General features: G+C 68.8%; 40 protein-coding genes. 23 read left to right on the plus strand and 17 right to left on the minus strand.

Going from position 1 to position 50806, the window contains the following annotated elements; translation table 11 throughout:
• Nucleotides 1-306: 306 nt before the first annotated feature.
• The 9 genes from ACMZPQ_RS12410 to ACMZPQ_RS12450 are packed head-to-tail and all read left to right on the plus strand — an operon-like array spanning nt 307 to nt 12665.
• Entirely contained in the window at nt 307-1938 is a 1632-nt protein-coding gene (locus ACMZPQ_RS12410; protein ID WP_197582676.1) for a TldD/PmbA family protein, read from the plus strand.
• 31 nt (nt 1939-1969) lie between these two features.
• Nucleotides 1970-3604 carry a TldD/PmbA family protein gene (locus ACMZPQ_RS12415; RefSeq protein ID WP_197582677.1) on the plus strand — a complete coding sequence of 545 codons (1635 nt, stop codon included), beginning with the start codon at nt 1970-1972 and terminating at the stop codon, nt 3602-3604.
• 21 nt (nt 3605-3625) lie between these two features.
• The gene (locus ACMZPQ_RS12420; protein WP_197582678.1) at nt 3626-4960 is read left to right on the plus strand and encodes a TldD/PmbA family protein; all 1335 of its coding nucleotides are present in this window, start codon (nt 3626-3628) and stop codon (nt 4958-4960) included.
• Complete coding sequence (locus tag ACMZPQ_RS12425) at nt 4960-5667, plus strand: DUF4159 domain-containing protein (RefSeq protein WP_005421001.1); 708 nt, start codon at nt 4960-4962, stop codon at nt 5665-5667. The genes ACMZPQ_RS12420 and ACMZPQ_RS12425 overlap by 1 nt, the downstream gene beginning before the upstream one ends.
• Nucleotides 5668-5680: 13 nt before the next feature.
• Nucleotides 5681-6664, plus strand: coding sequence for an AAA family ATPase (locus ACMZPQ_RS12430; protein ID WP_197582679.1), 984 nt, complete (start codon nt 5681-5683; stop codon nt 6662-6664).
• Nucleotides 6665-6671: 7 nt separating this feature from the next.
• The gene (locus ACMZPQ_RS12435; RefSeq protein ID WP_197582680.1) at nt 6672-7568 is read left to right on the plus strand and encodes a DUF58 domain-containing protein; all 897 of its coding nucleotides are present in this window, start codon (nt 6672-6674) and stop codon (nt 7566-7568) included.
• Entirely contained in the window at nt 7565-8686 is a 1122-nt protein-coding gene (locus ACMZPQ_RS12440; RefSeq protein ID WP_197582681.1) for a BatA domain-containing protein, read from the plus strand. Before ACMZPQ_RS12435 ends, ACMZPQ_RS12440 begins: the two co-directional genes overlap by 4 nt.
• A complete protein-coding gene (locus ACMZPQ_RS12445) occupies nt 8683-10863 on the plus strand; it encodes a hypothetical protein (RefSeq protein ID WP_197582682.1) in 2181 nt (726 codons plus the stop codon). Before ACMZPQ_RS12440 ends, ACMZPQ_RS12445 begins: the two co-directional genes overlap by 4 nt.
• Entirely contained in the window at nt 10860-12665 is a 1806-nt protein-coding gene (locus ACMZPQ_RS12450) for a hypothetical protein (RefSeq protein WP_197582683.1), read from the plus strand. The genes ACMZPQ_RS12445 and ACMZPQ_RS12450 overlap by 4 nt, the downstream gene beginning before the upstream one ends.
• Before the next feature lie 100 nt (nt 12666-12765).
• Here ACMZPQ_RS12450 and ACMZPQ_RS12455 read toward each other — a convergent pair whose 3' ends face one another.
• Nucleotides 12766-13440, minus strand: a complete 675-nt coding sequence (locus tag ACMZPQ_RS12455; RefSeq protein WP_197582684.1) for a hypothetical protein — start codon at nt 13438-13440, stop codon at nt 12766-12768.
• A gap of 41 nt (nt 13441-13481) precedes the next feature.
• Nucleotides 13482-13961, minus strand: coding sequence for a hypothetical protein (locus ACMZPQ_RS12460; protein ID WP_197582685.1), 480 nt, complete (start codon nt 13959-13961; stop codon nt 13482-13484).
• Between the two features lie 238 nt (nt 13962-14199).
• Here ACMZPQ_RS12460 and ACMZPQ_RS12465 point away from each other — a divergent pair, with 238 nt between their 5' ends.
• From ACMZPQ_RS12465 to ACMZPQ_RS12480, 4 genes are all read left to right on the plus strand, one after another.
• Nucleotides 14200-15306: a hypothetical protein gene (locus ACMZPQ_RS12465; RefSeq protein ID WP_197582686.1), complete on the plus strand. Its 1107-nt coding sequence runs from the start codon at nt 14200-14202 to the stop codon at nt 15304-15306.
• A 93-nt stretch (nt 15307-15399) separates the two neighbouring features.
• Nucleotides 15400-17889 (plus strand): DEAD/DEAH box helicase, encoded by a 2490-nt coding sequence (locus tag ACMZPQ_RS12470; RefSeq protein WP_197582687.1) that lies wholly within the window; start codon nt 15400-15402, stop codon nt 17887-17889.
• Entirely contained in the window at nt 17886-18908 is a 1023-nt protein-coding gene (locus ACMZPQ_RS12475) for a ribonuclease H-like domain-containing protein (RefSeq protein ID WP_197582688.1), read from the plus strand. Before ACMZPQ_RS12470 ends, ACMZPQ_RS12475 begins: the two co-directional genes overlap by 4 nt.
• 66 nt (nt 18909-18974) lie before the next feature.
• Nucleotides 18975-19289: an I78 family peptidase inhibitor gene (locus ACMZPQ_RS12480; RefSeq protein WP_197582689.1), complete on the plus strand. Its 315-nt coding sequence runs from the start codon at nt 18975-18977 to the stop codon at nt 19287-19289.
• Between the two features lie 100 nt (nt 19290-19389).
• Here ACMZPQ_RS12480 and ACMZPQ_RS12485 read toward each other — a convergent pair whose 3' ends face one another.
• Both ACMZPQ_RS12485 and ACMZPQ_RS12490 read right to left on the minus strand, forming a co-directional pair.
• Entirely contained in the window at nt 19390-21384 is a 1995-nt protein-coding gene (locus tag ACMZPQ_RS12485; protein WP_197583269.1) for a M56 family metallopeptidase, read from the minus strand.
• A gap of 3 nt (nt 21385-21387) precedes the next feature.
• Nucleotides 21388-21774, minus strand: a complete 387-nt coding sequence (locus tag ACMZPQ_RS12490) for a BlaI/MecI/CopY family transcriptional regulator (protein ID WP_197583270.1) — start codon at nt 21772-21774, stop codon at nt 21388-21390.
• Between the two features lie 191 nt (nt 21775-21965).
• On the opposite strand from ACMZPQ_RS12490, the gene ACMZPQ_RS12495 reads away from it, so the two are divergent.
• Nucleotides 21966-23078, plus strand: coding sequence for a serine hydrolase domain-containing protein (locus tag ACMZPQ_RS12495; protein ID WP_197583271.1), 1113 nt, complete (start codon nt 21966-21968; stop codon nt 23076-23078).
• Here the strand turns inward: ACMZPQ_RS12495 and ACMZPQ_RS12500 are convergent.
• A complete protein-coding gene (locus ACMZPQ_RS12500) occupies nt 23035-24153 on the minus strand; it encodes an SDR family oxidoreductase (RefSeq protein WP_197583272.1) in 1119 nt (372 codons plus the stop codon). The genes ACMZPQ_RS12495 and ACMZPQ_RS12500 overlap by 44 nt on opposite strands.
• Nucleotides 24154-24349: 196 nt before the next feature.
• Here ACMZPQ_RS12500 and ACMZPQ_RS12505 point away from each other — a divergent pair, with 196 nt between their 5' ends.
• Entirely contained in the window at nt 24350-24658 is a 309-nt protein-coding gene (locus ACMZPQ_RS12505) for a hypothetical protein (RefSeq protein ID WP_197583273.1), read from the plus strand.
• Between the two features lie 22 nt (nt 24659-24680).
• On the opposite strand, the gene ACMZPQ_RS12510 is transcribed toward ACMZPQ_RS12505, so the two are convergent.
• Complete coding sequence (locus ACMZPQ_RS12510; RefSeq protein WP_197583274.1) at nt 24681-25739, minus strand: DNA topoisomerase IB; 1059 nt, start codon at nt 25737-25739, stop codon at nt 24681-24683.
• Nucleotides 25740-25850: 111 nt separating this feature from the next.
• Here ACMZPQ_RS12510 and ACMZPQ_RS12515 point away from each other — a divergent pair, with 111 nt between their 5' ends.
• The 3 genes from ACMZPQ_RS12515 to ACMZPQ_RS12525 all read left to right on the plus strand — a co-directional run bounded on the left by ACMZPQ_RS12515 (nt 25851) and on the right by ACMZPQ_RS12525 (nt 32411).
• Nucleotides 25851-26240: an I78 family peptidase inhibitor gene (locus tag ACMZPQ_RS12515; protein WP_197583275.1), complete on the plus strand. Its 390-nt coding sequence runs from the start codon at nt 25851-25853 to the stop codon at nt 26238-26240.
• A gap of 175 nt (nt 26241-26415) precedes the next feature.
• Entirely contained in the window at nt 26416-30870 is a 4455-nt protein-coding gene (gene gltB, locus ACMZPQ_RS12520; protein ID WP_197583276.1) for a glutamate synthase large subunit, read from the plus strand.
• Between the two features lie 95 nt (nt 30871-30965).
• Nucleotides 30966-32411 (plus strand): glutamate synthase small subunit GltD family protein, encoded by a 1446-nt coding sequence (locus ACMZPQ_RS12525; protein ID WP_197583277.1) that lies wholly within the window; start codon nt 30966-30968, stop codon nt 32409-32411.
• Here ACMZPQ_RS12525 and ACMZPQ_RS12530 read toward each other — a convergent pair.
• The gene (locus tag ACMZPQ_RS12530) at nt 32397-34796 is read right to left on the minus strand and encodes an ATP-binding protein (RefSeq protein ID WP_197583278.1); all 2400 of its coding nucleotides are present in this window, start codon (nt 34794-34796) and stop codon (nt 32397-32399) included. The genes ACMZPQ_RS12525 and ACMZPQ_RS12530 overlap by 15 nt on opposite strands.
• Nucleotides 34797-34964: 168 nt before the next feature.
• On the opposite strand from ACMZPQ_RS12530, the gene ACMZPQ_RS12535 reads away from it, so the two are divergent.
• Entirely contained in the window at nt 34965-35834 is an 870-nt protein-coding gene (locus tag ACMZPQ_RS12535; protein WP_197583279.1) for a methylglyoxal synthase, read from the plus strand.
• Nucleotides 35835-35894: 60 nt separating this feature from the next.
• Here ACMZPQ_RS12535 and ACMZPQ_RS12540 read toward each other — a convergent pair whose 3' ends face one another.
• From ACMZPQ_RS12540 to ttcA, 3 genes are read right to left on the minus strand one after another with little or no spacing between them, the layout of a single operon-like run.
• Complete coding sequence (locus tag ACMZPQ_RS12540; RefSeq protein WP_197583431.1) at nt 35895-36674, minus strand: M48 family metallopeptidase; 780 nt, start codon at nt 36672-36674, stop codon at nt 35895-35897.
• A 59-nt stretch (nt 36675-36733) separates the two neighbouring features.
• Entirely contained in the window at nt 36734-37639 is a 906-nt protein-coding gene (locus ACMZPQ_RS12545; protein WP_004153441.1) for a recombination-associated protein RdgC, read from the minus strand.
• 36 nt (nt 37640-37675) lie between these two features.
• Nucleotides 37676-38602 carry a tRNA 2-thiocytidine(32) synthetase TtcA gene (gene ttcA / locus ACMZPQ_RS12550; protein ID WP_197583430.1) on the minus strand — a complete coding sequence of 309 codons (927 nt, stop codon included), beginning with the start codon at nt 38600-38602 and terminating at the stop codon, nt 37676-37678.
• A gap of 91 nt (nt 38603-38693) precedes the next feature.
• On the opposite strand from ttcA, the gene ACMZPQ_RS12555 reads away from it, so the two are divergent.
• Nucleotides 38694-38897: a YdcH family protein gene (locus tag ACMZPQ_RS12555; RefSeq protein WP_012509637.1), complete on the plus strand. Its 204-nt coding sequence runs from the start codon at nt 38694-38696 to the stop codon at nt 38895-38897.
• 150 nt (nt 38898-39047) lie between these two features.
• Here the strand turns inward: ACMZPQ_RS12555 and plsB are convergent, their stop codons facing one another.
• The 5 genes from plsB to ACMZPQ_RS12580 form a co-directional block, all read right to left on the minus strand.
• On the minus strand, nt 39048-41684 hold the full coding sequence (gene plsB, locus ACMZPQ_RS12560; protein ID WP_197583429.1) for a glycerol-3-phosphate 1-O-acyltransferase PlsB: 2637 nt from the start codon (nt 41682-41684) through the stop codon (nt 39048-39050).
• Nucleotides 41684-42637, minus strand: coding sequence for a hypothetical protein (locus ACMZPQ_RS12565; RefSeq protein WP_197583428.1), 954 nt, complete (start codon nt 42635-42637; stop codon nt 41684-41686). Before ACMZPQ_RS12565 ends, plsB begins: the two co-directional genes overlap by 1 nt.
• 272 nt (nt 42638-42909) lie before the next feature.
• Entirely contained in the window at nt 42910-43731 is an 822-nt protein-coding gene (locus tag ACMZPQ_RS12570; protein ID WP_197583427.1) for a trypsin-like serine protease, read from the minus strand.
• A 218-nt stretch (nt 43732-43949) separates the two neighbouring features.
• Nucleotides 43950-44675 (minus strand): orotidine-5'-phosphate decarboxylase, encoded by a 726-nt coding sequence (gene pyrF, locus ACMZPQ_RS12575; RefSeq protein ID WP_197583426.1) that lies wholly within the window; start codon nt 44673-44675, stop codon nt 43950-43952.
• On the minus strand, nt 44672-45592 hold the full coding sequence (locus tag ACMZPQ_RS12580; RefSeq protein ID WP_197583425.1) for a 5'-nucleotidase, lipoprotein e(P4) family: 921 nt from the start codon (nt 45590-45592) through the stop codon (nt 44672-44674). The genes pyrF and ACMZPQ_RS12580 overlap by 4 nt, the downstream gene beginning before the upstream one ends.
• 102 nt (nt 45593-45694) lie before the next feature.
• On the opposite strand from ACMZPQ_RS12580, the gene ACMZPQ_RS12585 reads away from it, so the two are divergent.
• Nucleotides 45695-46345 (plus strand): YceH family protein, encoded by a 651-nt coding sequence (locus ACMZPQ_RS12585; protein WP_197583424.1) that lies wholly within the window; start codon nt 45695-45697, stop codon nt 46343-46345.
• Nucleotides 46346-46446: 101 nt separating this feature from the next.
• On the opposite strand, the gene ACMZPQ_RS12590 is transcribed toward ACMZPQ_RS12585, so the two are convergent.
• Together ACMZPQ_RS12590 and ACMZPQ_RS12595 are read right to left on the minus strand one after the other, a co-directional pair.
• Nucleotides 46447-46971 carry a GNAT family N-acetyltransferase gene (locus ACMZPQ_RS12590; protein ID WP_197583423.1) on the minus strand — a complete coding sequence of 175 codons (525 nt, stop codon included), beginning with the start codon at nt 46969-46971 and terminating at the stop codon, nt 46447-46449.
• Between the two features lie 107 nt (nt 46972-47078).
• Entirely contained in the window at nt 47079-49055 is a 1977-nt protein-coding gene (locus ACMZPQ_RS12595; RefSeq protein WP_197583422.1) for a UvrD-helicase domain-containing protein, read from the minus strand.
• Between the two features lie 99 nt (nt 49056-49154).
• Between ACMZPQ_RS12595 and ACMZPQ_RS12600 the strand changes: the two genes are divergently transcribed.
• Both ACMZPQ_RS12600 and ACMZPQ_RS12605 read left to right on the plus strand, forming a co-directional pair.
• A complete protein-coding gene (locus ACMZPQ_RS12600; protein ID WP_197583421.1) occupies nt 49155-49877 on the plus strand; it encodes an SEL1-like repeat protein in 723 nt (240 codons plus the stop codon).
• A 50-nt stretch (nt 49878-49927) separates the two neighbouring features.
• On the plus strand, nt 49928-50548 hold the full coding sequence (locus ACMZPQ_RS12605; protein WP_197583420.1) for a thymidine kinase: 621 nt from the start codon (nt 49928-49930) through the stop codon (nt 50546-50548).
• Nucleotides 50549-50806: the final 258 nt, after the last annotated feature.

A 50806-nucleotide genomic window follows, 5' to 3' on the forward strand; every position in this document is an offset into this window, starting at 1 on the left:
GGCGTTCCGAGGGGTGGCGGGGCGGTGTCGGAGTGCGGGGTGTCAGCCGCATGGATGCCGCTGCCAAGCCTACAGGGACGTACTTGCGGCGTCCCCGCACTCCGACACCGCCCCGCCACCCCTCGGAACGCCCGCTTTTGACGTTGACGTTGATTCGGCAGGTGCAGGGCTGCAAGCCCTGCCGAAACCCTCCCCAACCATGACTGCAGTCACTTGCCCGGAACCGCGGCGCTGGCGAAAGTCGAGGGGTTGATGTGATCGGCTCGGCCCGTTGCCGGCCGCACGCAAGCGAGAGAGAGAAGCGCTGTGCAACGACGTGAGTTCCTGGCTGTTTCCGCTATGGGCCTGGCCGGCCTGCTGCTGCCGCATTCCCGTGCCATCGCCGCCGAGCAGCTGCTGGCACCGGTCGATACCGCCCAGCGCCGGCGTCTGGCCGAGGTCGCCCTGGCCACTGCACGCACGGCCAAGGCCAGCTACTGCGACGTCCGCATCGGGCGCTACCTCAACCAGTCGGTCATCACCCGCGAGCACCAGGTCGGCAATGTGACCAATCGCGAGTCGTCCGGCGTGGGCGTACGCGTGATCGTCAACGGCGCCTGGGGGTTCGCTGCAACCCACCAGCAGACCGAGGCCGCCGTGCGCGCTGCGGTCGAGCAGGCCGCGGCCATTGCCCGCGCCAACGCCAGCATCCAGACCCGCCCGGTGCAGCTGGCGCCGACCCCGTCGGTCGGCGAGGTGCGCTGGCAGACCCCGGTGCGCCGCAATGCGATGGCGGTGCCGATCCAGGACAAGGTCGAGCTGCTGCTGGCGCTCAACGCCGCCGCGCTGAACGCGGGCGCCGACTTCATCAATTCCACGCTGTTCCTGGTCAACGAGCAGAAGTACTTCGCCTCCAGCGATGGCTCGTTCATCGACCAGGACATCCATCGCATCTGGCTGCCGTTCACCGCCACCGCCATCGACAAGGCCAGCGGCAAGTTCCGCACCCGCGCCGGGCTGTCCTCGCCGATGGGCATGGGCTACGAGTTCCTTGATGGCGATGCGCGCGGCAAGGTGCAGCTGCCCGGCGGCATCACCGCCTACCGCGATTCCTACGACCCGGTCGAGGACGCCATCGCCGCGGCCCGCCACGCGCGCGAGAAGCTGAAGGCGCCATCGGTCAAGCCCGGCAAGTACGACCTGGTGCTGGACCCGTCCAACCTGTTCCTGACCATCCACGAGAACGTCGGCCACCCGCTGGAACTGGACCGCGTGCTCGGCTACGAGGCCAACTACGCCGGCACCAGCTTCGCCACGCTGGACAAGCGCGATGCCGGCTTCCGCTGGGGCAGCGACATCGTCACCTTCTTCGCCGACAAGACCCAGCCGGGCAGCCTCGGTGCGGTCGGCTACGACGACGAAGGCGTCAAGACCCAGCGCTGGGACCTGGTGCGCGACGGCGTCCTGGTCGATTACCAGGCCACCCGCGATGAAGCTCATATCCTTGGCCGCGACGCATCGCATGGCTGCAGCTACGCCGATTCCTGGTCCAGCGTGCAGTTCCAGCGCATGGCCAATGTCTCGCTGGCGCCGGGCAAGCAGCCGCTGAGCGTCGAAGAGATGATCAAGGACGTGGAGAACGGCATCTGGATCCACGGCCGCGGTTCGTACTCGATCGACCAGCAGCGCTACAACGCGCAGTTCGGTGGCCAGCTGTACTACCAGATCAAGGACGGGAAGATCACCGGCATGGTCGAGGATGCCGCCTACCAGATCCGCACCCCGGAATTCTGGAATGCGTGCACCGCCATCTGCGATGAGCGCGACTTCCGCCTGGGCGGTTCGTTCTTCGACGGCAAGGGCCAGCCTGGCCAGGTCTCGGCGGTTTCGCACGGCTCGGCCACCACCCGCTTCAACGGCATCAACATCATCAACACCGCGCGCAGTCTCGGCGCTTGAGCCACCCCATCCTTCGACATGGAGAGCAGCCTTGCAAAGACGTGACTTCCTGGCCCTGACCGGGCTTACCGCGGGCGGGCTGATCGTGCCCTCCTTCTTCGGCAAGGTGATCGCCGCCGAACAGCTGCAGTCCAGCCTCGACCCGGCGCTGAAGAAGCGCTTGGCCGACGCCGCGCTGCAGGCGGCACGCAGCGCCGGTGCCACCTACTGCGACGTTCGCATCGGCCGCTACCTGCGGCAGTTCGTGATCACCCGCGAAGACAAGGTGCAGAACGTGGTGAACACCGAGTCCACCGGCGTGGGCATCCGCGTGATCGTCAACGGTGCCTGGGGCTTCGCCGCCACCAACGCGCTGGGTACCGCCGACGTGGCCAGGGCCGCGCAGCAGGCGGCAGCGATCGCCAAGGCCAATGCCGGCGTGCAGACAGCGCCGGTGCAGCTGGCCAAGGCGCCGGGCGTCGGCGAGGTGAGCTGGCGCACGCCGATCCGCAAGAACGCGATGGACGTGCCGATCAAGGACAAGGTCGGCCTGCTGCTGGATGTCAACGCCGCGGCGATGGGCGCCGGCGCCAGCTTCGTCAACTCGATGCTGTTCCTGGTCAACGAGCAGAAGTACTTCGCCTCCACCGACGGCTCCTACATCGACCAGGACGTGCACCGCATCTGGGCACCGATGACGGTCACCGCCATCGACAAGACCAGCGGCAAGTTCCGTACCCGCTCGGGCCTGTCCTCGCCGATGGGCCTGGGCTACGAGTACCTCGACGGTGCCGCCGCCGGCAAGGTGGTCAGCCCGAACGGCGTGGTCAACTACAGTTCTTCCTACGACATGAAGGAAGACGCCATCGCCGCCGCCAGGCAGGCGCAGGAGAAGCTGAAGGCACCGTCGGTGAAGCCGGGCAAGTACGACCTGGTGCTCGATCCCTCGCACACCTGGCTGACCATCCACGAGTCGATCGGCCACCCGCTGGAACTGGACCGCGTGCTCGGCTACGAAGCCAATTACGCCGGCACCAGCTTCGCCACGCTGGACAAGCGCGAGCAGCATTTCCAGTACGGGAGCGAGCTGGTCAACATCTTCGCCGACAAGACCCAGCCGGGCAGCCTCGGCGCGGTGGCGTACGACGACGAAGGCGTGAAGTGCAAGCGCTGGGACCTGATCAGCAGCGGCAAGCTGGTCGACTACCAGACCATCCGCGACCAGGCCCACATCCTCGGCAAGACCGAGTCCGACGGCTGCTGCTATGCCGACTCGTGGTCCAGCGTGCAGTTCCAGCGCATGGCCAACGTGTCGATGGCACCGGGCAAGAAGCCGCTGAGCGTGCCGGACCTGATCAAGGACGTGGAGAACGGCATCTACATCATCGGCGACGGCTCGTTCTCGATCGACCAGCAGCGCTACAACGCGCAGTTCGGCGGCCAGCTGTTCTACGAGATCAAGAACGGCCAGATCACCCGCATGCTGGAAGACGTGGCCTACCAGATCCGCACGCCGGAGTTCTGGAACGCCTGCACCGCCGTGGCCGATGAGCGCGATTACCGCCTGGGCGGTTCGTTCTTCGACGGCAAGGGCCAGCCGGGCCAGGTCTCGGCGGTCTCGCACGGTTCGTCGACCGCGCGCTTCAACGGCATCAATGTCATCAACACCGCCCGCAGCCTCGGCTGACCGGTCAGGAGCCCTTACACCATGAGTATCTTCACCGAAGCCCAGGCCAAGGCCATCCTCGACAAGGTCATTGCCCTGTCCAAGGCCGATGAATGCACCGCCGTGCTGGCCGGTGCGATCGACGGCAACATCCGTTTCGCGCTCAACAACGTTTCCACCAGTGGCATCGTCGACAACACCGAGCTGGCGGTCACCGTCGCCTTCGGCAAGCGCGTCGGCACCGCCTCGATCAACGAGTTCGACGATGCCGCGTTGGAGCGCGTGGTGCGTCGTGCCGAGGACCTGGCCCGCCTGGCCCCGGAAAACCCGGAGTTCATGCCGGCCATCGGCAAGCAGACCTACCGCGCCAGCCCGACCTTCAGCGAGTCGACCGCGGCGATCGATCCGGCGTTCCGTGCCAAGGTCGCCGCCGATTCGATCGCACCGTGCCGCGGCCACGGCCTGATCGCCGCCGGTTTCCTCGAGGACGGCCAGGGCTTCCAGGCCACCGCCAACAGCAACGGCAACTTCGCCTACCAGCGCACCACCAACTTCGACTACACCTGCACGGTGCGCACCGAAGATGGCCGCGGTTCGGGCTGGGTCGGCCGCAACCTGAAGGACGCGGCGGACTTCAAGGCCGACCAGGACATCCGCATCGCCATGCGCAAGGCCACCGAATCGGCCGAAGCCAAGGCGCTGGAGCCGGGCAAGTACACGGTGATCCTGGAACCGGCAGCGGCGGCGGGCCTGATCAGCTTCATGATGAATTTCTTCAACGCGCGCTCGGCCGACGAAGGCCGCAGTTTCCTGTCGAAGAAGGGCGGCGGCAACAAGCTGGGCGAACAGGTCTACGACCCGCGCGTGACCATGATCGCCGACCCGTGGCATCCGGAGGCGCCGGTACTGCCGTGGGACGGTGAAGGCATGCCGCGCGAGCGCATGGCGATCATCGAGAACGGCAAGATCGCCAACCTGAACTACTCGCGCTTCTGGGCACAGAAGCAGGGCAAGACCGCCAAGGCGTCGCCGGGCAACCTGCTGATGAGTGGTGGCGACAAGAGCACCGCCGAGCTGGTGCGTGGTACCCAGAAGGGCATCCTGGTCACCCGTACCTGGTACATCCGCATGGTCGATCCGCAGACCGTGCTGCTGACCGGCCTGACCCGCGACGGCACCTTCTACATCGAGAACGGCCAGATCAAGCACCCGGTGAAGAACTTCCGCTTCAACGAGTCGCCGGTGATCATGCTCAACAACATCGAAGAGCTGGGCAAGCCGGTGCGCGTGGCCGGTGATGAATCCAGCTACGTGATGATGATCCCGCCGATGAAGCTGCGCGATTTCACATTCACCTCGCTGTCCGACGCTGTCTGATGGATCGCCGGGCCTGCCTGCGCTGGTTGGCCGCTGCCGCTTCGGCGGCGGCGCTGCCAGCCTGGGCGCAGGCAGGCCCGCGCAGTTCACGCTACGACTTCTGGTTCACCCGCCTGCAGTACGACTCCGGTGACTGGGACGTGGATGCGCGCATGCCATCCAACCTGATCACCTCGCTGATCGACTACACCTCGCTGCGCGTGGACCCGCAGGAACACGTGGTGGCACTGGCCGACCCGCGCATGCTGGAAGCGCCGTTCTGCTACCTGGCCGGGCACACGCTGGTCGAGTTCAACGCGGCCGAGCGGCAGAACTTCGTGCGCTACGTGCGCAATGGCGGCTTCGTGTTCGTCGACGACTGCAACCACGACATCGACGGCCTGTTCGCCACCTCGTTCGAAGCCCAGATGGGCCGACTGTTCGGCCCGAAGGCGTTGCAGAAGCTGCCCAACAGCCACGCGCTGTACCGCAGCTTCTTCCGTTTCCCGGACGGCCCGCCCGCCACCAGCTTCGAGCTCAATGGCTGGGGCGACGACCTGGTGCACGATTACCTGAAGGGCATCGAGGTCGATGGCCGCCTGGGCCTGCTCTACAGCAACAAGGACTACGGCTGCGAGTGGGACTACGACTGGCGCAACAAGCGTTTCCTGGCCGAAGACAACACCCGCTTCGGCGTCAACATCGTGATGTACGCATTGAACAATTGACCGGACTGCAGCCATGACCTCCCCCGATCTCGATTCCCTGTTGCCGCGCCTGGATGAGCTGCGCAGCGCCCTGGCCCGTGCCGTGGTCGGCCAGCACACGGTGGTCGAGCAGTTGTTGATCGGCCTGCTGGCCGGCGGCCACTGCCTGCTGGAAGGCGCGCCCGGGCTCGGCAAGACCCTGCTGGTGCGCTCGCTCGGGCAGGCACTGGAGCTGCAGTTCCGGCGCGTGCAGTTCACCCCCGACCTGATGCCCAGCGACATCCTTGGCACCGAGCTGCTGGAGGAAGACCACGGCACCGGCCATCGCCATTTCCGCTTCCAGCAGGGCCCGATCTTCACCCACCTGCTGCTGGCCGACGAACTCAACCGCACCCCGCCCAAGACCCAGGCCGCGCTGCTGGAGGCGATGCAGGAACGCACGGTCAGCTACGCCGGCACCACCTACGCATTGCCGGCGCCGTTCTTCGTGCTGGCCACGCAGAACCCGATCGAGCAGGCCGGCACCTATCCGCTGCCGGAAGCGCAGCTGGACCGCTTCCTGCTGCACGTGCTGGTCGATTACCCCAGCGAGGACGAGGAACGACAGATCCTGGAACAGACCACCGGCGGCGCCACTGATGCGGTGCCGAAGGTGATGGATGCCGAGGCGGTGATCGCCTTGCAGGCCGCCGTGCGCCAGGTGCATGTCAGCCCCGATGTGCTGGCTTGGATCACCCGCCTGGTACGCGCCAGCCGCCCCGGCGAAGGCGCACCGGCGGCGATCAACCAGTGGGTGAAATGGGGCGCCGGCCCGCGCGCCGGGCAGTCACTGGTGCTGGCGGCGAAAGCACGCGCCCTGCTGCAGGGCCGCTTCGCTGCCACCCGCGAGGATGTGCAGGCGCTGGCCGCACCGGTGATGCGCCACCGACTGCTGCTGTCGTTCGCCGCCGAGGCCGAGCAGAAGCGCGCCGACGACGTGGTCGCCGCCCTGCTGCAGGCCGTGCCGTTCCCGGGTTGATCCAGGCGTGAACGCAGGTACACCGCTGACGTTGCCACCAGAACTGCGTGCGCGCCTGCGCATGCTGCGCTTGCGGCCACGCCTGGCCAGTGGTGCCAGCGGCATCGGCCAGCATGCCAGCCGCAGCCGCGGTGCCGGGCTGGAATTCGCCCAGTACCGTGCCTACGAGCCGGGTGACGAACTGCGCCAGATCGATTGGAAGCTGTACGCGCGTTCGGACCGCTTCTTCGTTCGTGAATCGGAACGCGAGAGCCCGATCACGCTGTGGGTGCTGCTCGATGCCACCGCCTCGGCCAGCCAGGCCGATCGCGCAGCGCCGCAGCGTACGCGCCTGGACCATATGCGCGGCGTTGCCGCATGCCTGGTCGAACTGGCCCTGCAACAGGGTGACCGTTTCGGCCTGTTGGCCGTCAACGGCGACGGGCTTCAACGGGTGCCCGCCGCCAGCGGTGCACGCCAGCGCGACCGGGTACATCTGCAGCTGCAAGCCCTGCAGGCACGCGGCAGCTGGCCCGCCGCCGAGCGCCTGCGCCCCGTGTGGGAACGCGTACGCCCGGGCGATCTGCTGCTGGCGGTCGGCGATGGTTTCGACGAGGCGGGCATCGTCCTGCTGGAACAACTGGCCAGCGCCCGCCGCGAGGCGGGGCTGCTGCAGATCCTGAGTGCCGACGAGCGTGATTTCCCGTTCGATGCCGGCCATCGTTTCCGCGATCCCGAGAGCGGGGAAGAACTGCTGGGTGACGGTGCGGCGATCCGTGCCGACTACCTGCAGCGCTTCGCCGCTGCACGCGGCGCCTTGCAGGCGCGGCTGCAGGCCGGCGGCATTGCCCATGCGACCGGCTGGCTCGACACGCCGCTGGACCAACCCCTGCAGGCGCTGTTCGGCCGTGGGAGCGGCGCATGAACCTGCTGTTCCCGCTGGGCCTGGCCGCGCTGGCGGCGTGGCTGTTGCCGCTGCTGATCCATCTTGCCCGGCGCCATCCGTATACACCGCTGGATTTCGCCGCGCTGCGCTGGTTGCGCGCGCAGATCCGGCCACGCCAGCGCATCCGCTTCGATGACTGGCCGTTGCTGCTGGTGCGCCTGCTGTTGCTGGCCGCGCTGGCGCTGTTGCTGGCGCGGCCGGCGTTGATCGGCCCTGCCCCGCTCCCCACGGCGTGGACGGTAGTGGCACCGGGGTTGGACGCGACCGCACTGCGCGGCACCGCCGAAGAGGGCAACTGGCACTGGCTGGCGCCTGGCTTCCCCGCCATCGATCACGCGCCTCCGGTATCCAGCGCATCGCTGCCCAGCCTGTTGCGTGAACTGGACGCACAGCTGCCCGCGGGCACCGCGTTGACCGTGCACGTTCCCGATCCCTTGCCTGGCCTGGATGGCGCCCGCCTGCAGCTGTCCCGCGACGTGCAATGGCACACGCAGCCGATGCCGGTCACATCGCCGCAGACGGCAGTGGCACTGCCTCGACTACGCGTGCACGGCGAGGCATCCGCCACTGCCCAGCACTGGTTGAACGCACTGCAGCGCGCGTGGGGCGTGCAGGCACTGCCGTCGCCCCTGGCGGAGGATGCTGTGCCCGAACGCGGCGAGATTGGCGTGTGGAGCCGCAACGATGCACTGCCGGCGAACTGGCAGGCGTGGCTGCGCGACGGCGGTCTTGTCATGCGTGCCGGCAAGCCTGCTGCCAGCGCCCGAATCCTGTTGCGCGACGCCGAGGGCGTACCGCTGCTCTGGCAGCAACGCATCGGCCAAGGCCAACTGCTGTCGTTGCCCGGCGACTGGAATGCCGCCAGCAACGTTGCGCTGCGCGATCCGCAGTTGCCGCGTGCCCTGCTGCTGGTGCTGCAGCCGCCCACGGCTCCGCGTCTGGGCGATGCACGTGACCAGGCGCCGCACCGGGCCGCATTGCCTGTTGTAACACCACCGCCGCGTGAGCCGACGCCTTGGCTGTTGCTGGCCATCGTGCTGCTGTTCGCGCTGGAACGCTGGATGGCCAGCAGTGCCCGACGCAGGGTGGCCGCATGAACACCCTGCAGCACGCCTGGCAACGCGCGCGCCGCCGCCGTGCGCTCATCACCCTGCTGCTGGGCCTGCCGTGGGCGCTGGCCGCAACGGTACTGGCGCTGCGCCTGGCGGGTTTCGATGTCGCCTGCGTGGTTGGCACGGTCAGTCTGCTCACCTGCGCGGCCTTCGCCACGGCACGTGCCCGCCAGCTGGACCGGCAATGGCTGCAGCGCCAGCTCGATGGCAGCGGTGCCAGCGAGGACAGTGCCGACCTGCTGTTCGCCGATGCCGCCACGCTCAATCCGCTGCAGCAGCGCCAGCGTGCGCATGTGCTGGCCACGCTGGAGCGCACGACACCGGACCTGCGCCCGCGCTGGCCGCACAGGGCGTTGACCCTGAGCTGGGTCGCAGGCCTGGCCATCGTTGCACTGGCAGTCGGCTGGCCACGTTCCAGCCCCGGCTCCGCGCCTGCCCGTACGACGGCACCTGGCAGCACGGCTGCCGCGGGCCCCCTGCACCTGCAGTCCACCCGCCTGCGCATCGACGCGCCGGCCTATACCGGCCAGGCCACGCTCACCCAGAACGCACTGGACGCCAAGGTCGCCGCCGACAGCCGGCTGTCCTGGTCGCTGCGCTTCGACCGCGCACCGGACAAGGCATGGCTGCAGTTCCACGACGGCCGCCGGTTGCCGCTGAGCGAACACGATGGCCAGTGGCAGGCGCAGGATGTGGCACGCACGCCGGCGCTGTACCGCGTGGTGAGCGAGCCCGCACTGTCTGAAGCCCGCCTGCATCGGCTGGATGTGGTCGCCGACCGTGCACCCAGTGTGCGCGTGCTGGAACCGGCTGCCAGCCTGGTGCTGGGCACGCCCGGGCAACGCCAGTGGTCGCTGCGCTTCGAGGCCAGTGACGACTACGGCGTCGCCGCGCAGGCGACGTTGTCGATCACCACCACGCAGGGCAGTGGCGAGAACATCACCTTCGTCAAGCGCAGCGTCAGCCTCGCCGGCAGCGGCGAACCAACGGCACGCCGTTTCGCGCATACGCTCGACCTGGCCGCGCTGGGCGCGCAAGCCGGCAACGATGTGATCGCCCAGCTGGAAGTGCGCGACAACCATGCACCGGCGCCGCAGACCGGTCGCAGCAGCAGCGTGATCCTGCGCCTGCCCAGCGCCGAAGTCGCACTCGGTGCCGAACTGGAAGGCCGCATCAAGAAGACCCTGCCGGCCTATTTCCGCAGCCAGCGGCAGATCATCATCGATGCCGAAGCGCTGATCCGGCAGCGCCGCGGCCTGGCTGCGGACGACTTCGTCAAGCGCAGCGATGCGATCGGTGTGGACCAGCGCATCCTGCGCCTGCGCTATGGCCAGTTCCTGGGTGAAGAAAGCGAAGGCGCACCGAAGCCGCCGCCGACCAGCGACCTGCCCACCAGCGATGCACCGGCCGCAGGCGACCACGATGATGATCACGATCACGGCGCACAGGCCGGTGCCGACCACGACCACGACCACGACCACGCTCATGGCCATGACCACGGCGGCAACGGCGCCAGCGCCGATACGCCGCCGGTATTCGGCAGCGCCACCGATGTGCTTTCCGAGTACGGGCACACCCACGACCACGCCGAGGCGGCCACCCTGCTCGACCCGCAGACCCGTGCCACGCTGAAAGCCGCGCTGGACCAGATGTGGTCGGCCGAAGGCGAGCTGCGCCAAGGCCGCCCGGAGCAGGCGCTGCCGTTCGCCTACAAGGCCCTGGGCTTCATCAAGCAGGTGCAGCAGGCCGAGCGCATCTATCTGGCGCGGGTCGGACCGGAGCTGCCGCCGATCGATGAAGGCCGCCGGCTGGGCGGCGATCGTGCCGGCCTGGCCAGCCGTGAACTGCCGCTGGCCGCACGCACGCCACCGGACCCGGCGATTGTCGAAGCCTGGCAGCGTCTCGGCGATGGCAGCACCGTGCCCGACCTCGACGCACTCGCCAGCTGGCAGCAGCGCAATGCCGCCTACCTGCCCGACGCACTCGATCTGGCTGCCGCCATCGAGCAGCTGCGCATCGAACCCGGTTGCCGCGACTGCCGTCAGCGCCTGCGCGCGCAGCTGTGGCGTGCGTTGCAACGGCCGCTGCCGCAGGCGATGCGGCGCAGCGCGGCCGATGCAATGGGCCAGCGCTATCTAGATGCGCTGGAGGCTCAGCCATGAATGCCCCTGCATTGAACCTGTGGGTCTGCATCGCGCTGGCGCTGGTCGTCGTGGTCGCCAGCGCGCGCCGGTTGCGCCGCGCATCGTCACCGCGCGGTCGCCAGCTCGCCGTGGCCGGAGTGCAGGCAGTGGCAGCCGTGCTGCTGTATTTCTGCCTGCTGCCGCCCACGCAGCAACGCCCCGCGGGGGGCCTGGTGGTGCTCGCCAGCGAAGCCGACAGGGCCGGCGCGCTCCCCGCCAGCGACACCCTGCTGCTGTTGCCTGAAGCGCCCAGCGTGGCCGGTGGTGTACGCGTACCCGATCTGGCCACGGCGCTGCGCCAGCACCCGGTCTCCACCCTCACCCTGGTCGGCGCCGGCCTGAGCGCGCGTGATCGCGATGCGGTGCTGCCCGGCAGCGTGCGCTGGCAGCAGGTCCCCGCGCCGCGTGGCTGGGTCGCATTGCAGCCACCGGCCGACGTCGCGCCAGGTGCGCGTTTCGAGGTACACGCCCAGGCAAACGGCGTGGCGCACGCCAAGGCGGAACTGCTCGACCCTGCCGACAGCGTGGTCGACCGCGCGGACGTTGCCGGCGATGGCCACGTGCAGCTCAGCGGCGTTGCCCGTGCCGAAGGCCGCAGCGTGTTCCAGCTACGCCTGCTGGATGCCCAGGGTCATGTGGTGGACAGCGCGCCGGTACCGCAGCAGACCCTGCCGGCGGCACCGCTGCGCCTGCTGGTGCGTGCCAGCGCGCCGGGACCCGAACTGAAGTACCTGCGCCGCTGGGCGGCCGATGCCGGCATCCGCACGCAGGTGCAGGCCGATACCGGCGCCGGCCTGAGCGTCGGCGACGGCGCCGTGCCGCTGGATGCCGCGTCGCTGGCGCGCAGCGATCTGCTGCTGCTGGACGAGCGCAGCCTGGCGGCATTGAGTACAGGCCAGCTGGCTGCCGTGCGCCAGGCGCTGCGTGAGGGACTGGGCCTGCTGGTACGCAGTGCGGGTGCCCCCTCGGCCAGCGCACGGCAACGCCTGCACGATCTGGGCTTGCCGGTGCAGGGCGATGGCAGCAGCCACGTCCTCGAACTGCGCGGCGACGGCGAAGGCGCGATTCTCGCCGCGCGGCGTGGCCCGCTCGCTGCGGGTACGCTGCCGACCGGCTACGGCGAAGAGGCCGACCGCAGCTCGCACAGCGCGGCCCTGCCCACACTGGAGGCACTGGCGCTGCAGGCCCCGGGCAGCACAGCCCTGCTGCAGGACCAGGGTGGCAACGCCATCGGTGGCTGGCGCGCAGCCGGCAAGGGCCGCATCGGCCTGCTGCCCGTGACCGACAGCTGGCGCTGGGTGCTGGCCGGCCGCGATGACCGCCACGGCGAACTGTGGAGCAGCGTGGTTGCCACATTGGCGCGGGCACGGGGCAGCAGTGATGCGCTGTGGTCGCCGCAGCCGATCAGCTGGGCGGGCGAACGGCAGGTGCTGTGCGGCGTGCAGGCGCCACTGCAGGCGTTCGACGCACGCGCTGAAGGCACGCCGCTGATCGTCGATGGCGCGACGTCGGCCCTGCGCTGCGCCGGCTGGTGGCCGCGTGAAGCAGGCTGGCAGCGCCTGCAGCACGGTGACACGACCGTCTGGCGCTATGCATTCGACCCGAAGGACGCGCCTGCACTGCATCGGCAGGCAATGATCGACGCGACCACACGTGCACTGGCCACCCGCACGCCGGCAAACACGTCGGTGATGACACCCGTGCCGGGCTCGCGCTGGCCCTGGTGGCTGGCGTTCGTGCTCTGCGCATCGCTGCTGTGGTGGCTGGAACGGCGGCGCTGAACCCACCGATTGGATCGCAGACAGTATCCACGCATGGCGTGGATCTACCGACCGGTATCCCTGGTGGATGCCAACCTTGGTTGGCGCCTTTCCGCGGAGGTCAACGCTTGCCCGCGCGCCGGTACACGCCATTGAAGCGCACGTTCATGCCACCGCACTCGCTGTTGTCGGCCACGATCAGCACATCGCCCAGCGAATGCACACGCACCCGGCACGTATCCTCGACGAACTCGACGTCGGCGCCGTGCGGCGTCGCACGCGCTTCCACCTGACCCAGGTTCGGGCCATACGGGCGCTGCTCCGGCGTGGGGTTGGCAGAGGGCCAGTAGGCGTCGCCGTCCACAAGCAGCTGCCCGCCACGCACAGTGATGCGCAGGCCGTTGTCGCCATCCTTCCAGTCGCCCGCCCAGTCCTGCAGCGTTGGCGCGGCCACCGGCAACGGCTGCAGCTTGCTGCGGTCGACCCAGCCGGCGCTGCCACCCACCTTGTTCGGGAAGAACGCGCAGCGGTAGCGCCCCAGATCGCGACCGGTCACCACCGTATCGCCGTTGACCACGTAGCTGCGCTGCCGGCATGCCGGCTCGCCCTTGGCCGGACAGCCGTCCATGTCGCCGAGCAGGTACAGCCGCTGCGTATCCACCACCCGCGCCAGTGCGAACGAGCTCTGTTCGGCGGGGAATGCGCCGTTGCGGCAGGCACCGTCGGCGGCGATGCCGGCAGCGAAGGCAGGGATTGGCAGCACGGCGGCCAGCAGGACGAACGAACGCAGGAACATGGCAACGATCCCCATGGAAAAGGCCGAAGGATATACCGCCGCTATTTCACCGGTGGCGCGCCGGCATCCTGCTGCTGGGAGAACTGCAGCGCACGCTGCTGCTGCTCGGCACTGAGCTCCGGCGGCGGGCGCGCGACCGCCGCCTGGATCTGCGAAGGTCCGCCGGTCAGCTTGTTGACGCCCTTGGCGGCCGCCATCACGCCCTTGACCACGCCCATCATGATGTAGCCACCACCCATGCTGACCTGCTCCGGCGACGGCGGCTCGCTCCAGTCGCGGCTGAAGCGGTTGTCGCCGAACTTCACCGGGTTCTTGAAGCGGTACAGGTCCAGCGGCTGATCGTCTTCGGGCTTGAGCGCGCGCACTTCGCCGAGCGTGGTGACGTTGCCCTGCGGCGGCGCCGGGGCGGCGGGCACGGGATCGGGCACCGGCACGGCCTGCTGTGCCTGCGCACGCGCCAAGCCGGCCAGCAACAGGCCCGCCAGCAGTGCTCCCTGCGATCCACGTCCTGCCACCGCCATCCACCGTGTTGGTTGGGTCCGGTGAACAAGGATACGGATGTGGGCTTCAGATTTCGTTGGCATCGGCGGGGACATTCAGCGTGTGTCACGCCTCACCGTTGCGCGGCCACGGCACCGAGTTTGCAACGAATTTCATTCCCCCCCCGGGGGCGGGGCCTGCATCCTGTGCCATTCCCGCTACGGCAACCCCCATGTCAGCTCCCTCCACCGCCCCACCGCTGCAGCCGTCCGCCTGCTGATGTCGCGCGCGGCAGTACTGGTCGGCGTGGCAATCCTGCTGCCGATGGTCGTGGCGGCCATTGCCGAATGGACAGCGCGTGTCCGTGCGGGTGTGGCTGCGCTGCGCCGGAGCAGCACGTTGCGGACGTTGGGCGCCGACGAGCATGCCGCTCTGGCAGCCGTGCGCGCGCTGACCGGCCGTGGCCATGACGACCAGGTAAAGCGGCTGCGCGGGGCATTCACTGCCGGCGCATGCTGGAACACCTTTCCGGTCGGCGACGGCCTGCTGGGTGGCGTTCCCGTGCTGGTGCCAAGACAGGCATGGCCCTACCTCTCTGAAGACAATAATGAAGCCGAAGTGGTGCTGGGCGAACGCGAGGCCGTCGTGGTGCGTCTCAATGGCTTCACCGTCGCTGCTGCGCGACCGGATGCCGCCACCAGCCGCGTCTGTGGCGAGCGCAGGGAGACGCCGGAAGAAGTCGCGCTGCGACGTGGTCCTGGCCTGCGCCCTTCCCCACTGGTGATTGCCGCGCTGGCGCTATGGGCCGCCACCGGCGTCCCCGGCCTGCTCGCCATGCCGCTGCTCGTCATCGCCGGTCTTGCGGCCTGGCGGGGCCTGCCTCGCCGCAACAGCCCTGCGACGGCGCAGCGCGTGCTGCAGGTCCGCGGGCGCCTGCACGCTTACCAGCGTACTGCCCAAACACCCCGGGTGTGGCTGCTGGGCAATGACCGGCGCGTGCAGCTTCCGGAGGAATGGGAACACGTCGCAGGATTCTCCAGTGGGCGCTCGATGCTGCTGGAGGTGCGCGCCTGTGATGGCGGGGTACTGGGTGCGGGTACGGCGTGGTGCCTGGCCAGCGACCGGCGGCGTTATCCGCCCACGGGCGGGTTCTGGCATCTGGCCTGGCTGGGCCTGCTGCTGTGCGTGCTGGTGTTGGGCGCCACCGGAATGCCGCTGCCGCAGCGCCTGGACCCGGGCTGGGCGGTTGCCCATGGCTGGCTGGTGCTGGCAGTGCTGGCGTTGGTCTGGCACGCGGTACGCCTTGTGCTCTGCATCGTGCAGTTCCTCCGCCGCCGTCATGCGCTTGACGCGGACATCGCGCAGCGCCCCGAGCCGTGGCACTGAACGGTTCACGCCCTTCGCGCGCGATGTCTCACATCCTGAGACGTGAATGTGGTGCCATGTGACCCCTCGAAAAACGTCCCGGCTCCACCTTCCATGGCCTACGAACTCGCCAAGCGCACCGCCGATGCCGAGCAGAAGCTCGCTACCCGCGATGGCCTGCCCGCACGCGACGGGGCGCTGCTCAGTGCACGCCTGCAGCGCCGCTACCAGGACCGCATCACCGGCAGCTTCGCCATTCCCGGCCGCGAAGGCCGCTACGCGCCGCTCCCCGCGTCGGTGCCGCCGGCCCTGGCTGCAGCGCTGAAGGCACGCGGCATCGAGCAGCTCTACAGCCACCAGGCCGAAGCGTGGGACGCCAGCCAACGCGGCGAGCACGTGGCCATCGTCACCCCCACCGCCAGCGGCAAGTCGCTGTGCTACACCCTGCCGGTGGTCAGCGCCGCGATGCAGGACAAGGCCAAGGCGCTGTACCTGTTCCCGACCAAGGCGCTGGCCCAGGACCAGGTGGCCGAGCTGCTGGAACTCAACCGCGCCGGCGACCTCGGGGTGAAGGCCTTCACCTTCGATGGCGACACCCCCGGCGATGCGCGGCAGGCGATCCGCCTGCACGGCGACATCGTGGTCTCCAACCCGGACATGCTGCACCAGGCGATCCTGCCGCATCACACCAAGTGGGCGCAGTTCTTCGAGAACCTGCGCTACATCGTCATCGATGAAGTGCACACCTATCGCGGCGTGTTCGGCAGCCACGTGACCAACGTGCTGCGCCGGCTCAAGCGCATCTGCGCGTTCTACGGCGTGCAACCGCAGTTCATCCTGTGCTCGGCCACCATCGGCAACCCGCAGGCGCATGCCGAGGCACTGATCGAGGCGCCGGTCACCGCCATCACCGAGTCCGGCGCGCCCAGCGGGCCCAAGCAGGTGCTGCTGTGGAACCCGCCGGTGATCAATCCGGACCTGGGCCTGCGTGCCTCGGCGCGTTCGCAGAGCAACCGCATCGCGCGCATCGCGATCAAGTCCGGGCTGAAGACCCTGGTGTTCGCGCAGACCCGCTTGATGGTCGAGGTGCTGACCAAGTACCTGAAGGACATCTTCGACCACGACCCGCGCAAACCACCGCGCATCCGCGCCTACCGCGGTGGCTACCTGCCCACCGAACGCCGCGAGACCGAGCGTGCGATGCGCGCCGGCAACATCGACGGCATCGTCAGCACCTCGGCGCTGGAACTGGGCGTGGATATCGGCAGCCTGGACGTGGTGATCCTCAACGGTTATCCCGGCAGCGTGGCCGCCACCTGGCAGCGCTTCGGCCGCGCCGGCCGCCGCCAGCAGCCCGCACTCGGCGTGATGGTGGCCAGCTCGCAGCCACTGGACCAGTACGTGGTGCGCCATCCGGACTTCTTCGCCGAAGCCTCGCCCGAGCACGCGCGCATCGCCCCGGACCAGCCGCTGATCCTGTTCGACCATATCCGCTGCGCGGCCTTCGAGCTGCCGTTCCGGGTCGGCGATGGCTTCGGCCCGATCGACCCGGAAGTGTTCCTGGAAGCGCTGGCCGAGACCGAGGTGATCCACCGCGAAGGCGAGCGCTGGGAATGGATCGCCGACAGCTATCCGGCCAACGCGGTCAGCCTGCGCGCGGTGGCTGACGGCAACTTCGTGGTGGTCGACCGCAGCGATGGCCGCCAGCAGATCATTGCCGAGGTCGATTATTCGGCCGCCGCGCTCACCCTGTACGAAGGCGCCATCCACATGGTGCAGTCCACCCCGTACCAGGTGGAGACACTGGACTGGGAAGGGCGCAAGGCCTACGTCACCCGCACCCACGTGGACTACTACACCGACAGCATCGACTTCACCAGGCTCAAGGTCCTGGACCGTTTCGACGGCGGCGTCGCCGGCCGTGGCGATTCGCACCATGGCGAAGTGCACGTGGTGCGGCGCGTCGCCGGCTACAAGAAGATCCGCTACTACACGCACGAGAACATCGGCTACGGCCCGGTCAACCTGCCTGACCAGGAACTGCATACCACCGCGGTGTGGTGGCAGCTGCCGCAGGCATTGCTGCTGCGTGCGTTCGCCAGCAAGCAGGATGCACTGGACGGCTTCCTCGGCGCGGCCTACGCGCTGCACATCGTCGCCACGGTGGCGGTGATGGCCGATGCGCGCGATCTGCAGAAATCGGTCGGCAACGGCGATGGTTCCTGGTTCGCGATCGCCGACCAGAGCGGCCGTGGCCAGCTGCGCGGCAGCGAGGGCGATCCTGGCGTTGTCGAGCTGCTGCAGGAGTTCGTGCCCACTGTGTACCTGTACGACAACTTCCCCGGTGGCGTTGGCCTCAGCGAGCCGCTGTGGCAGCGCCAGGCCGAACTGGTACAGCGCGCGCGCGAACTGGTGCAGCGCTGCGACTGCAAGGCAGGCTGCCCGGCCTGCGTCGGCCCGGTGCTGGCTGCGCAGGAAGAGGACGAGACCTCGCCGCGTGCGCTGGCACTGCGCGTACTCGACCTGTTCGATGCCGAAGCCTGCCAGAACGTGCCCGACGTGGTGATGGCCACGCGCGACCCGATGGCGCTGCTGGCCCCGTGAGCCTGAGCCTGGACAAGCTGCGCCTGCTGCGCAGGCAGGCCGGCGACCCGAAGGCGAACACGCCGGCGGCGCCCGAGCCAGCGCCTGCTGCACCGGCCCCGGTCGCCGCCAACGATGCACGGCAGCCACCGGCCGAGCGCTCGGTATTCGCCTGGGTTGAACAGGAGATCCGCCACAAGCCGACCGGCGCGGCTGCGCCCGTTGCAGCACCCGCACCACTGCGGCGGCCGGAAGTGGGCAGCCTGCATCGCCTGCTTGGCCTGCGCACGCGCGGCGGCGCTGCACCGGCACGTGCCAATGCGCAGGATCGCCAGCTCCCCGGTGAGGAGATCGCGCCCGGCCTGTTCCTGATCGAGTCGCTGCAGGCGCAGCCTGTTCCGGCACAACCGCTTTCCCTGGCGTTCGCCAAGCGCGAGCACGATAACGTGGCCGCGCACGACCTGCTGTTCTTCGATACCGAGACCACCGGCCTGGCCGGCGGCACCGGCACCCGCGCCTTCATGATCGGTGCCGCCGACTGGCATGTGTGCCCGCAACGCGGCGAAGGCCTGCGCATCCGCCAGCTGCTGATGTCGACGATGGCCGCCGAGGACGCGATGCTGGCCACCTTCGCCAGCTGGCTGCAGCCGTCCACCGTGTTCTGCAGCTACAACGGCCGCAGCTACGATGCGCCGTTGCTGAAGGCGCGCTACCGGTTGGCTCGCCAGCGTTGCCCGATCAGCGCGCTGGACCATGTCGATCTGCTCTATCCCACCCGTCGCCGCTATCGCGGCACGTGGGAGAACTGCAAGCTGTCCACCATCGAACGCCAGCTGCTGCATGTGGTGCGCGAGGACGACCTGCCCGGCTCGGAAGCGCCGGGCGCATGGCTGCGCTTCCTGCGTGGCGGCGATGCGGTCAACCTGCGCCGGGTGGCCGACCACAACCACCAGGACGTGGTGACCCTGGCCCTGCTGCTGCAGCGGCTGGTACGTGAAGAGCAACGCGAGCGGGAGACGCTGGCGCTGGTCGGGCAGTAGGCGTTGACACGTCCTGACGGTGGCAGCGGTGACACTGCCGCCACCATCCACGCTTGGAGCCCGACGATGCGCCTCAGTCCCCTGGCCCTGCTCGCCATCCTGCCGCTGGCCGCCTGCAGCCATGCCGGCAGCAGTACCGCACACGACAGCACGCCACCGCCCGCTGCCGAGGGTATGCACGAGTGCAGGCCGGACGCGTTGGATGCCTTCACCGGCAAGACCGCCGACGAGGCCACGATCAAGAAGCTGGTGGCCGACAGCGGCGCCCGCAATGCGCGGGTGGTCAAGCCCGGCATGGCGGTGACCATGGACTTCCGCCAGGATCGCGTAACCGTGCAGGTCGATGCACAGAACCGGATCGAGCGCGCCAGCTGCGGTTGATCGGCCCAGGGTAGTGCCGGCCGCTGCTGGCCGGCGATGTGGGGTGCCGGCCACCAGCGGCCGGCACCCCACATCGCCGGCCAGCGGCCGGCACTACCGATCAGAGGCGTTCGGCCTTGCCACTGGCCAGCGCGCGGGCGATCACCTGCTGCGCCTGTTGCGCAGCCTGCGCATGCACCTGCGCCTGGCGCTCGCCCAACGCGGCCTGCTGGCTGCCCAGCGCCGCCTGGCGGCTGGCCAGTTCAGCCTGCTGGCTGGCCAACCGGCTCATGTCGCGGGTGCGGCCGGACTGCGCTGCCTGGTTGCGGGCTTCCTGCATCGCGCGACGGGCCTCGGCAGCGGCCTCACGTGCGGCCTCACGCGCAAGCGACGCATCGTTGGTCGCCCCCTGCGCCGCCTTCGCGGCCTCTGCCGCGGCCTCGCGATTGATGTCATGCGCGCTCATCGCATTGCGCGCAGCCTCGGCTGCGGCCAGTGCGATGCGGCGTGCCTCCTCGCCCTGCAGGCGCCCCATCTCCCCCATGCGCTTGCCGAGCTCACTCTGCTGGCGACCGAGCGCGCTCTGCTGGCGGCCCAGTTCCGTCTGCTGCTGCCCCAGGTCGAACGCACCGGCGTAGGCACGCTGCAACGACTGGATCAGCATCGGATCACGCACGATGTAGCGCTTGTCGCCCTGGCGGAACCACAGCGCCGGGCCCTTGCCCAGCTGCTTGCGGGCCAGCGTCACGTCCTCGATGCCGCCGTTGGCGAAGGTCGAATCACCATCGACCAGCACGTACGCCTGCGGCGGTGACTTGCCCAGATCCAATCGCCCGTAGGTGGTGATGGAGGAACTGCGGGACGAACTGCGGGAGGTGCTGCGGCCGTCGTCGATGCCGGGGTCGACGTCGACCGCCACATCCGCATCGTCCGGGCCAGACAGCTCCTCGACGTCGGCCGGCTCGGCGGGCGGCGCAGGGGCCACCGGGATCGCTGGCGCGCGCGCAGACATCGGCGGTGCAGGCGGTGCTTTCGGCGCTTTCGGCGGTGGCGGCACTACGGCCGTCGGTGCCGCTGGCGGTGCGGGCGGTGCCGGCGGTACCGGCGCTGCCACCAGCCGCATCGGCGCCACGCCCACCACCACCACGACGGCGGTCAACGCCATCGCCAGCAGGCGCGGGCAGGACCGGCGCGACTGCAGCGAGAGCAGGCGGCGCTTGAGGCTGGTGGTGCTCGGTGCGGCGCTGGCCACGCCCAGGTGCGGCTGCGGCGCCACGCCCAGCTGCAGCAGCAGGCGGCCATAGGCCTGGCGGCTGGCGCCGTGCTGGCCGACCACGGCCGCATCCACGGCTTCCTCGCGGGCCTGGGCGTATTCGCGCACCGACAGGCGCAGCAGCGGGTGGAAGAAGAACAGGTGCTGCGCCAACGCGGGCAGCAGGCCCCATTGCAGGTCACGACGCTGCAGGTGCTGCAGTTCGTGGGTCAGCGCCAGGTCCAGCGCGTCACCCTGCAGGGCGTTGTCGCCCGCCGGCAGCAGCAGCACCGGGCGGAACGGCCCGACCAGCTGCGGCGAGTCCACCTGCGTGCTCATCCACAGCCGCGGGGCGGGGCGCACGCCGTGCGCGTCGGAGGCCAGCTGCAGCGCCTGCACCAGCGCCTCGTCCTCGCAGGGATAGGCCGCAGCGAGCAACGCGCGGCAGCGGCGCCACTCGGCGAAGGTGCGCAGGGCCATCAGCAGCACCCCGGACAGCCACAGCGCGGCCAGTGCGACGGCCCACCACGCAACTGCGGGCACGTCTGCCGCAGGCATCGGCATTGCGGCCAGCAACTGCGCCGACACTTCCGGCGCCAGCGGATGCAGCGTCTCGGTCAACACTTCGGTGGCGGTCATCGCCACGGCCTGCGGGGCCGGCAGCCAGGCCAGCTGCAGCGGCTGGCTCCAGAACAGGCCGAGCACCGCCTGCAGCGAAACCAACCACCACAAGCGGCAGCGGGTCGCCGCCGACAGCGACGGCAGCGCGCGGCAGAGGCCATACACCAGCGCCACCAGCAGCACGGTCTGCAGGCTGGTCCAGCCCAGCCGTTCCAGCATCGGGATCAGCATCGTGGTGTCCATGGCTCAGCCCTCGTGACGACGCGATTGGAGTTGGGCGACCAGCGCTTCCAGCTCGGCCAGTTCGTTGTCGCTGACCTGCTGGCGCTGCGAAAGGTAGGCCACGAACGGCGACACCGACCCCTGCAGGGTGTTGTCGACGAACTGGGCCACCGCGCCCTGCAGCACGCTCTGCGGGCCACGCGTGGCCTGGTAGCGGTAGACACCCTGCTGCTGCCTGCGCTGAAGATACCCCTTCGCCCGCAGCCGCTCCATCATCGTCAGCACGGTGGAACGGGCCAGGCCGCGAGCCTCGCCGTAGCCGCTGGCAACCTCGCCGACGCTGGCCGGCGCATGCTCATCGATGTACTGCAGCAGGGCCAGTTCCTGGTCCCCGATGGTCTTGCCACGCATGACACCACTCCCTTGACTACACGTGTCGTCACTGTCAGCGTGACGACAACTGTAGTCAACCCCCCGGAAGTCATGGTCCGACGAACGGTAGGGCAGCCGGGGCAGTTAAACCTTTTCCGCATCCGGCGCATCCGACCTTCGGCACCCCACCGGGAATCCGCATGTTCCGCCCAATGCTTCGAGTCGTGCTCATGCTCATCAGCGCCCTGCCCTTCACCGCGGTGTCCGCCAGCCAGGACCAGGCCAACGACCAGACCCGTCGCATGATCCGCCAGCTCATGCTGGACGAACGCATCCCCGGATTGCAGCTGGCCGTGGTCAAGGACGGCCAGATCGTGCTCTCCGAAGCCTATGGCCTGGCCAACGTGGAAAACGGCGTTCTCGTCTCGCGTGACACGCGCTTCCCGCTGAACTCGGCCACCAAGGCCTTCACCGGGGTCGCCATCGCCCAGCTGGCAGAACAGGGGCGGCTGGATCTGGAGGCACCCGCTTCGCGTTACCTGCACGATCTTCCGGCGGCATGGCAGGACGTGCGCGTGCGCCAGCTGCTGGCCCACACCTCGGGCCTGCCGGACATCCTCGATGCGAATGGACTGCTGGGCGGTGGTTCCGAAGCGCAGGCATGGGCGGCGGTCACTGCGCGCCCGGTCGAAGCGGCGCCCGGGCAACGCTTTGCCTACAACCAGACCAACTATGTGCTGCTGGCGCGGATCATCGCGCAGCAATCGGGCATGCCCTTTGAGCGCTACCTCGCCACCGGCCAGTTCAGCGGCGCACGCATGGCACGCACCACCTTCGGCGACAGCTATGACCTGATTCCCGACGTCGCGACGATGTACAGCCTGGCACCGCGCGCCACCGATGCAGCCGGCATGCCGCCGCGGCTGTCGCACTGGTTCTACGACATGCCGCCCGGCTTGTGGGCCGGGGGTGGCATCCTTACCACCGCCGACGACACCGCGCGCTGGCTGGTCGCGCTGACCGAAGGCCGCCTGCTTCAGGACGCGTCACGGCAGCGCATGTGGACCGCCGAGCGCCTGGCCGAGGGCCGCAGCGGTCCATGGGCCGGCGGCTGGCCGGTACTGAACGCCTCGCCGGACCTGCAGGTAGCCGGCATCGGCGGTGCGCGCTCGGCCTTCGTGGTCTATCCCGAGCGTGGGGTGGCAGTGGTGATGCTGACCAACCTGGTCGGCGCCAACCCGCAGCGGTTCATTCCGCGCATCGCCGATTTCTACGCGCCCGCAGCGGCGAACACCGCGCCTACCCGCGCGGCCCCCCCATCACCGGCAGGATCACCCCGCTGATGTAGCTGGCGCAGGCCGGCGAGGCCAGGAACACATAGGCCGGCGACAGTTCTTCGGGCTGTGCAGGCCGGCCCATGTCGCTGTCCTTTCCGAACGCGGCAACGTCCTCGGCCTGCTTGTCAGCCGGGTTCAGCGGCGTCCACACCGGGCCCGGCGCCACGCAGTTGACCCGGATCCCGCGCGGCAGCAGCTGGCTGGCCAATGCCTTGGTGAAGGCATGGATCGCGCCCTTGGTGGCCGAGTAGTCGATCAGCGCCTTGCTGCCGAACAGGCCGGTTTCCGAACCCGTGTTGATGATGCTGGCACCCTCGCCCAGATGCGGCAGTACCGCGCGCGCCATCTGGATGTAACCACCGATGTTGGTCTGCAGGGTCTCCTGCAGGTGTGCATCTTCCAGGTCTTCCAGGCGCTCGCAGTGCAGTTGGAATGCCGCATTGTTGACCAGGATGTCGATGCCGCCGAAGGCTTTCGCTACTTGCTTCACCGCCCGGTTGCAGAAGCGCGGATCGCGCACGTCGCCGGCGATCACCACGCAGCGGCCACCCTCGCGTTCCACATGCTGGCGGGTGACATCGGCATCCTCGGCCTCGTCCAGGTGCAGTACCGCCACATCCGCGCCTTCGCGCGCGAACAGCACCGCCACCGCCCGGCCAATACCGGAGTCGCCGCCGGTGATGATGGCCCGCAGGCCCTGCAGCTTTCCGCTGCCGGTGTAGTCGGGTGCGAGGAAGCGTGGCGCAAGCTCAAGCGCGTGCTCATGGCCAGGCTTGGCCAGCTGCTGGGCGGGCATGGCTTCAGGTTGCCTGCGTGGGCCGGCCTGGGTGGCGGTCTTTTTCGTGGCCTTTTTGCTGGCCTTCCTTGCTGCGCGCGCGTCCTTGGCCTTCTCCTGGTCCTGCAGGCGCCGCTGCCGCGACGCGACCCGCGCCGCACGCGGGTCGCTGGCGGCGGCCTTGCGGGTTGCGGTTTTCACCACGCGCGGGCGATCGGGGTCGGCGGTGATCGTGGTTGCGGTGCTGCCTTTGCGCACCTTCGGCGAGGCCTTGCGGCGGGTGGGAACCTTCTTGCTCGTGGCCATGCTGATCTCCTCGGGAGGGAAAGGGGCTGCCGGCCAGCGGCCGGCACTACCGGGGGCGGCATCCGCCGCAACTGCAGTGTCCCTGCCCACGCTGTCGGCGGCGGTGAGCGCACCGTGTCCAGCATGTGCACGGCATTCATTCCGCCACCACGCGCGCCGTCGCACCCTTGCACGCAACCACACGAGGAACGCCTCCATGAAAGCTGCCATCGCCGCCACCGCTCTCAGCCTTGCCCTCGCTGCCTGCAGCAGCACGCCGATGGCCCAGGTGCAGCCGATCGACGGGGTGATTTCCGGCCAGTGCCACAGCGACATGGTGCGCGGTGCGCTCGGCCTGGCCGCTTCGGCCGCCACCGTTGAACGCGCGCGCGTGGACAGCGACAGCCTGCACGTGCAGGTGCTGCGTCACGACGGCCCGCGGGTACCGCCAGCCAGCGAAGGCGGTGACCGCCTGACCATCGAGAAGGGCCGTACCAACAACATCACCGCGATCTACTGCGGCTAACCGCCGTCGAGCAAGCTCGACGCTACGTCGAGACGCTGCGCTTGGCCAGCCGCCGCGCGCGGCGCAGTACCTTCAGCGTCGCCTGCTCCCATTGGCGCGGCCCACGCAGGCCGGCCAGTTTCGCCAGTTCGCCGCGCTCCCAGCCGGCGAACACGCAGGGGTCGATGTAGGCCTTGCGGCACACCGCCGGCGTGTTGCCCAACCGCGCGGCCACCTGGCACACCACCTCGCGCTGCGCCTTGGCCAGCGCGCGCTGGCTGGCCGGTTCCGGCAGCTCGGTGGCGGCGAAGGTCTGCACCGCCGCCAGGGTGCCACCCCAGGTGCGGAAATCCTTGGCGGTGAAGTCTTCCCCCATCACCTCGCGCAGGTAGTCATTCACTGCGCCCGAATCGACCGGCTGGATGACGCCCTCATCGTCGCGGTACTGGAACAGTGCCTGGCCCGGCAACTGCTGCACACCGCGTACCAGCGTGCCCAGCCTGCGGTCACCGACGGTCACTTCGTGCAGCTGGCCGGATTTGCCACGGAAGCGCATGCGCACCCGGCCGCCGCGCAGCAGGTCCAGGTGCCGGTTGCGCAGCGTGGTCAGGCCGTAGGACTTGTTCTCCTTGGCGTAGGTTTCATTGCCCACCCGCACCAGGGTGTCGGCCAGCAGCGCGACCACCACCGCCAGCACTTTCCCGCGCGGGAAGCCCCGCTGCTTGAGGTCACGGCTGAGCCGCCTGCGCAGGCCCGGCAGCGCTTCGCCAAAGGCGATGGTGCGGTCGAACTTGCCCGAATCGCGTACCGCTGCCCAATCGGCGTGGTAGCGGTACTGCTTGCGCCCACGCGCATCGCGGCCGGTAGCCTGCAGGTGGCCGTTGGCATGTGCGCAGATCCATACCGCGGTGTAGGCCGGTGGGATCGCCAGCGCACGGATGCGCTGCAGGGTGGCGGCATCACGCAGCGCGTGGCCGTCGGCATCGCGGTAGCTGAAACCCTTGCCGGCGCGGCGGCGGCTGAAGCCGGGCTGGGTGTCATCGACATAGCGCAGGCCAGCGGCGCGCGCGGCCTGTTGTTCCGGAGTGGAGGGCGTTGGCATGCGCTGAGTGTCGCGGGTGCGGCGCGGTGATCCTGTCGATAACGCAAGACAAACACGTGAGGGTCGGTTCGCCGCTATGCTCAGGCTTTCACAGTCCCTTCCGGAGTCATGATGTCGTTTCCGATTCGCGCCCGTTCGCTCTCCGCCCTGTTGCTGCCGGCCGTGCTGGCCCTGACCGCCTGCCAGGCACCGGCGCTGGATGAACAGGATTCGGCCACGGCCCACGCCCAGCAGGCTGCCGAAGCCGCCAAGGCACCGGCCGACGACGCCGGCAAGGCCACCGAAGCGCCGCCGGTCGGCACCTGCGACGCCAGCCAGGTGCAGAGCCTGGTCGGCCAGGCCTACACCGATGCCCTCGGCAAGCAGGCGCAGGAAGATGCCAGCGCCAGCCAGGTGCGCGTGCTCAAGCCCAATGATGTGGCCACGATGGAGTTCCTCGGCGACCGCCTGAACGTCGAAGTGGACGACAAGGGCCTGGTCAGCGGCGCGCGCTGCGGCTGAGTCCGGCCCCGCGCCGGCACAGGGTTGCCGGCGCTTTCCGTTGCACCTGCAACCGTGTATTGCGGCGTTGCAGCAACCTGTGATCTAGTCGAGGCATCCGGTGGCCTCACGATGCGCTCCAGGGATTGGGCGGGCTTGAGTGTCCCCGTTCAATTCTTCCCGCATCGAGGTAGAGATGGCCCCCCGCAACCGCCAAGGGCTTTACGACCCGCGCTCCGAGCGCGATGCTTGTGGATTCGGCATGGTCGCCCAGCTCGACGATCAACCTTCGCGCCTGTTGGTTGATACCGCCATCGCCGCGCTCTCGCGCATGACCCACCGTGGCGGTGTCGCCGCCGACGGCCTGACCGGCGATGGCTGCGGCCTGCTGCTGCGCCGCCCCGATGCTTTCCTGAAACTGCTGGCCAACGAAGCAGGCATCGCGGTCGCCACGCGCTTTGCCGCCGGCCTGGTGTTCCTGCCGCACGACGCCGAGGCCGCGCAGGCCTGCCGCACCCAGCTGCAGGCGCAGGTGGAAGCAGTGGGCTGCAGAGTGGCCGGCTGGCGCGAAGTACCCACCGATGACAGCGTCTGCGGCCAGCTGGCGCGCGACACGTTGCCGCGCATCGAACAGGTGTTCGTCGACGCCGGGGTCGGCCAGGATGACGCCGGCTTCGCGCTGGCCCTGTTCCTGGCGCGGCGTCGCAGCGAACAGCAGCTGCGCGCGCACGCCGACTTCTACGTCACCACGCTCACCCCGGATGCAATCAGCTACAAGGGCATGGTGCTGCCGGACAAGCTCAGCCGCTTCTACCCGGACCTGCAACGCCGCGAACTGGCCTCCAGCGCCATCGTGTTCCACCAGCGCTTCTCCACCAACACGCTGCCGCGCTGGCCGCTGGCCCACCCGTTCCGCATGCTCGCCCACAACGGCGAGATCAATACCATCGAAGGCAACCGGCGCTGGGCGCAGGCGCGCAGCAAGGTGTGGAAGACGCCGCGCTTCGACATCGGCGAATTCGATCCGGTCATCTCGATGCACGGCTCGGACTCGCAGAGCCTGGACAACATGCTGGAGCTGATGGTCGCCGGCGGCATGGAACTGATCCAGGCGCTGCGCATCCTGGTCCCGCCGGCCACCCAGTCGCTGGAGTTCAAGGACCCGGACCTGGCGGCGTTCTACGAGTTCCACGGCCTCAACAGCGAACCCTGGGACGGCCCGGCCGGCATCGTCGCCTGCGACAGCCGCTATGCGGTGTGCACGCTGGATCGCAACGGCCTGCGCCCGGCGCGCTGGATGCTGACCGCCGACCGCCACTTCCTGGTCGCCTCCGAAGCCGGGGTGTGGGAAGTGCCGACCGAGCGCGTGGTGCGCAAGGGCAAGCTCGGCCCCGGCGAAATGGTGGCCATCGACCTCAAGCGCGGCGACCTGCTCGACTCCGACGCGGTGGACCGCATCAACCGCGGCCGCGCGCCGTACAAGCAGTGGCTGCAGCAGGGCGTGACCTACCTGCAGACCGAACTGATCGATCCGTCGCTGGTGGAAGAGCCCTTCGACGAAGGCACCCTGCGCAGCTACCACAAGCTCTACCAGCTCAGCAGCGAAGAGGTGGAGCAGGTGCTGCGGCCGCTGGCCGAGACCGAACAGGAAGCTACCGGCTCGATGGGCGATGACACGCCGATGGCGGTGCTCAGCCAGCGCAGCCGTCCGCTCTACGACTACTTCCGCCAGGCGTTCGCGCAGGTCACCAACCCGCCGATCGACCCGCTGCGCGAAGACTGCGCGATGTCCCTGTCCACCCAGCTTGGCAAGGAGACCAACATCTTCCATGCCGGCCCGGAGACGGTGAACCACGTCATCCTCAACTCGCCAGTGCTCAGCCAGCGCAAGCTGCGCCAGCTGCTGAAGATGGAGCAGTACGTGCAGGCCAACCGCCTGCTCGACCTGTCCTACAGCGAAGACGAAGGCCTGCGTGCCGGTATCGAGCGCATCTGCGCCGAAGCCGAACAGGCCGCGCGCGATGGCATGGTGATGCTGCTGCTGTCCGACCGCTACCCGGTGGCCGGGCGGCCGATGGTGCACGCCCTGCTGGCCACCAGCGCCATCCACCACCACCTCTCGCGGCTGGGCCTGCGCTGCGACGTGAATCTTATCGTCGAGACCGGCACCGCGCGCGACCCGCACAACATGGCCTGCCTGCTCGGCTTCGGCGCCACGGCGGTGTACCCGTACCTGGCCTACCAGACCCTGTTCGACCTCGGCCGCCGCGGCATCCTCAAGCTCAGCAAGGGCGGCGAGCAGTCGCAGATCGGCCGCCGCTACCGCAAGGGCGTCTACAAGGGCCTGTCGAAGATCATCTCGAAGATGGGCATCTGTACCGTGGCCAGCTACCGCGGCGCGCAGCTGTTCGAGATCATCGGCCTGGAACCGGAGGTGGTCGACCTGTGCTTCCCGGACACCGCCTCGCGCATCGGCGGTGCCGGTTTCGCCCGCCTGGATGCCGACGCGCGCGAGCTGTGCGCGCAGGCTTGGGACGCGCAGCAGGACGTGGATGTCGGCGGCCTGCTGAAGTACGTGCACGGCGGCGAATACCACATGTACAACCCGGACGTGGTGACCACCCTGCAGCGCGCGGCGCGCAGCGGCGACCCGCGTGCCTGGCAGCAGTACTGCGATGCCGTGCATGCGCGGCCACCGTCGGCGCTGCGCGACCTGCTGGAACTGGTGCCGGCGGCCACGCCCACGCCGCTCGATGAAGTGGCACCGGCCAGCGAACTGTTCCCGCGCTTCGATACCGCAGCGATCAGCCTGGGTGCACTGTCGCCGGAAGCGCATGAGGCGCTGGCGATCGCGATGAACCGCCTCGGCGGCCGCAGCAACTCCGGCGAAGGCGGCGAAGACCCGGCGCGCTACGGCACGCCGCGGCGCAGCAAGATCAAACAGGTCGCCTCCGGGCGCTTCGGCGTCACCGCCGAATACCTGGTCAATGCTGAGGTATTGCAGATCAAGGTCGCGCAGGGTGCCAAGCCCGGCGAAGGCGGCCAGCTGCCCGGCCACAAGGTCAACGAACTGATTGCCCGCCTGCGCTATGCGCGCCCGGGCATCGGCCTGATCTCGCCGCCGCCGCACCACGACATCTATTCCATCGAAGACCTGGCGCAGCTGATCTATGACCTCAAGCAGGTCAACCCGACCGCGCTGGTGTCGGTGAAGCTGGTCAGCCATGCCGGCGTCGGTACGATCGCCGCGGGCGTGGTCAAGGCCGGTGCGGACCTGATCACCATTTCCGGCCATGACGGCGGCACCGGCGCTTCGCCGGTCAGCTCGATCCGCTATGCCGGCGTACCGTGGGAACTGGGCGTGGCCGAAGCGCACCAGGCGCTGCTGGCCAACGACCTGCGCGGGCGCACCCTGCTGCAGACCGATGGCGGCCTGAAGACCGGCCTGGACGTGGTCAAGGCCGCACTGCTGGGTGCGGACAGCTTCGGCTTCGGCACCGCGCCGATGATCGTGCTGGGCTGCAAGTACCTGCGCATCTGCCACCTCAACAACTGTGCCACCGGCGTGGCGACCCAGGACGAGCGCCTGCGCGAGAACCACTTCACTGGCCAACCCGAGCGCGTGGAGAACTTCTTCCGCCTGCTGGCCGAGGAAGTGCGGGGCTGGCTGTCCTACCTGGGCGCACGTTCCCTGGATGAGATCGTCGGCCGTACCGACCTGCTGCGGCAGATCGAGGCGGCGCCGCGCGACGGTGTGCGCGTGGACCTGTCGCGCCTGCTGGCCGATGCCCGATACGAAGGCAGCCACTGCGCCGCGCAGCGCCTGTACGAATCGCCGGACAGCCTGGCCACGCAGATGGATGGCCTGCTGGCGCCGGCCATCGAACACAAGCGCGGCGGCGAACACCGCTTCCTGATCCACAACACCGACCGCAGCATCGGCACCCGCCTGGCCGGTGCGGTGGCCCGCGCGCATGGCAACCACGGCATGAACGAGGCGCCGCTGGAACTGCGCTTCCGTGGCAGCGCCGGGCAAAGCTTTGGCGCGTTCAATGTCGGCGGCCTGCACCTGGAAGTGGAGGGCGAAGCCAACGACTACGTCGGCAAGGGCATGGCCGGCGGCCGCCTGGTGGTACGCCCGCCGCGTGGCGCGCGCTTCGAGGCGCGCAGTACCGCCATCATCGGCAACACCTGCCTGTACGGCGCCACCGGCGGCGAGTTGTTTGCCGCCGGCCGCGCGGGCGAGCGCTTCGCGGTGCGCAATTCCGGCGCACTGGCGGTGGTGGAAGGTGCCGGTGATCACTGCTGCGAGTACATGACCGACGGCGTAGTGCTGGTACTGGGCAAGGTCGGCCTGAACTTCGGCGCTGGTTTTACCGGTGGCCTGGCCTACGTGCTGGACGTCGACCGCGATTTCGTTGATCGCTACAACCATGAGCTGATCGACATCCATCGCGTGTCCGCCGAGGGCTTCGAAAACTATCGCCAGCACCTGCACCGCCTGATCGGCCGCCACCGCGAGCTGACCGGCAGCATCTGGGCGCAGCAGATCCTCGACGAATTCCGCGATTACATCGGCAAGTTCTGGCTGGTCAAACCCAAGGCCGCCAGCATCGAGTCGCTGACCGAAACCCTGCGACGCGCCGCGTGATGCGGCGGGGCCCCGCCCGCCACCGGCGCCCCGACGTCCCTACCGCTGTAGTGCCGGCCGCTGGCCGGCAACCGGAAAACATCAAAGAGCCCGCCATGAGCCGCAAGCACGCTTTCCAGTTCCTCGACCTGCCCCGCACCATGCCGCAGCGCATCCCGGTGGAACTGCGCACCTCCGGCGATTGGGGCGAGCTGTACGGCAAGTTCGGCAAAGAGGATGCCCAGTACCAGGCCGGCCGCTGCCTGGACTGCGGCAACCCCTACTGCAGCTGGAAGTGCCCGGTGCACAACGCCATTCCGCAGTGGCTGCAGCTGGTGCAGGAAAACCGCATCCACGAAGCCGCCACGCTGTGCCACAGCACCAACCCGCTGCCGGAAGTATGCGGCCGCGTGTGCCCGCAGGACCGCCTGTGCGAAGGCAGCTGCACGCTGGAGGAATTCGGCGCGGTCACCATCGGCGCGGTGGAGAAGTACATCGTCGATACCGCGCTGGCCAGTGGCTGGCGCCCGGACCTGGGCGCGGTGCAGCCGACCGGTCACAGCGTGGCGGTGATCGGTGCCGGCCCGGCCGGGCTGGCCTGCGCCGACCGGCTGGCCCGCGCGGGCATCACCGCCGTGGTCTACGACCGTTACGAGCAGATCGGCGGCCTGCTGCAGTTCGGCATTCCCAGCTTCAAGCTGGACAAGGACGTGATCCACCGCCGCCGCGAAGTACTGGAAGGCATGGGCGTGCAGTTCCGCCTCGGCGTGGAGATCGGCCGCGATGTCAGTGTGCAGCAGCTGCTGGACACCCACGATGCGGTGTTCGTCGGCACCGGGGCCTACCGCTACACCGACGGTGGCCTGGACGGCCAGGACCTGAAGGGCGTGCTGCCGGCGCTGCCGTTCCTGGTGCAGAACAGCCGCATTGTCGGCGGTGATGATCCGAAGGGCCGGCCGATTGCCGGCTGGGAAGACACCATCGCCCTGCCCGACCTCAACGGCAAGCGCGTGGTGGTGCTGGGCGGTGGCGATACCGGCATGGACTGCGTGCGCAGCGCAGTACGGCTGGGCGCGGCCAAGGTGACCTGCGCCTACCGCCGCGACGAGGCCAACATGCCCGGCAGCGCCCGCGAAGTGGCCAATGCGCGCGAGGAAGGCGTGCGCTTCCTGTTCAACCGCCAGCCGCTGTCGATCGAGGCCGGTGCCGATGACGAAGTGATCGGCGTGACCGTGGTCGAGACCCGCCTCGGCGAGCCCGATGCCAACGGCCGCCGGAACGCGGTGCCGATCGACGGCAGCGAATCGCTGCTGGAAGCGGATGTGGTGATCATCGCCTTCGGCTTCTCGCCGACCGTGCCGGCATGGCTGGCCGAGCACGGCGTGGAAGGGCAGTCCAACGGCCGCATCGTGGCCGGTGGCAAGGACCGCCTGCCGTTCCAGACCGCGCACCCGCGCCTGTTCGCCGGTGGCGATGCGGTACGCGGCGCCGACCTGGTGGTGACCGCCGTGGCCGAGGGCCGCGACGCCGCTGCGAGCATCGTGCGCCTACTCGCGCACTGACGCCGGTGCCAGGATCGCGGCCAGCAGCGCGCGCAGCTCGCGCACCTCGGTCGGCTTGGCCAGGAAGTGATCGATGCCGGCGTCGCGGCAGGCCTCGCGGGTACGGTCCAGCACGCTGGCGGTAAGCGCGATGATCGGCACCCGCGCACGCTGGCTGCACGGGTCGGCGCGAATCGCCCGGGCCAGCGCGAAGCCATCCATCTCCGGCATGTGGCAGTCGGTGATGACCAGCTGGAACGACTGCGCCTGCCACGCCTGCAAGGCCTGGCGCCCATCGGTGCAGGCATGCACCTGCAGGCCCAGGTCGTGCAGGCGCTGCTCCAGCAGCTGCCGGTTGGTGGGATGGTCCTCGGCCACCAGCACCCGTACCGGTGGCAGCGGCAACGCGTCGACGGCCGGCGGCGGCGTATCCGCAGGCAGTTCGCACGCGCTCAGCTCCAGCTCCAGCCAGACCGTGGTGCCCTCGCCGGGCCTGCTGCGCAGGCGCAGCTCCGCGCCCATCGATGCGGCCAGTTCGCGGCAGATCGCCAGGCCCAGGCCACTGCCGCCGAAGCGGCGCGCGGTCGACGCCTCGGCCTGGGCATAGGCGGCGAACACGGCCTGTTGCCGTTCCGGGCTGATGCCCACGCCGCTGTCGCTCACCTGCAGGCGCAGGCGCTGGCCACCTGCGAGCTGCCGCCGCACCAGTACCTGCAGCCGCACGCCGCCCTGCAGGGTGAACTTGAGCGCGTTTCCAGCGAGGTTGAACAGGATCTGGCGCAGGCGCAGGCCATCGGCCAGCGACCCGGCCTGCAGCGCGGGATCGAGCACGACTTGCAGGTACAGGCCGCGGCTGGCGGCCACCGGCATCAGCAACTGCTGCACCGCCCGCACCAGCGTGTCCAGGCGGGTGGGCCGCAGCTGCAGCGGCGCCGCATGCAGGCGCTGGCTGTGCAGCACATCGTCCAGAATCTGCCGCAGCATCTGCGCGGCGTCTTCAACCGTCCCCAGCACCTGCTGCTGGCGGCGATCCAGCCCGCTGCCCGCCAACCGTTCAAGCATGCCCAGCAGGGTGCTCATCGGCGTGCGGATCTCATGGCTCATCGTCGCCAGGAAATGGGTCTTGGCCAGTGCTGCCTGCTCGGCGCTGCGCCGTGCCTCGGCCAGCGCGCGGGTGCGCGACTGCGCTTCGCTGACGTCGATCCAGTAGCCACTCCACTCGACATTGCCGTCATCGCACGACAGCGCGCGCCCGTGCGAATGCACCCAGCGCCAGCCCTGTGGCGAGTGCGTGCGGAAGGTGACATCAATCGGGCCCCGGGCCAGCGCGGCGGCGTCGATGCACTCCAGCACGCGGCCACGATCCTCGGGATGGACAGCGGCCAGCAGCTGCCGATGATCGACCCGCGCGCTCTCCACGCTGACCCCGAACAAGGCCCGCACATCCCCGGCGATCTGCGGAAAGCTGCACAGGCCGTTGCTGGCGCGACGGGCCTGGTAGACCACCGCCGGCAGGTTCGACGTCACTTCCTGCAGCCGCTGCGCGGCAACACGGCGGCGCGCGCTCTCGCGATGCACGCGCCAGTAGCCGAACGCGTACACCAGAACCAGTGCCAGCAGGATCAGCGCCGTCGATACCAGCCAGTGCAGGGGCGAGGTCGATCCCTGGGGGCGCGGCTGGTCCGGCATCCAGGCGGTGCGGATCGCCCTGCGCTCGCGGTCGGTCAGCTGCGAGACGGCCTGCTCGAACGCGCTGACGACCTCGGCACAGGCGGGCACCGTGGCCAGCACCAGTGCGTCGTCGATACCGGCCGGCGCGGCGATCACCAGCGGATCGCCCTGGTAGCGGCGCAGCGCCGACTCGACTTCAGCGAGGTTGGCGACCACGGCATCCACCAGGCCGGTGCCCAGCAGTGACAGCGCGTCGTCCAGCGGCGCCGGCGGCAACAGCTGCGCGCCCGGCGCCTGCTCGGCCAACGGCCCCGCCAACGACAGCGGATCGGGGCTGGCCACGGTGCGGCCGCGCAACGCGTGCAGGCCCAGCGCGGGCGGCGCATCCCGGCGGCGCACGATCACCTGCGGCAGCTCCAGGTAGGGCGTACTGGCCACCCATCCCGCGGGCAGCTGCGAGCGCGGCCAGCCCAGCAGGGCCTGCACGTCGCGGGGAAGCGCGCCTTCGGCGACGGTAGCGGCCGGCAACGGCTGCTGCTGCAGGGGGCGCTGCGCTGCCAGCAGGGCCAGGTAATCCGCGCTGAGCCCACTCGCCTGGCCTCGTTCGGTGAAGGACAACGGCGCGCGATCGGCCGGCCAGGCAATCCTGAGCGGCATCTCGCAGCCGGCGGCTGCGGCCGGCAACAGCAGCCAGGCCATGGCCGCAGCCGCGGCACGCAGGCCAGCAACGTTCACGATGGGCATCCTCTTCTCGCCGTTGGAGATCAACGGCCGCGCAGCGGTACCGCTTTCCATCACGCTAGCGACGTGCGGATGGGCGGCAATGAAGAAAGTTGTAAAAGCGCTAAAAAAGGGGAATGGCGACATACACTGCCGCTTTCACCCGTATCTGCGGAGCATTCGATGCGCATCGGCCTGGCTGCCAACCGTCTCCATCACCACGATGCGCGCGCCGCCCTGTTCCGCTGGCTGCGCGCCAGCGAACCGGGCCTGCGCGAACTGGGGGTGTCGCTGCACGCCGTTGGCCGCACCCACGACGCGATCGAACGACAGGGGTTCCTGGCCAGCTACGCGGGCCTGCACCGCTATCCGTACGGTCGCGAGGGCGGCCTGATGAAGCTGGTTGCCGAGGTGGTTGGCATGGGGCCGGAACGGACCCTGGATGGCGCGATCTACCTGATCGATCCGGTCGATCCGTCGTCGGTGTTCCCGGAAGCAACTGCCTTGAAGCGGCAGTGCGTGATCCACGGCAAGCCGTTCATTTCAACCGTGGCCACTGCGCGCGACTGGGTGGAAGTGGAGCGTGTGCATGCCGGGCTGCCGAGCGATCCCGGCGCCGACGATCTGCATGCGTTCGAGGGACAGACGCTGGCGCTGATCGCGCACGACGCGATGAAGCCGGCAATGCTGGCCTTCGCCGACGAGCACTTCGATGTGCTGGCGCGGTTCGCTGAGCGCGTGGCGACCGGCACCACCGGCCAACGCTTGAACGAACTGGCCTGGAGCCGTGGCTGGCCCCGTGACACGCCCTGGGTGACGCGCTACCAGAGCGGCCCGATGGGCGGCGATGCGCAGATTGCCGACCGGGTGCTGGAAGGCCGCTGCCAGCGCGCGATCTTCTTCGAGGACCCGCATGTGGCGCGCCAGCACGAAGCGGACATCCAGTTGCTGGAGCGGGCCGTGACCACGGTGACCGACCAGGCGGTGTGCATCACCGCGCCACGGGTGGCGGCACGCTGGGCGACGGCAGCGGCGAAGCGCACCCTTCCGTAGCGTCGAGCTTGCTCGACGAGCCAAGGACCCGGAAGCAACCGCCGTCGAGCAAGCTCGACGCTACAACAGCTGGCGAAGCATGGCCTTCAGGCGGCGCCCTTCCAGCTGGAAGTAATCGCGCTGTTCGCGCCACGCGGGGAAGCGCTGTTCCACTTCGTGCCAGAACGCCGGCGAATGGTTGGCCTGGATCAGGTGGCAGAGCTCATGCACCAGCACGTACTCGAACGCCTCGGGGCGGCCCAGCACCAGGGCCAGGTCCAGCGCCATGCTGCCATCGGGTGCCAGCGAGCCCCATTGCGAGGACATCACCTTCAACCGCAGGCGGCTGGGCGCGCGTGGCAGGCCCGGTAGGTACTTCGGCAACCAGCGGCCGACGTCGGCACGGGTCTGGGCTTCGTAGAACTCGCGCAGCAGGCGGCGCAGGGTCGCATCACCGCCACGCGCCGGCCATTGCACGCAGGCGCCGTGCTCGTCGACCTCCAACCGCGCGTAGCGGCCTTCCTGCCAGCGCAGCGGCAGCAGCTCGCCGCGCAGCGGCAGCACGCCGTCCACGCCCGGCTGCAGCGCTGCGGGCAGGCCGTGGCCCTGGTACTGGCGCAACTGCACGGCCAGCCAGTCGCGGTGCTGTTCCAGGAAACGCTCGCCCATCACCAGGCTGGCGCGCAGTGGCAGGGTCAAGCGCGCGCCGCGTTCGTCTACGCTCAGCTTGATCCGCCGCGCGCGCGGGTCACGCACGCGCAGCACCTCGATCTCGGCATCCTCCAGGCGCAGGCGAACGGTGTCGCGCTGTACGCTGGCGGGCGGAGCGGGCGAGATCAGGCGGCGCAGCAGACGGCTCATGTACCCAGCATAGCGCTGCTTCGGGCCGCCGGATGACCGGCGGCCGTCGGGCTGCCTGTTCAGTCAGCCTTGCTGAGCTTGAAGGCTTCTTCCAGCAACAGGAACAGGCGGCGGATCTCGGCGCTCTGCAGGGCGAAACGGGCGTCGAACTCGGCGCGGCGGCCGTCTTCGTCGGCATGCTCCAGCTGGTCCAGGGCGCCATCAAGGAACTTCAGCTTGCGCACGATCAGGTCGTCGCCGATCACGAACGACAGGTTGTCCTCGAAGATCAGCGCCAGCTTGGTCACCTGCTTGCCGGCGTCCAGGTGCTTGTCGATCTCGTCACAGCGCAGTTCCTGGTGCTGGCACTTGACCACCGCACCGCCCTCCACCGGGTCCTTCATCTCGCATTCTTCGCCCAGGCTCAGGCCGGTCGGCAGCGGCTCGCCGGCAATCCAGCCGGTCAGGATCGAACGCGGCGCGACTTCGGCATTCAGCGGCATCGCCGGGAAGCTGCCGAGCAGGCCGCGGATGTCGGACATGAAGTACTCGCCGGTCTTGCGGCTGGAGGTATCCACCGCGACGTAGCCGTGCTGCAGGTCGATGAAGGCGTCGTTGCGCGAAGACTTCACGAAGGCGCGCGGCAGCAGTTCATGCAGCAGGTCGTCCTTCATGCGCTTGCGTTCGCGGCCGCCCGGGCGACGGCCTTCCTTCTCCTCGATCTCCTCCAGCTTGCGCTCGAGCAGGTCGTTGACCACCGCGGCCGGCAGGATCTTGTCCTCGCCGCCCACGGTCAGCCACAGGTGCTCGGCGATGCGGTGGGAGAGCAGTTCCTTCTCCTCGCGGCCGAACGGCGAGATGAAGCCACGCGAATTCATTTCCAGCGCGCCGACCGGCTTCAGCAGGGCATGCGGCAGCAGGGTGTCGACTTCGGAAAAATCGGTAGCGGTCGGGAAACGGAAGAACGTCAGGTTGCGAAAGAACATGGAATTCCGGATGGCAAAGAGGAAGGGCGGCCGACCTTAAACGGTGGGCGTCTCGGGATCTGCGTCGGCGTCGGCCGTGGGAGCGGCCTGCCAGGCATGGGCGTCGGGCGGCGGCGCGGCGTCGCGACGGCCCAGCGCCATGAAGTCGAACAGGGTGGTGTCGGCCAGCTGCGAGGGCCGGACTTCACCCATGGCACGCGCGATCTGATCGATGCGGCCCGGGTGGTCCTTGTCCCACTGCCTGAGCATCAGGCCGACCTGGTGGCGCTGCAGGTTCTGCTGGCTGCCACACAGGTTGCAGGGAATGATCGGGAACCCCCGCGCCTGCGCGTAGTCGGCAATGTCGCTCTCGCGCACGTAGGCCAACGGCCGGATCACCACGTGCCTGCCGTCATCGCTGCGCAGCTTCGGCGGCATGCCCGACAGCGTGGCGTGGTGGAACAGGTTCATGAAGAAGGTGGCCACCATGTCGTCGCGGTGGTGGCCCAGCGCGATCTTGGTGAAACCGTGTTTCTCGGCGTGGTTGTACAGCGCGCCGCGGCGCAGCCGCGAGCACAGCGAACACATCGTCTTGCCTTCCGGGATGACCCGGCTGACCACCGAATAGGTGTCCTGCTCGATGATGTGGTACGGCACGCCCAGCCCTGCCAGGTACTCCGGCAGGATGTGTGCGGGGAAGTCCGGCTGCTTCTGGTCCAGGTTCACCGCCACCAGCTCGAACGGCACCGGCGCCTTCTTCTGCAGCTGCAGCAGCACGTCCAGCAGGGTGTAGCTGTCCTTGCCACCGGACAGGCAGACCATGACCTTGTCCCCGGCCTCGATCATGCCGAAGTCGGCGATCGCCTCGCCCACCTGGCGGCGCAGGCGCCTGGCCAGCGCGTGCTGCTCGCGCCCGCGCTCGCCCGCACGCAGGTCGCGGGGCGCGCGCAGCCGGGGGTCGGGCAGGGAGATCACGGCACTCATGGTCCCCATTCTAACGGCTCGGAGCGGCCCCGGCCGGCGGTCGGGCTTCCCCTCTCCCGGTGGTCATCATCGCTGTGTATGCTCGGAGGCTGTGGACACCTACAGCCCCGCCGAGATCGTCGAGCACCTCGCCGCCCTGCGCGCCGAGCATCGCCTGCTGGATGAACAGATCACCCGCATGGCCGCCAACGGCGAGGACGAGCTGGAATCCAAGCGCCTGAAGCGGCGCAAGCTGCAGTTGAAGGACTGCATCGCCAAGCTGGAAAGCCTGCAGATTCCCGACGAACCGGCGTAACGCCGGGTTCAGGTGGGTGCCAACACTGGTTGGCCTCTGCCCTGGTAGGTGCCAACCTTGGTTGGCCTCCTGCTCTGGTGGGTGCCAACCTTGGTTGGCACGACTGGAATGTGTGTGGACCAAGGTCCACACCCACCACAAGGATTCAGTTCAATCCTGCGGCACCGCCTCGTCCGGGCGTGCCGCTTCCGGGCTGACCCGCTCGATGGTGTGGCGCAGCTCGCGGCCCAGGATGAACTTGGCATCCTTGGCCCAGGCATCCAGGCGTTCGTCGAACAGCAGCTTGCTGTTCTCGTCCGGCCACACCAGCCGCAGTTCGCGCAGCTTCTGGATGAAGCCGCGGAACAGGGACTTGTCGAAGAACTCCGGTGCCGCCGGTGCATACAGCAGGCTCAGGCGCTGCGCCGCCTGCTGGCACAGGCTTTCCAGCTCGGCCGCGCCGAGTACGCCGGGGCCGTTCTTCACCAGCACCGAAATGGCGATGTAATAGCGCTCGAACGCCTGCTGCAGCGAATGGCCGATCGCACGCAGGCGGAACACCTCATCGGTCTGCCCGGTATTGCGCGCCAGGATGCCGCCGTCGTCATCGTTGACGTTCTGCAGCAGGCCCTCGCGCACGAACACATCGATGGTCCGGTCGATACGCTGGGCAAACTCGTCCTCGGTCCACGGCAGGAACAGTTCGGCCTGCAGGAACGGGTACACCGTGCGGCCCAGCTGGACCAGGCCGGTACGGCTCATGCGACGGTTGTTCTGGAAGCAGCAGGCCACCCACGACGAGGCGGTGAACAGGTGCACCACGTTGTTGCGGAAGTAGCTCAGCAGCACCGCGGTATCGCCGCTGACGCTGAGCACATCGCCCAGCGGATGCTTGATGCGGGTGAGGACGTTGATTTCCTCGGCGTGGGCGATGATCCGCTCCGGCGAGTGCGGGGTTACCGTCACCCGGTCCGAATACGGCATCTCGACCAGCAGCGTCTTGCACAGCTCGATCTGCGCGATCAGGTCGGCCTCGCCCATCGCATGCTTCGGCGTGGACAGCAGGGCCAGCGCCAGCAGGTTGATCGGGTTGACGTCGGCGGCGCCGTTGATGCGCACCTGGATGCGTTCGGCCAGCGTGTCCACCGTGGTCGACAGCCAGGCCGGCTTCTCGTCCTCGGAGACCGCCTCGCCCTTCCACTCTGGCGCCTTCTCGGCCAGCACGTCGTTCAGCGCGATCGGCTCGCCGAAGTTCACCACCACCTGGCCGTAGTTCTGCTTGAGCACCTTGGGGATGCCCCACAGCAGCGACCAGATCGATTCCTTTTCCTTCGGCCGGCCGGACAGTTCGTCCAGGTAGCTGCCGCCTTCCATCAGCTTCTCGTAGCCGATGTAGATGGGCTGGAACAGCACCGGCTTGCGCGGCTGGCGCAGGAACGCGCGCAGCGTCATCGAGATCATGCCGCCCTTGGGCTGCAGCAGGCGGCCGGTACGCGAGCGGCCGCCTTCCACGAAGTATTCCAGCGAATAGCCACCGGCCACCAGCTGTGCGACGTATTCACTGAGCACCGCCGAGTACAGCGCGTTGCCACGGATCGAGCGGCGGATGAAGAACGCGCCGCCCTTGCGCAGCAGGGTACCGACCACCGGCAGGTTGAGGTTGATGCCGGCCACGATGTGCGGCGGCACGATGCCGCGGTCGTACAGCAGGTACGACAGCAACAGGTAGTCCATGTGGCTGCGGTGGCTGGGCACGTACACCACTTCGTGGCCCGGCGCGGCGGCCTTGAACTTGTCCAGGTGGTGCACCAGCACGCCGGCATAGATGCGGTTCCACACGTGGCTGAGCATGAAGCTGGCCGAACGCACCACCGGGCTGGAATAGTCCGCGGCGATTTCCCAAGCGTAGGCGTGCGCCTTCTTCCAGGCATCGGCCGGCTTCGAATTGTCGCGCTTGGCCTGTGCGGCGATCGCTTCGCGCACCGGTTCGGCGGCCAGCACCTGGTCGACCAGCAGGCGCCGGGTCGACAGGTCGGGGCCGATCACCGATTCACGGATGCGGCGGAAATGGGTGCGCAGCACGCGCTGCAGCTTGCGTACCGTGCGCTCCGGCTCCAGGCCTTCGTCCACGGTGCTGCGCAGCGAGATCGGCGGGGCAAAGCGGACGATGGTGCTGCGGCCATTGAGCAGCACCGCCAGCAGGCGGCGGAAGCGGCCGACCAGTGCCCAGTTTTCCGAGAACAGCACCGCGAACCAACCGCTCTGCTTGTCCGGCGCGCGGCCGACGAAGATCGACACCGGCACCAGGTGCACGTCCAGGTCATCGCGCACGCGATGGGCCTGCAGCACCTTGGCCAGCGAATCGGAATGGGTCTTGGCGCCACGCTGCTCGGGGATCAGCGAGTTGCTGGAGCTGCGTCGCGACAGCGCCAGGTAGGCGCGCTTGCGGCCGGTCGGGTCACCGGCCAGCGGCACCAGCGGCGACGGCAGGCCGGCCTGACGGCAGGCCTTGTCCAGGATCAGCGCGTTGGACAGCCCGTAGTCTTCCAGCACGTACATGACCGGGCGGCCATCGTTGTACTGGCCCGGGTCTTCCGGTTCGATCTTCAGCGACAGCCACGGCTCGACCAAGCGACCGAGCAGGCGCGCCCACAGCGGGCGACGGCCGGCCGGACGGGCATGCGCAGGCGGCGGTACCGGATTCGGGCCGGTATCGGTCGAGGGGGACGCCGGCACCGTATCGGCGGGCGTCGACGAGGATTCTTCGCCGGGGAACGGCAGCGGGTTCTGTTTCGACATCGGCGCCATTATGGCTTAGGCGGCGGCGTTGCCGCTTCCCCACCCTCGGCGGGGGCTTCAGCCGGCGCCGGCGCCGCCGCGGCGCGGGCCGCATCGGCCTTGCGCAGCAGCGCGTCGGTGTCGGCCAGGGTGCGGGTCAGGTACCAGTGGCCCTCGCGCCGGCTCAGTGGCAGTTGCAGGCTCATCTCGCGACCGGCCAGGTCGTAATGCAGGCGCACCAGCGCGTTGTCACCTTCCACCGACAGCAGTTCGCCACGCACGCTGCGCAGTGCTTCGTCCACGCCCAGCCCATAACTGCCCAGCACCGCCTTGAGGGTGTGGATGAACGGCGCCAGCTGCTGCAGGCTGCCTTCCATCCCCGCGGCCTGCAGGCCGGCCTCGTCGTCGAAGCCAACCTTGCCAGCCGCACCCACCAGCGCAGCGATGGTGCTGCGCGCACGGGCGCGGTCGCTGATCGGTGCGCCCTGCGCCCAGACCGCCAGGGTCTCGACCAGGGCGATGTAGTGCGCCTGCTGACCGGGGGTGTAGCCCTTCTGGTGGCGCAGGTACTGCACGCCGAAGTTGCCCATTGACTGCGCGGCTTGGCGCACCGCACCGGCCTGGCCGGCCAGCTGGCGGTCGAAGCTGCGCTGCAGTTCGGTGCTGGCATCGGGCTTGCGCAGGGCGGCCAGCATCGGCAGCAGCTGGTCACCCAGTGGCAGTTCGGTCAGCGGCCACTGGCTGTGGCCCTCGGCCCAGGCCTGCTGCAGGCGCTGGTACTGGCTGGGTGGTACCGACAGCCTGGCGTAACCGACCAGATCGTCTTCGGCCAGCCGCAACGCCATCGCCTGCACCGCCGCCACCGGCTCGGCCGCTGGCTTGGCCGGGTCGTTGCCAGGCTCGCGGCACGCCGCCACGGCCAGCAGCAGCATGGCCGCCAGCCCCCATCCACGCGCAGACCTTCCTCGCACCGCCACGCTCATGCACTCGGACTCCCCGGACCGGTCCGCATCTTGCGGCCTGCGGCGTGACAGCGGCAAGCCGCACGGTCACGGTTTCCAGCCCCAGAACCGCCACCGGGACAAAAAAAGAGCCCGGATCACGGGGATCACAGGCTCTTCAAGCCGGCACGAGGCCGGAGGACAGTGTTGTGGCACATGTCCGGTCCAGGGACCGGATGGCGGCGATCGTACGCTGCCCTGCAAGTTAAGGCAACACTTCATGTAATGTCAGATATCTATTTGATTTTATTTAATCAATCGCGCTGCCAGACGGCTTCAATGAAGTCTACGGCGTGTTTTTCGGCGATTCGGGCATAAACCCCGGGGTAGCCGGCCAGCGCGCAGCCCTCGCCCCAGCTGACCACGCCGAACTGGGTCCAGCCCTCGCGCAGGCGCAACAGCAACGGGCCGCCGGAGTCGCCCTGGCAGCTGTCGATGCCCTCGCGGCCGGCGCAGATCACCTTGCCCCGCGCCAGTTCCCCACCGTAGGCCTGCTGGCATTCGTTGAACGGCACGAACGGCACCTGCACCGTCTGCAGCTGGGTGGGATAGACCCGGCCATCGCCGATGTCGGTGTCGCCCCAGCCGATCACGGTGAACTCGCGGCCCGGCTTGAGGTAACTGGCATCGGGCCGCAGCCGCAGTGCCACCGGCTGCGCGCCCTCCAGCGGTGCACTGAGCTGGATCAGGGCCACGTCATGTTCCAGCGAATTGCCGCTGTTGAATGCCGGGTGGACGTGGATCGCCTTGACGTTGGAGGCCCGCGACGCGGCCTCGGTAGAGAGCGTGGCCTGGCCGGCCAGCACCGCCAGGCCGGTCGGATTCTCGCCCTGCAGGCAATGCGCGGCGGTGAGTACCCACGACGGTGAGATGAGCGTGCCGCCGCAGAAATGGCGGTCATGGTCCGAGTCGCCGTCGAAGACGCCCTGGATGCTGACCATGAACGGGTACTCGCCCGCGTCCGCAGGTTCGCCGCCGATGATGCGCGGTGCCTCGCGCACCTGCGGTGCGGCGATCGCAGGTGCGGCAGACGCGGCCAACAGCAGGCCGATGAACAAAGAGGTGCTGCGATACATATCCCTGTACTCCTCTATCGATGGTTGGAACCGGCGCGGCCGCGGTCCGTGCCGGTGCATCGATTGGGGAGCAAGGCTGGAACCCACAGCGCGAACGCGCGCACAGTTCCCGCGCATTGCGCCGCCTGCGACAGCTGCAGGCCCACAAATGCGAACGCCATCCCGCATGGATCGGGATGGCGTTCGTGGTGCCGACGTGACCCACGTCGGCGCGGGGCTCAGCGGGCAGCCAGAGCCGACGCGATTTCCTGCTGGATGGCCCGCGCCGCGGCCTGCGGATCGGTGGCCAGGCGGATCGGACGGCCGACCACGATGGCATCGGCGCCGTCGGCGAAGGCCTGGGCCACGCCCACGGTACGCTTCTGGTCATCGCCAACCGGACCACCGGGACGAATGCCCGGGCAGACGATCGAGAACCCGGCGCCGGTCGCGGCGCGGATCGGGCCAGCCTCCTGGCCCGAGGCGATCACGCCATCGATGCCCGCGGCCTGGGCGGCCAGCGCGCGCTCGACCACCACGTCCACCGGCTCGCGGTCGATGCCCATCTGCGCCAGGTCCGTGCGCCCCATCGAGGTCAGCACGGTCACCGCCAGCAGCCGCATGTCACTGCTGTTGGCGGCCGCGCAGGCTTCCATCATCGCCGGGTGCCAACCATGGATGGTGGCGTAGCTGACCGGCCACTGCGACAGGCGCTTGATCACCGCCGCGGCGGTGGCCGGGATGTCGAAGAACTTCAGGTCGACGAACACGCGCTTGTCGCGCCGGGCCAGCTCGTCGAGCACCTGGAAGTACTCGCCGGAAGCCAGCAGCTCCATGCCGATCTTGTAGAACGCCACGCTGTCGCCGAGGCGATCCACCCACTCCAGTGCCTGCACGCGGTCGGGCACGTCCAGTGCGAAGATCAGGCGCTCGTCATCGCGCAGCGGCAGCGGCGCGCGGCTCACGGTGCGTAATCCAGCGCAGCACGCTTGGCATCGTGGCGGGCCTGGCGCGACTGGCTGTAGTCATTGTTGAACTGCGCCGGCTCGAAGCCGCCGTAGGTCGGGTTCGGCAGCATCCACCAACGCTCGCCGAACCAGTCGTGGTACTGCTGCAGCAGCGCGTCACGGCCATCGTTGGTGTTGGCAGTCACTTCCACGAAGTCACCCAGCTGGTCACCGAACTGCATCAGCACGCGGTACTTCTGCCCGGCCAGGCGACGACGGCAGTTCTTCTCGCTGCCGTTCTGCTCGCAGCCCGGCACCACGGTGCCCAGGCCGAGGAACACGCTGTCGTCGGCCACCGGCAGGCCCTGCTCGCGCAGGTTGGCCAGGGTGGCATCCTTCAAGTGCACGGCGCGGTTGGAGATGTACAGCAGGGTCACGCCCTTGGCGTTGGCGGCCTTGGCGAAATCAACCACGCCGGGAATGGCCTTGGCCTTCTTCTCGGCCACCCACTGGTCCCAGGTCAGCTCGTCGTACTCCTTGCCATCGCGCACCAGGCGCGCCTGGTAGGGCGAGTTGTCCAGCACGGTTTCATCCACGTCCAGCACCACGGCCGGCTTCAGGCCCTTGGCCTCGTTGCCGCGCTCCTCCGGCACCAGTGCGTCCCAGTGGGCTTCCTTCAGGGCCGCGTCGAGGTGGTCTGCGGCGGCACGGTAGGTCTGCTCGGTGATCGCCTTGTACTCCTGCGCGCGCTGCATCCACAGCACGGCATTGAGATTGTCATTGGCGGTGGCATCAAGCGCGCCATCGGCCTTGGCGGCGGCCGGGGCCTCCGGGGCAGCGGCTTCGGCGGCAGGCGCATCCACGCGCTTGCAGGCAGACAGGCCCAGCGCCGCGGTGGCGAGCAGGGTCAGGGACAGGGAAACGGGACGACGCATGGGTTCACCGGCAATCAGATATACCGGCGCATTTTACCGGCAAAGCCGCCGCCGGGACGGCTATGCTTGGCGGTTGACCCGTTGCCCTTGCCAGAGGCCGCCATGACCGATTCCGCCCAGACCCCCGACGTTCCCCTGCTCGACGCCGTGCAGGCCCGCCTGCTGGGCTGCCTGGTGGAAAAGGAAGCGACCACTCCGGACACCTACCCGCTGACGGTCAATGCCGCGCAGTCGGCGGCCAACCAGAAGACCGCCCGCGAGCCGGTGATGAACGTCGACGCCGGCAGCGTGCAGCACGCCCTGCGCCAGCTGGAGACGATGGGCCTGGCCCGCCAGCACTTCTCCTCACGGGCCGACCGCTACGAGCACCGCCTGCAGGCCGCGCTGGACCTGACCCGGCAGCAGACCGTGCTGCTGGCGCTGCTGCTGCTGCGCGGGCCGCAGACGCTGGGCGAGCTGGTCTCGCGCAGCGAGCGCCTGCACCGTTTCGCCGACAGCGACGAAGCCCGCCACGCCATCGAGCGCCTGCAGCAGCGCGCGCTGCTGGTGGTGCTGCCGCGTGCCAGCGGCCAGCGCGAAGACCGCTACATGCACCTGCTGTGCGGCGAAGTGGACGGCGCGGCGCTGGCGGCGACGTTCGCCAGCAGTGCCGGTAGCAGCGAGGCGGCCGATCCGGGCCTGGCCGAGCGCGTGGCGCAGCTGGAAGCGGCCGTGGCCGAACTGCAGGCACAGCTGGCCGAACTGCGCGGCTGAAGCTGTGCCCGGTAATGCCGGCCGCTGGCCGGCAACCCGGTGATGCCTGGATGCCGGCCAGCGGCCGGCACTACCGGATGCTCTGGTCCCGACACACACGATCAGGCCTGCGCCGCTCCCGGCGTGGCGTACAGCCGGCTGGCACTCTCGACGCCCGGCAGCTGGATCACCCCACGCGCCTGCATGCCCAGCCCGAGCAGGATCTTCCCGGACACCACATTGTCCAGGTCGGTGATGCCATACAGATCGTGCAGGCCCAGCGCTCCGCGTGCATGCGCGAACACCGCCCGCGCCGCCTCTCCGGCATAGCCCTGGCCTGCGAACTCCGACAGCACCGCGTAGCCGATATCCGGCCCCGGCAGGCCATCGCGCCGTACCAGCCCGGCGTTGCCCAGCCACGCGCCATCGGACAGGCGCTCGATGGCGTACATGCCGAACCCGTTCAGCGCATAGCTGTGCAGCACGCGCAGCGCGATGTACTCGCGCGCCTGTTCCTCGCTGCGCACATTGCGGTCGCCGATGAAGCGTACAAAGCCGGGATCGTTGAGCAGGGCCAGCATCGGTGCCGCGTCGCGGTCAGGCTCGATCCGGCGCAGGCGCAGGCGTTCGCTGTGGATGGGGTGCATGGGCAAGCCTCTGCGGGGATAGGCCGATTGTAGAGCCGAGCCCACGCTCGGCTGATCCGGGCCGTGGGGTCAGAGCCCTTCCCTGCGGAAAGGGATCCGACCCCGGCTCAATCGAACAGCGCCTCGATCGCCGCCAATCCCGCACTGGCGCGTTCCTTCTTGCGCGCCGCATCCGCCACCGGATCAGCGCCATCGCGCTGGATCTCTTCGGCCGGAATCTCCTCGAAGAACCGGCTCGGCTTCAGCCGCACGTGCTCGCCGAACTTGCGGGTCAGCTTGCTGTAGCTCATCCACAGCTGGATCTTGGCGCGGGTGATGCCCACGTACAGCAGGCGCCGCTCTTCCTGCAGGTTGCCCTCGTCCAGGCTGACCTGGTGCGGCAGCACGCCGTCCTCGCAGCCAACGATGAACACATACGGGAATTCCAGGCCCTTGGAGGCGTGCATGGTCATCATCCGCACTTGGTTGCCGCCCTCGTCCTTGTCACTGCGCGAGAGCAGCGCCAGCTGGCCGGCCAGGTCGGCGGCGGTGGCACCACGCGGCCCCCCTTCGAACCACTGCGCCAGTTCCTCGATGTTGTTGGCGCGGCGCTGGTAGCTGGCCTCCTCCTTGGCCTGCTGGCGCAGCTCGCTGAGCAGGCCGGATTCCTTGGCGACCTTGCGGATCATGTCGCCGGAGGTGACCTGCCGGGTCTGCGCGCGCAGGTCGCGCAGGATGTCGGTGAAGCGGGCCAGGCTGTTGGCGGCACGCGGCGGCAGCTGCTGCAGGGCACCGATCGCCTCGGCGGCCTGCGCCATCGGCATGTCCTTTTCCTGTGCCAGTTCGGCCAGCTTGGCCAGCGTGCCGGCGCCGACGTCGCGCTTGGGCGACTGCACCGCGCGCATGAACGCAGTGTCGTCGTCCGGGTTCACCAGCAGGCGCAGCCAGGCCAGCGTGTCCTTCACTTCCTGGCGCTCCAGGAACATGGTGCCGCCGGTCAGGTGGTACGGAATGCGCAGCAGCTGCATCGCCTTTTCCAGCGGCCGCGACTGGAAGTTGCCGCGGAACAGGATGCAGAAATCACTCCACGGCACGTTGCGCGACTGCGCCACGAAGGCGATCTCCGCCGCGACCTTTTCGGCTTCGTGTTCGCTGTTGCGGCATTCCCACACGCGGATGCGCTCGCCGTCGGCCTGGTCGCTCCACAGCTTCTTCAGGTGCTCGTGCGGGTTGTTGGCGATCAGCGCGTTGGCCGCGCGCAGCACGCGGTTGGAGCAGCGGTAGTTCTGCTCCAGCTTGATGATCTCCAGCGCGGGGTAATCGCGCCCCATCTGCTGCAGGTTTTCCGGGTTGGCACCGCGCCAGGCATAGATCGACTGGTCGTCGTCGCCCACGCAGGTGAAGTTGCCCTTGTCACCGGCCAGCTGCTTGAGCAGCCGGTACTGCGCGTCGTTGGTGTCCTGGCATTCGTCCACCAGCAGGTAGCCGATGCGCTCGCGCCAGGCCACGGCGATGTCCGGGTTCTCTTCCAGCACCTGCACTGGCAGGCGGATCAGGTCGTCGAAATCCACCGCGTTGAAGGCGGTCAGGCGCAGCTGATAGCGCTCATAGACGCTGGCCGCTTCCTTTTCACGGTTGCTGCGTGCGGCGGCCATCGCCTGTTCGGGCGACAGGCCGGCGTTCTTCGCGCGCGACACCAGGTTTTTCATGTCCTCGATGTCGTCGGGCTTGGCACCGGACATCAGGTCCTTGATCTGCGCAGCGGCATCGTCGGCGTCGAAGATCGAGAAGCCGCGCTTCAGACCCACCGCAGCGTGCTCGATCTGCAGGAACTTCAGGCCCAGCGCATGGAAGGTACAGATCGTCACCTCGTCGGCGTCCTGCTCGCGCAGGCGCTTGGCCACGCGCTCGCGCATTTCCTTGGCCGACTTGTTGGTGAAGGTGATCGCCGCGATGCGTCGCGCCGGGTAGCGCCCGCACCCGATGAGGTGGGCGATCTTTTCCACGATCACGCGCGTCTTGCCGCTGCCCGCACCGGCGAGCACCAGCAACGGACCTTCGATGTGCAGGACGGCGGCGGCTTGGGGGGGATTGAGACCGTGCATGGGATGGGGATTGTAGCGGGGCTTCGGGGAGCGGACCTGACTTGCGCGCACCCGGTTCCTAAGCTATTGATTCGCCACCGGAGCACACGAGCCTGCGGCATGCGCCCGATCATCCCTCCCGCCCTGCTGGGCCTGCTGTGGCTGGCCACCCTGCCCGCGCGCGGCGCCGACTGCGCGCCCGACCCCGGTGCGATGGCGCGGTCGACGGTCATGACCCAGGGGTTCCTGCAGGCCCATCCGGACCTGCATTGGCGCGAACTGGGCCTGCAATCCTGGCAGCAGGGCCGGCCTGCGGATGCGCTGGTGCGCTTCAGGCGCGCCGCCGGCTACGCCGACAAGGTCTCCCAGTCGCTGGTCGCACGCATGTACCGCGAAGGCGTGGGCATCGCCGCCGATCCGGTGCTGGCCTACATCTGGATGGACCTGGCCGCCGAGCGCGGCTACCGCGACCTGCTGCTGGAGCGCGAACGTTACTGGAACCGGCTGGACGCGGCGCAGCGGCAGCGGGTGCTGGCCGAGGGGCCGGCACTGTATGCGACCTACGGCGATGCCACGGCCAAACCGCGCATGGAAACCGCGATGCGGGTGGAACGCCGCCGCATGACCGGCAGCCGCACCGGCTGGGTCAGCTCGATGCTGCATGTGGAACTGTCCGACGGCCCGGAGGCCGGCTGGCCGATCCGCGGTGACGATTACTACCGCGATGCCTATTGGGACCCGGCGGCGTACTGGTGCATGCAGGACCAGATCTGGGAGCAGGAATTCCGTGGCCGCAGTGTCGAGGTCGGCCCGCTCAGCCCCGTTGAAGGACCCCAGCGCTGAGCTTGCCAACGGTCCGCGACGGCGAGGCGGCGGGCGACTAGAATTGGCCGATGGCCAAGCTCTATTTCTACTATTCGGCGATGAACGCCGGCAAGACCACCACGCTGCTGCAGAGCGCGCACAACTACCGCGAGCGTGGCATGCGGGTGGCGATCCTGACCCCGCGCCTGGACGATCGTGCCGGCGCTGGCGTGGTGGCTTCGCGCATCGGCCTGCGTGCCGAAGGCATGGCCTTCAACCAGGATACCGACCTGCAGCACTGGGTCGAACAGGACCTGGCCGCGAACGGCCCGATGGGCTGTGTGCTGGTGGATGAAGCGCAGTTCCTGACCCGCGCCCAGGTCTGGCAGCTCAGCGAGGTGGTCGACCAGCTGCGCATTCCGGTGCTGTGCTATGGCCTGCGCACCGATTTCCGCGGTGAGCTGTTCGAAGGCAGCCAGTACCTGTTGGCCTGGGCCGATGAGATGCAGGAGATCAAGACCATCTGCCACAGCGGCAAGAAGGCGACGATGACGGTACGCGTGGACGAGCATGGCCACGCCGTGCAGGACGGCCCGCAGGTGGAGATCGGTGGCAACGACCGCTACGTGTCGGTCAGCCGCGCCGAGTTCAAGAAGATCACCCGTGGTGAAGGGCGGATCGATCCCGCGCAGGCGCCGCTGCCGCTGTAAGGGGTGTTCGGCAGGGCTGCGCCCTGCACCCGCGGTAGTGCCGGCCGCTGGCCGGCAACAGCAACAGCAACAGCGACAGCGAAAGCTGGCATTCCGTGGGATGGCGGGGCGGTGTGGGCTTGCAGGACACGCCGTAAACCCGTTCCTGGGGGCCTTGGTCGCCGCATCCATGCGGCTCACACCCCGCAAACCCACAGTGCTCCGCCTTCGACAGGTTCACGCGGCTGTTGGTGGGTGCCGACCGTTGGTCGGCACGGG

It is taken from the genome of Stenotrophomonas maltophilia, assembly GCF_047497515.2.
In the GTDB taxonomy this organism is placed as follows: Bacteria; Pseudomonadota; Gammaproteobacteria; order Xanthomonadales; family Xanthomonadaceae; genus Stenotrophomonas.

Coding starts and splice junctions, on each gene's coding strand:
- ttcA (WP_197583430.1), bottom strand. CDS start 38,602: ATGAGTGCCGTGATCTCCCTGCCCGACCCCCGGCTGCGCGCGCCCCGC.
- ACMZPQ_RS12485 (WP_197583269.1), bottom strand. CDS start 21,384: ATGGACACCACGATGCTGATCCCGATGCTGGAACGGCTGGGCTGGACC.
- ACMZPQ_RS12430 (WP_197582679.1), top strand. CDS start 5,681: ATGACCTCCCCCGATCTCGATTCCCTGTTGCCGCGCCTGGATGAGCTG.
- ACMZPQ_RS12565 (WP_197583428.1), bottom strand. CDS start 42,637: ATGAGCGTGGCGGTGCGAGGAAGGTCTGCGCGTGGATGGGGGCTGGCG.
- ACMZPQ_RS12450 (WP_197582683.1), top strand. CDS start 10,860: ATGAATGCCCCTGCATTGAACCTGTGGGTCTGCATCGCGCTGGCGCTG.
- ACMZPQ_RS12535 (WP_197583279.1), top strand. CDS start 34,965: ATGCGCATCGGCCTGGCTGCCAACCGTCTCCATCACCACGATGCGCGC.
- ACMZPQ_RS12515 (WP_197583275.1), top strand. CDS start 25,851: ATGTCGTTTCCGATTCGCGCCCGTTCGCTCTCCGCCCTGTTGCTGCCG.
- ACMZPQ_RS12465 (WP_197582686.1), top strand. CDS start 14,200: ATGTCGCGCGCGGCAGTACTGGTCGGCGTGGCAATCCTGCTGCCGATG.
- ACMZPQ_RS12570 (WP_197583427.1), bottom strand. CDS start 43,731: ATGTATCGCAGCACCTCTTTGTTCATCGGCCTGCTGTTGGCCGCGTCT.
- ACMZPQ_RS12440 (WP_197582681.1), top strand. CDS start 7,565: ATGAACCTGCTGTTCCCGCTGGGCCTGGCCGCGCTGGCGGCGTGGCTG.
- ACMZPQ_RS12595 (WP_197583422.1), bottom strand. CDS start 49,055: ATGCACGGTCTCAATCCCCCCCAAGCCGCCGCCGTCCTGCACATCGAA.
- ACMZPQ_RS12505 (WP_197583273.1), top strand. CDS start 24,350: ATGAAAGCTGCCATCGCCGCCACCGCTCTCAGCCTTGCCCTCGCTGCC.
- ACMZPQ_RS12495 (WP_197583271.1), top strand. CDS start 21,966: ATGCTCATCAGCGCCCTGCCCTTCACCGCGGTGTCCGCCAGCCAGGAC.
- ACMZPQ_RS12605 (WP_197583420.1), top strand. CDS start 49,928: ATGGCCAAGCTCTATTTCTACTATTCGGCGATGAACGCCGGCAAGACC.
- ACMZPQ_RS12545 (WP_004153441.1), bottom strand. CDS start 37,639: ATGTTCTTTCGCAACCTGACGTTCTTCCGTTTCCCGACCGCTACCGAT.
- ACMZPQ_RS12540 (WP_197583431.1), bottom strand. CDS start 36,674: ATGAGCCGTCTGCTGCGCCGCCTGATCTCGCCCGCTCCGCCCGCCAGC.
- ACMZPQ_RS12490 (WP_197583270.1), bottom strand. CDS start 21,774: ATGCGTGGCAAGACCATCGGGGACCAGGAACTGGCCCTGCTGCAGTAC.
- plsB (WP_197583429.1), bottom strand. CDS start 41,684: ATGGCGCCGATGTCGAAACAGAACCCGCTGCCGTTCCCCGGCGAAGAA.
- ACMZPQ_RS12470 (WP_197582687.1), top strand. CDS start 15,400: ATGGCCTACGAACTCGCCAAGCGCACCGCCGATGCCGAGCAGAAGCTC.
- ACMZPQ_RS12585 (WP_197583424.1), top strand. CDS start 45,695: ATGACCGATTCCGCCCAGACCCCCGACGTTCCCCTGCTCGACGCCGTG.
- ACMZPQ_RS12525 (WP_197583277.1), top strand. CDS start 30,966: ATGAGCCGCAAGCACGCTTTCCAGTTCCTCGACCTGCCCCGCACCATG.
- ACMZPQ_RS12420 (WP_197582678.1), top strand. CDS start 3,626: ATGAGTATCTTCACCGAAGCCCAGGCCAAGGCCATCCTCGACAAGGTC.
- ACMZPQ_RS12590 (WP_197583423.1), bottom strand. CDS start 46,971: ATGCACCCCATCCACAGCGAACGCCTGCGCCTGCGCCGGATCGAGCCT.
- ACMZPQ_RS12460 (WP_197582685.1), bottom strand. CDS start 13,961: ATGGCGGTGGCAGGACGTGGATCGCAGGGAGCACTGCTGGCGGGCCTG.
- gltB (WP_197583276.1), top strand. CDS start 26,416: ATGGCCCCCCGCAACCGCCAAGGGCTTTACGACCCGCGCTCCGAGCGC.
- ACMZPQ_RS12510 (WP_197583274.1), bottom strand. CDS start 25,739: ATGCCAACGCCCTCCACTCCGGAACAACAGGCCGCGCGCGCCGCTGGC.
- ACMZPQ_RS12480 (WP_197582689.1), top strand. CDS start 18,975: ATGCGCCTCAGTCCCCTGGCCCTGCTCGCCATCCTGCCGCTGGCCGCC.
- ACMZPQ_RS12580 (WP_197583425.1), bottom strand. CDS start 45,592: ATGCGTCGTCCCGTTTCCCTGTCCCTGACCCTGCTCGCCACCGCGGCG.
- ACMZPQ_RS12500 (WP_197583272.1), bottom strand. CDS start 24,153: ATGGCCACGAGCAAGAAGGTTCCCACCCGCCGCAAGGCCTCGCCGAAG.
- ACMZPQ_RS12455 (WP_197582684.1), bottom strand. CDS start 13,440: ATGTTCCTGCGTTCGTTCGTCCTGCTGGCCGCCGTGCTGCCAATCCCT.
- ACMZPQ_RS12445 (WP_197582682.1), top strand. CDS start 8,683: ATGAACACCCTGCAGCACGCCTGGCAACGCGCGCGCCGCCGCCGTGCG.
- ACMZPQ_RS12425 (WP_005421001.1), top strand. CDS start 4,960: ATGGATCGCCGGGCCTGCCTGCGCTGGTTGGCCGCTGCCGCTTCGGCG.
- ACMZPQ_RS12600 (WP_197583421.1), top strand. CDS start 49,155: ATGCGCCCGATCATCCCTCCCGCCCTGCTGGGCCTGCTGTGGCTGGCC.